Below are 57,671 nucleotides of genomic sequence, written 5' to 3' on the forward strand. Positions count from 1 at the left end.
TTGTTTGCTGTACGCTTATTCCTTGCTTGGACCAAAAAAACAAACGACACAGGGCTTTTCCCCATGCCGTTTCGGATTTCATTTTAATTCCAGGTCTTGTCTTTGAGCTTAACTTAATGACATTGCCGTCTCGGGAGCCCTTTTTGCATTGACTTAATCTTTAATATCGAGGTTGCCGCCAAGATGAGGCTGAACGCTTTGTTCCATCATTTGCACGATTTCCCCCTCTTACTTCACCGAAACGCGAATCGTAACGGATTTACCTCCGAACGTGCCTTTGATGGATGCGCTGCCTTTGCCGATGACCTTGATGCTGCCGTCGGTTACGGTAGCAACCGTTGCCTTGGAGGTTGTCCATACCGCTAAAGCCGTGACGTTAGCCGTCTTGCCGTTCTCGTAAAGCGCGGTAAGCACGATGCTTGCTTGATCGCCGATTGCTGGCTTAATCGAGGTTGCGGAAGCCGTAAGCTTGGACAGCTTGGCTGTAACTACGTAAGGAATCTCGAGGTTTTTGCCTTGAACGGTTGCAGTAAGCTTGCCGCTGCCCTCTGCTAACCCCTTAACCGAAGCTCCTTTAATCGTCAGGTGTTCATCGCTCGACGCACTCCAATCGATGCGAGAGCCGAGTGTTACTTTTTTGCCACTCTTCGTAATCCCGGTTACTTTGATCGTTTGCGACTTTTTCAAGGTTACGCTCACTTTGGTCGGAGCGATGATGAAGGATGCGAACTCCTCTTCCACCGTCACTTTGATTTTCACCGTTTTGTTCAAGTACGTTCCGGTTAATGTCGCGGTTGCCGGGAGCAAGCCTTTCATTGTCGTTGCCTTGACAAGCAAGTTCGGCGTGGAGGATTTCCAGGTTATTTTATCGGAGATCGTTTCTTCTTCCCCGTCTTCATAAATAAGCTGTATCTTAGGCAAATCGACTTCCTTGCCGATGACGACGCTGATCGTATCCGCGGAAGGGACCAAAGTCAGGATTTTTTTATGAACGTTAATCGTTAATGTATCTTTGATGATCGTTTCGTCCGACGCTTTAATCTGCGCGGTTAGAGTAACGGTTCCGCTCGCGAGAGCTTTCCATTTGCCGTCTTCGATCGCGACGACATCGTCTTCGCTTGAAGACCATTCCACTAATTTGCCGATATCTTTTGAATCGCCTGTTACTGTCTTGCCTGAAACAGCCGGAAGAGTGGCTGTATCTTCTAAGAAAACATCAAGCGAATCCTTGGAGATTTCGACCGTAGTAATCGTCGGAAATACCGTAACGGAAATATCCTTGGATAAGCCTTTATGAGAGACATTGATTTTGGCCGTTCCGACGCCTTTAGGATTTATCCAGACCGTTCCGTCGATTTTCGTTGAAATGGCGGCAACCGCTTGGTCCGCATCGGAAATTTTCCACACGGCTTCGTCGGTAACGAGATCAGGCTCGTCGACCCCTTTTAAAGCCTCCGCCTTCAGCTCAACTCCGGTTCCGTAAAGGGTTAAATAAATCGGCTTATCCGGAGTGACTCTCAGCGCCTCGTATTCCGTCCTCACGATGACGGTTACGGAATCGGTTACGCCATAACGCTTAGCGGAGACGATAGCCGTACCCGCTCCGACAGCCGTCAGCTTGTTCCCCTCCACTTTAACGATCGCTGCATTACTGGTCGACCAAATGTCCGTCTCGTCTAGCGGAACAGTTCCTCCGACTTTCTGAGTCGCTTGGGCCTTGAGGGTTTTATCAGCACCCACGTTCATATCGATCGGACCTTCGATAATCTTACTATCGCTATCTAAAATATCGATCGAGGAGTACGGCGACTCTACGGTTAAAGCGATAGAATCCGATTTCCCTTTGGACTTGACTGTAATCGTAACCGTACCCGCAGTCAGCAACGTAACCGTGCCGCTGCTCACCGTTGCGACAGCCGAGTTCGAGGTCGTCCATTGCGCCGCAGCCGTGATGTCGTCATTCACGGAAGATCCCTTGGTTCCCCATGCCGTCAGCTTAAGCTCAGAACCTAGATTGATATCTTGCTTGTCCGGCGCATCGCCCGTTGCCGTCTTTAATTTCACATCTTCGTAGTAGTACTCGGAAACGACGAGGAAGGTATCCGACTTGTCCTTGTATTTCGCCGTGATCGTAGCCGAAGATACGGCCCCGGTGGCGGTGACGACGCCTTTGACGACCTTAACCGAGGTCGAAGTCGAGGACCAAGTCGCGTCCTCCGTGACGTTTCTGGCAGCAGATACGCCGGAAATATTGGCATAAGCCGTTAAGATGATGGAATTATCTTCTACGTATAATTTCCCGCTCTGGGTATCGGGCGTGAGGTAAACATCGTTCACGGTTTCCTCCGCCGCTGAAGCTGCTCCGGCGAACGAACTGCCCACAATGGCAAACACAAGGAACATCGAGAGAATTCGATTATAAAAGTTGCTGGGACGGGACGACGCGGTCTGGTTTTTCTCTGTTTTGTTCCACATTCTCATTTGTAAGGCGATCCTCCATAGCTGCTTTTTCTATTTAACGCTCTACCTATATAACGGTTTCAACCGGAGAATGTTGAAGATAATTTTGGAAATTCTCATGATTCTCACGCAAAATAAGCACCCCTTAGTTCCGCAAGACTAAGGGGTGCGATCGCAATGTTGAATTTTGTCCGAAAACCGTGACTTAAGTTCTACCCTCACATGCCATAGTCCTTGCGCAGACTTTCCAAGTTCTCCAAGCTGCGCTCCGACCAACGCTTCAAGCGGTCGATACGCTCCATCTCGATGCCAAGCGCGGTCTGCAACGACTCCCGATAGTCGGGAATCGCGCCCGTGTAAGGCTGCACTGTTTGAATCGGCACCCATACCTTCTCGGTATAGGAGAGCGCACGGCGTTCATGAAACATGGCTGCATCCGGGTCATAGGAGCTATGCAGGTCTCCCTGGGTTGGATGCTGAAGCACCGCCAGCACCTTCACCAGCACCCGCCGATCGTCCCGTTCGAACGCTTCGCCGACATAATCCCCTGTTTTATAAGATATTTTCACAATTTCCGGGATTCCGCTTGTTTCATTCATTGTAATCAATTCCTCCTTTGGCTAGTTTCTTCTTATTGTACCACTTGTTCCGCGCCCCTCTTCAGCGTAATATGGTAATAGGTAAAGTGGAGGATTATTTCTATGCGTAAAAAACGAGTTCTGCTGCTTTCCGAAGGTTTCGGTACCGGACATACGCAAGCCGCTTATGCGCTCTCGGTTGGATTGCGCCAGCTATCGCCGCGTATCCAGACGCGCGTCATTGAGTTGGGCACCTTTCTGAATCCCATCATAGGCCCTTTGATACTGTCCGCCTATCGCAAGACCGTGAGCAAACAGCCCAAGCTGGTCGGGAGAATGTACCGAAGCGGCTATCATAAATCATTAAACCGAATGACGCAATTCGCCTTGCACCGGTTATTTTACAATCAAGTCGCGGACGTCGTCCGTCAATTGAAGCCGGATTCCATCGTCTGCACCCACCCTGTACCCAATGCCGTCGTAAGTCGGTTGAAAAGGCTTGGGTTGGATGTTCCTTTGTATACGCTAATAACGGACTACGATGCCCACGCGTCTTGGACCAATCCGGAGGTTAACACCTACCTGGTAAGCACCCCTGCCGTTCGGAATAAACTAATCGCACGCGGCGTTCCACCTACGTCGATCGAAGTAACCGGCATTCCCGTTCATCCGAACTTCTGGCACCCTCATGACAGGGCCGAAATCCTATCGCAATTCAAGCTGAAGGACATGCCTACTGTCCTCATTATGGGCGGAGGCTGGGGATTGCTATACGGAGAAGAGCTCGTGGAGTATATGGCCGCCTATACGGATCGCGTTCAGCTTATCTTGTGCATGGGCAACAACGAGAAAGCCAAGGAGAAGCTGCTCTCCGATTCGCGATTCCAGCATAAGAACGTACATGTGCTTGGATTTACGAAGGAAATCAGCAAGCTGATGGACGTCTCGGATTTGCTCGTCACCAAACCGGGCGGAATGACCTGCACGGAAGGCATGTCCAAAGGAATTCCGATGCTCTTCTACGAGCCCATCCCGGGTCAAGAGGAAGAGAATGCCGAATATTTCGTCACCCATGGCTTTGGGGAATTGATGAAGAACAGCGAAACGATAGACCGGTGGTTCCGTTTGATCCAAGAGCCGTACGCGGCCTATCAGCACCGGGATAGTCTTCTCGCTCTACGCAATGCGGAATATCACCCGGCCAAGTGCTCCGAGGCTGTACTGGCATTGATGGAATAGTTTAATTTATGAAAAAAGAGTTCGAGCGCCGCGACATGCGGTACCCGAACTCTTTTTTAGTTATGGAATTTACAACGCGCTGCCGCCAAACAAGAACCGGTGCTCCCAATGCTTGCCGACAATACTGTCGGTCCGAACTCCGCCGGATGCAACGGAATAAGTTTGCAGCACCTTACCGTCGCCCAAATAGATGGCCACATGCGAGATTCTCTCTTCGAAAGGACGTTTGCCCGCATAGCTGGATGCTTTCGTGCCTTTATAATCCATGAAGAACATCAAATCTCCACGCTTTAGCGAATGCCAGTCCGTAGTAACCGGGCTCTTGTCTCGTACATAGGCGCCTTGCGTGCGCGAGCTCGCGGGAAGAGTGACGTTCAATGCATCCTTGAAAGCCTGGCGCACGAAATCCGAGCAATCGAATGTCGTCGTCGTGTTGCGGTTTGAACCAAATTCATAGGGAGTGCCCAGATATTTAAGCCCTGCCGCTATCACTTTCTCGACCTGCTGGCTCGGCGTCGGCGTTGGTGCCGGAGTTGGAGCCGGCTTCTGCGGAAGAGATGCTGTCAGCTTAACGTATTGCGTAGAACTGCTCACGTATCCGGTAGCTCCCGAAGCATCCTTAACCGCATACCAATAGGAGTTTACAACGCTCGTTATCGTGATCCGCTCGTCCCTTTGGAGATAACGGATGAGCGCTCCGTTCGTAGAAGGCGCGTTGCGGAAGGATACCGACGATACGACGATCGCGTTTGTACCCGCCTGGCCCTGTTCGGGCTCTTTATAACTGATATATTTAGAATTAGAGGAAACGTAGCCGACGATGCCTTTGCCGTCCTGTACTTTAAGCCAATAGGAATTGGTCTTTTCCAGCACGGAAACCGTTTCTCCCGCTTTCAAATACTTCATGACGTTCGACGACGTGCTAGGACCGCTTCTAAAGCTAACCGATGATACGACTACCGCAGTTGTTCCTTGCTGCGCTGCCGCAAAGGCAGGAATGGATACGAACAACAATACCGACGCGATGAATAGGATGATGCCTTTTTTCAACCGTTTCGTCCTCCTATGGAATCCATTTTAGGTAGCAAAAAGCGCTCCTACTTGTCCATTATAGGGGGACTTGGGGATCCTTCCATGAGTCGTCATTCTCAGACCGAATATCCTTCATGGGAAAAGAGTTCCATATTCGTCTAGGTACGGAGAACGGGAAGCCCCGCAGGTCAAGGGGAAACAAGAGGGGAAATGGGCAGGGGCAGGGAGTAATTACCACGCAGGTATTGCTGATTTAGCAGATATTCCGCCTATTCCGCCTATTGCGCCGTAGAATCATCAGGCTCTACATGAACATGCACAGTCTCGATGTCATGCTTCCGCTTCATTCTTCGCTCTATGGTGTCGCATATTTCATGGCTTTCCACCAAGGAGATGGACGGATTCACTACGATGACGACATCCACTAGCACGGTGCTCCCGTGAATCCTTGCCCGAATGTCTTTAATAGCTTTAACGCCTTTCGTCTTTTCGACCGTAGTCCGCAGGCTCATGAGCTGCTGTACGTCAAACCCGTCAGTTAGCGTATGGGTCGCCGATATGAAAATATCCCAAGCGGTCTTCAGGATGATACAGCCGACGGCAATCGCAGCGACTCCATCTAACCAGGGGAGACCTAGACGCGTGCCGAAAATACCGATCGCCGCGCCGATGCTTACAAGGGCATCCGATCGATTATCTTGGGCGGCAGCCAGCAGGGCTTGATTGTGGATCCGCCTGGCTAGTCTGATATTGTATAGGTAGATTCCATACATTAAACCCGCTGCGACCAGCGCTACCCATCCCGCATTGAGATCGGGTGTCGTGAACTCCCCTTTCCATAGATTGCGCACTGCGGCTATAAGAACCTGAAGGCCTACTGTCCCCATGATAAAGGAAGCCAACAGAGCAGCGATCGTCTCCGCCCGCAGATGGCCATAAGGATGATCTTGGTCCGGCGGCTTGCGTGAGATTCGAAGCCCGATGAGCACGGCAGCCGACGCCACGATATCGGTCACATTGTTTAAGCCGTCTGCCGTTAACGCCTCGGATGCGAAAAGCCAACCCGCGGCCAGCTTCAAGGAGGAGAGCACGAGGTAGGCCCCGATGCTGATCCAGGCGCCCTTCTCTCCTTTTTTGATATCGCCGTAGATATCCATTCCGCGTCCCCCATTTTCTAACCTTTTTGCACAACGACCATCGCAATAGTTTAACCTTAGATCCCAATCCCAAAACATGCCAGCAAGCATAAACGTCTGTCGCCGTCCTTAGGGATGGCGACAATACGTTTATGTCGGAGGTTATACAAAAAACGCTCGCCGGATTTCCCGGCAAGCGTCGCATTCTTATTTTCTCATATCCTCCGGAATCAATTGTGCCCGAAGCGCCTGAACTTCCGGGTGCTCCAAGTATTCGTCGAAGGTCATCATCCGGTCGATGACGCCGTTCGGCGTAATCTCGATGATCCGGTTGGCGATCGTCTGCATGAACTGATGGTCATGGGACGTGAAGATAATCGGACCGTCGAAGTCGATCAACCCGTTATTGAGCGCCGTAATGGACTCCAAGTCCAAATGGTTCGTCGGCTCGTCAAGCAACAGCACGTTCCCGTTCGTAAGCATCATGCGGGAAAGCATGCAGCGTACTTTTTCTCCCCCCGACAAGACGGAGCCCTTCTTCAGAGCCTCGTCGCCCGAGAACAACATCCGGCCAAGGAATCCGCGGATGAACGATTCGTCCGGATCCTTGGTGTATTGGCGCAGCCATTCGACCAAGTTCAGGTCCACGCCGTCGAAGTAAGCGGAGTTTTCCTTAGGAAAATAAGCCTTAACCGCGGTTACTCCCCAAGTTACGGAACCTTCGTCAGGCTCCTTTTCTCCTACGAGAATTTGGAACAGAAGCGTCTTGGCATGGCCGTAAGGACCTACCAAAGCGATCTTGTCGCCTTTGTTAACGACGAAGTTGACGCCGTTAAGAATCTTCTCCCCTTCCAAGGCAGCGGTCAGATTCTCTACCGTTACTACTTGCTTGCCTACTTCGCGCTCAGGCTTGAAATTAATGAATGGATATTTGCGGTTGGAAGGACGGATATCGTCCAAAGAAATCTTGTCGAGCAACTTCTTACGGCTGGTCGCTTGCTTCGCTTTGGATTTATTGGCGGAGAACCGCTGAACGAACTCTTGCAGCTCTTTAATCTTATCTTCCTTTTTCTTGTTCTGATCGCGCATGAGCCTCATGGCCAATTGGCTGGACTCGTACCAGAAGTCGTAGTTGCCGACGTACATTTGGATTTTACCGTAATCGATATCCGCGATATGCGTACAAACTTGGTTCAAGAAGTGCCTGTCATGGGATACGACGATAACGGTACCTTCATAGCGGGAAAGGAAATCTTCCAACCAATTGATGGACTCGAGGTCCAAGTGGTTGGTAGGCTCATCGAGAAGCAAGATATTAGGGCTTCCGAACAAAGCTTGCGCGAGCAATACGCGAACCTTCTCGTTACCGCTGAGCTCCGACATTTTCTTGTCGTGAAGCTCGGTCGTGATTCCGAGACCGTTCAGCATGCCGGCAGCTTCGCTCTCGGCTTCCCAGCCGTTCATTTCCGCGAATTCCGCTTCAAGCTCGCCCGCGCGCATGCCGTCTTCGTCGGAGAAATCTTCTTTAAGATAAATAGCGTCCTTCTCTTTCATAACCTTATAGAGCTTCTCATGGCCCATGATGACCGTCTCTAGCACGTTGAATTCATCATACTCGTAGTGGTTTTGTTTCAGAACGGCCAAACGCTCGCCCGGGGTAATATGAACTTCGCCCGAGCTGGATTCCACTTCTCCGGACAGAATCTTAAGGAACGTGGATTTACCCGCTCCGTTAGCTCCGATCAAACCATAGCAGTTGCCGGGGGTGAATTTGATATTTACATCTTCGAACAGGGGGCGCTTGCCGAAACGCAGGCTTACGCCGGATACGGTAATCATGAGTCTAATCCATCCTTTGCTTTAAGGGTTTCTGTATGACTGTTTTCGAAGCGCATCGTCTCGCCGTGCTGGAGCAGCAATAGCTTCTCTTGCGGGATGCCGAGCTTTACTCTGGCCGTCTCCAATCGCTGCAAGGCTTCCGCGGGAGTATCGTCGGACAGCTTAAACGCGCCGTAATGCATGGGTACGAAATATTTCGCTCTCACGTCCAGGAATGCCTGCAAGGCCTCTTCCGGACTGACATGCTGCGATGCCATGAACCATTCGGGATCGTACGCTCCTATGGGAAGCAAGGCCACGTCGATATCGAACTTCCGTCCGATCTCGTTAAACCCGCGGAAGTAGCCGCTATCCCCGGCAAAATAAATCGTCGGTCCGTGATCGATCTGCAGCACCCAGCCGCCCCAGTGGGAAGTATTCATATCCCAAGGATTGCGGCGGGTCCAGTGCTGTGCGGGAACGAAAGTAAACTTTACCCCATGGAAAGAAATATCCTCCCACCAGTGAAGCTCCTTCGATTGAAGAAAACCCCTTACCATGAGCTTCTTCCTCAGACCCGCGGGCACGATCATTTTCTTGGGGCCTCTAAGCCGGCGAAGAGATCCTACGTGCAAATGGTCATAGTGGGCATGGGAGATAAGCACGACGTCTACGGACGGCATGTCCGATAGTTCGATACCGGGGGGTGCCAGCCTCTTTTGAAATGCCATTCTCCGCGCCCATACGGGATCCGTGACGATGTTCAAGCCCGCCATTTGTATGAGAAAAGTAGAGTGCCCAATCCATGTTATGGACGGCTCGCTGCGGTTATGCTGTAGGAACCTTAGGTCTGGCGCCACGCTGGGAACGCACTCTCCGTATCCCTTGTTGCGCAGCTTGCGGAACCGATCCTCACGCCAACGGTCGAATTGATCCTTGGATGCTTTGCCAGCACCTACGGAATCCAAGTTGCCGAAGCGTCTTCTAAGCATGAAATCCCTCCGATGATGTGTTCATGTATACTATATCAGGAAACGCCGAATTGTACCAAGTAGGCGAAGAAAAAAAGGGGTATCCCTCTTTCTTAACCTATTTATGCAGCGATAAACCCATGAAAAAACCAGCTTCGCCGCCCTTTAGACGATTGTATCGCATGCGCATGGATGAGTTGGTAGGATTTCGGTTACTACTTAGGTCTCCTTTTTTTAGGGAGCGATACAAGGCACTTTTTTGGCCTTCAGCTCGATTCGACTGCTGCGGGCAGAGCTAACTCCATTTCGTGACTCCTCTGGGATCTGTCAAAAATGAAAACCCTTCAAACCCGAAACGGATCTGAAGGGCTTCATTCTGCTTATCTCGATAACGGTCGGTCAAGCTCGCCTTGGATTCGGGCCAATCGGTACAAAATCGTTGCAGCGTCCGCGACCGTTACATTACCTTGAGGGCGGAAGCTGCCTTCCTTCGCGTTCATTAACCCTAACCTTAGCGCCAATTCGACCGCTCCCGGATTAACGATGGCCTTCGAATCCTTCAGTCCGCTTACTGAAGCGGCCGTACCCAGGCGCACCGAAAGCTTTTCGTATCCCGTTATCTTCGCTAAATACCCCGCTAACAGATCGCGCGTTATTTCTGCTTCGGGATGAAGCTTCTCGTTGCCATCGGCCTTTAGCCAGCCTGTTCCTATCCAATAATTGACCGAGCGATAATATGGCGATTTCTCATCGACATCGGCGTAGAGCTTCTCTGCCGCTGCGCCGTAATAATTGTAATTCGGATTTTCGACATACGGGCTTGAAGCCAACGCAACCATCCGTATGAGATCTCCCGTCGTGATCTTTTTGTTCGGATGAACCTTGCCTTCTGCATCCGGCACCAGTACTCCATGCTCGATTGCAGTCTGAAGCGCCGTTCGGGCCCAATGGGACTGGATATCCGTCGGTTCGGCGGATGTCCCTGCTCCTTGGAGATTTCCGTATAGAGAAACCATCTTGCCGCTGATTGCGTCCACCATCCGATAGAACGGTTCTCCGTATTCCCGATCGATAGGAACGTACGCTAGCGTCATCGTTACGGGAATAGGTTTGCCCGAAGGTGAAAGCGAATAGCCCCCGGATCTGACATAAACTAAATCCATCTGCGTGGACGATAGCATCTTGCTCTTCGCTTCCTCCGGCTTCAGCGTCGCTTTTAACAGGTCAAGCTGCTCTGTCGATCCCATTCCGAGCGATGAGTTCATCCCCACCAAGCGTCCCTCATGGTTTAACGTCAACGATATGTTGCGGGTCTGTACCATTAAATCGCGATAAAACAATTGATAGGTAAGCGTCACGTCGCTCGAATCCTGGATAGCCGCATCTGCGGACGTGTCCAGCCGCCTGTAGCTGGCTCCATCCGGAACGTGGCCGAGGATCCATGCATCGGCGATCTGAACCGCTTTTTCTTTCGGAAGTGCCGGTTTTTCCGCCGCTTCTTCGTTCGCGCCGGGACCCCAACGATCTACGTAGAAAGATAACAGTACACCCGTTTCCGCATCCACCTGCGCGCTGCGTCCATCATAGAAGCTATTGTTATCTTTGCCCCATCGCAAATGCCAGGTGTCATGCTCTCCATTGCGTCCTTTGTTTAATTGCTTGCTTTGAACCTTATACGTTTCCGGAATATCGGCGATCGTCGAAATCGATTTAATCGCCTCCTCTGCCGTGACTGGGTGCGATTTGTAAGGCTCGCCAGTTGCCGCAAGAGCGACATACGTATAAGGCTTGCTTATATCCAACTTTTGATTCAATCCATCCGTCCACTGTCCGGTTTGGGCATCAAGCACATTCAACGGGATTTCCGGAACGTAAGCCAGACTCCATTTCTCCGGGACGCGATTCCATTGGTAATCCGCCGGAACGTAAGCAAGCGTTAGCTTCAGATCTTGCTCCCACTGTTTTGCCGCTTCCGTAAGGGTCAGCTTGGGTTTGGACGGAGGAAAGGAAAGACCTGAACCTGCATAATAAAAATTCGTGACGGTTCCGTTCCCGCTTATGTTGACTTGAATGGATTGCCCTTGAATCTTCACCCCGTCATGCGAAGCCTGGAAGGAAAGCGAATATACGATCGGACCGAATAAAGGTGTGACCGTCAGCCCATATTTAAACTTGGTTTCCTGCAGCGTCTGCGACTGAAGGGACGGCACGGCTTTCCCGATAAACTTGCGAGCGAGCTCCAGCGCCTGCTGCTTGCTCACCTTCGGCGGGTAGAAGGAAGGCTCGGAAAATATGTCGCTCGGTATACCCATTTGGAGCAAGTCACCTGTTACCGCGCTTACATCGCTGGAAAATCCGCTTGAGTGGTTCCCTCTTTGAACCGTCCACGAGATTTGCCATACCGGGTCGTTATTACCCATTTGACCCGACTCATTGCCTTCGATCAGCCGCGTATCGCTCATTTGCGCATCCTTTAATACCGGGAATAACTCCCTGACTTTCGCGGCCGCTTGCTCTTCGGTAATTTTCACTCGGGAAGGATCGATGATACCGGACGAGGAGTTCTGCATCGGCTCCGCGGCGCTTGTTGCGCTGGATGACATGCCAGCGCTTTCCGCCCCCGCAATCGGAACGGTTAAAAATACGAATAATACTGCAGCAGCCAGCGTTCCAACGGCATTCGCGCGATAGTTACGGACAGATCGGCGCCGTTGTGGAGAAATAGACATCTCATTCATCCTCTCATAGGGCTAACATTCATCCATGGTATGCCTGTAATAGGCACAATCGATGATAATGATATAACGCCGCAAAAAGGTAATGGTTTCCTTTTTCTGCTGGAATTTAGGTAATTTTAAAGTGAGGGCGAAGCTCGTTTTTGGCAAATCGGCGCCAGTTGCGGTATTGTGGAGTTAAACGAAGGAAAGCGAGGGGTATTCCATGAAGCTATTGTCCATTGAACCGACCCCAAGTCCAAATACGATGAAGCTGAACGTGGACGTCAAGCTAGAGGCGGGCGTTCAGCTTAATTACGGCGGCAAAGACGGTTTAACCGCAGCTCCTCCGCTCATTGCGAAGCTGTTGGAAGTTCCGGGAGTTAAGTCGATCTTTCATACGTCCGATTTCCTCGCGCTCGACCGCAGAGGTAACTCGGACTGGGCTACCATACTGGACGGAGTAAGGGAAGCCTTTGGCATCGCGGGAAGCGGTTCGCTTACCGCTGGCGCCGAGGAAGCCGCAGGTTTCGGAGAAGCGGGCGTCCGCGTGCAAATGTTCCGCGGCATCCCGATGCAGATCCGCGTACGGAGCGGCGGACAAGAGTTTCGCGCGGCCATGCCGGCGCGGTTTAACCAGGCCGTGTCGGAGGCCGCGGGATCTACGATGATCCGCGAGCGCATGCTCGAGGATCTGGGGGTGCGATACGGCGAACCGAAGGACATTCTGGACGAGGTGCAGCGGGAATTAGAAGCCGCGTATTCAGAGGCGCGGCTTAAGGATTTGGTTGAGCATGCCAAAGCAGCCGGGCCCGAGGGCGCGCTGCCTGCTCCTCCCGCTCCATTAACGGGAGATGAGGTGCTGCGGGCGCTGGATTCCCAGGATTGGCGAGAAAGGTATGCGGCTCTGGAGCGGTTAAAGCCCATTGCCGATGATTTGCCGGTGTTGGATAAGGCGTTAAAGGATAGCCAGATGTCCGTAAGGCGACTTGCCGTCGTCTATCTAGGCGATTTGCGCACTCCGGAAGCGATGCCGCATTTGTTTACAGCGCTTAAAGACACCTCGGGATCCGTCCGCCGGACTGCCGGTGATACGTTATCCGATATCGGCGACCCTGCCGCGATCCAGCCGATGGTTGAAGCGCTTGAAGACTCCAACAAGCTCGTCCGTTGGCGGGCAGCGCGGTTTCTCTATGAGGCGGGAGACGATTCGGCTTTGGAAGCCCTAAGGAAGTCAGCGGCCAGCGAAGCCGAATTCGAGGTCAAGCTCCAGGCCGAGATGGCGGTTGCCAGAATCGAGCGCGGCGAAGAAGCCGCCGGTTCCGTCTGGCAGCAAATGACCCGAATGAGAGAGAAACAACAGGAAGATGTTTAAAAACTTGTAATGAGATCGTAATATCTCTTTCATCTTCTCTTCATGTTCAAAGGTTAAGATACATACATGACCCCCCTTTGAAATATAAACCTTGAGGCTTGCGGCCCGATGCCGCAAGCCTCCTTTTTTTTATCTCAAGATCTTCCTAACCTATTGGATCCGAATGACTCTATCGGCTTATGACAACGCTTTCTCGATTGTAACGGAACCGTAATATCCCCTTCATCTTCTCTTCATATAGGGGGGTTACAATACATACATGACCCCCCTTTTCAATAATATATCTTGAGGCTTGCGGCTCGGTTGCCGCAAGCCTACTTTTTTGTTGCCGCGATAACTTCAAGAGGCTTCGCATTGCCATAGAAAGGATTTGCTCCCCGTTCGCTGCCTGCCCACTTCACCGCGTTCGCAATGATTCGAAGGATGGGTTCCCGGTAATAAGTCGGGTACGTTTCGTGCCCCGGCCGGAAGTAGAAGATTTTTCCCTGGCCCCTGCTGAAGGTAACCCCGCTGCGGAAGACCTCTCCGCCTTCGAACCAACTGACTAACACAAGCTCGTCCGGATCGGGAATGTCGAAGAATTCACCGTACATTTCTTCCTTTTCCAGCTCGATATATTCCGGTATTCCAGCCACGATCGGGTGAGCCGGCTTCACGACCCATAGTCTTTCTTTCTCGTCCGCTTCCCGCCATTTCAGCGCGCAAGACGTACCTAAGAGCTTTTTGAATATTTTAGAATAGTGCCCCGAATGCAGAACGATCAATCCCATCCCCTGCAGCACGCGCTCCTGTACCCGCTGTACGATTCCATCGTCGACCTCGTCGTGGGCTTGATGCCCCCACCAGACGAGAACGTCGGTTTCGTTCAGAACAGCCTCGGTCAAACCATGCTGCGGCTCATCCAATGTTGCCGTGCCGATATCGAAACCAAACGGCATAAGTCCGTTTTTCAAAGCTGCGTGTATCCCATCCGGGTATACCTTGGTCACTTCCGGGTTATTGCGTTCATGGCGGAACTCGTTCCATATCGTCACTCTTAGGTTTGTTGTCCCGCTCATTTGTTCACCTCTTGCGTTTCCAGCAGTTTCTTGCCGATCTCGGCAACTGCAACGGTTCTTTTCTCCATATCGGCTTGCGCCACGGCTTCCAACGCGCGTTGGTTCAAGTAGCCGTCGCGCAGCGTCGCCGTTTCTTCTCGCACGGTACCCCTGACTAAATCGACGAAATCCTGCATTTGCTTGAGATGGTATTGCTCGGGTACCGAAAGTTCCTCATGAACCGGATTGCCCTCTGCGTTCTGGTGAACATAGTGCAACGTATTTCCGTATTCCCATCCCATACGCAGAGAGCCTGTATCTCCGTAAACGGAAATCTCGAATTGATTCTGACTGCCGAACGCGTTGCGGGAAGTTTGGAAGACAGCCGGAATTCCTTGATCCAATACCGCAACGAAAGCCGCAAAATCGTCAATATCCACGACTACCGGGTTTCCCGTAACGGGGTCTGCCCGTTGCGTAATTAACGAGCTCATCATCGAGGATATTTCCACCGGTTCCCCGATCAAGAAACGAGCGGCGTCCAACATATGCGAGCCCAGATCTCCCAGAGTTCCCGTGCCGGTCACCGACTTATCCATGCGCCAATTCATGGGGGTTTTGAACAAAGGCCCGCCCCACTGTTGCAAGTATTGGAAGAAAACATGGCATACGGTTCCGATTCGACCGTCTTTGATCATTTCCCTGGCCATACGGAAGGACGGAGTGTACCGGTAGGAGAATCCGACCATGCAGGTAGACGGATGCTTCGAGGAAAGCTCAAGCAGCGCTTCCGCCTCTTCGAAGGTCCGGGTAAATGGTTTCTCCGTCATGATCGGCTTACCGTGGAGCAGGCATAAGCGAATGATTTCATAATGGACGTTATTCGGAGTAATGGAGAGAACCGCGTCGACATTAGGATCTTTGATCAAATTCTCGGGTTCCGCATAACGCGAGCTCTCGTCGATTCCCAGCTTGCCAGCCCATTCCGATACTTTAACGCTATCGCGATCGCAGACGGCCGTAATAGCCGCTCCCGTAATTTGCTCGATTTGCTCCGCATGAACCGCAGCCATGCCGCCTAGACCTATTAATCCTAACCGTATTTCTTTCATATCCATTCCTCCGTTTTACTTGATTCCTGTCATGGTCATTCCTTTGATGAAGTAGCGCTGGGCGAAAAGGTATACTCCGAATATCGGCAAGAAGCTGATGACGTTGCCTGCCATCAGAAGGTTCCACTCCGTCGACCACTTCCCTTGAAGCTTGCTAAGACCTAGCGGTAAAGTCATGAGCTCCTTACTGTTGGTCACGATGAGCGGCCATAGAAAACTGTTCCAAGAGCTCATAAATGCGAATATAGTCAAAGCGGCAAGCGTCGGTTTAATAAGAGGCAGAATGACGCTGCCAAATACCCGGTAATAGGAAGCTCCGTCCATAAACGCGGCCTCGAGAAGCTCGTTCGGAATCGTCATGATGTTCTGACGCAGCAGGAATATTCCGTATGCGCTGAAAATCCCAGGTAAAATAAGGCCCGCGTAGGTGTCGATCAAGTTCGTTTGCGCAAATAAGATAAAGAGCGGCACCATCGTCACTTGAGCCGGAATCATCATCGTTGTCAGGAATAACATAAATACGGCTTGATTGCCTTTGAACGCGATTTTTGCGAAGACATACGCCGCCATTGCGCAGACGAGCAGTTGAAGAACCGTAGTCGCGACTGCGACGCCGACGCTGTTCAGCAGAAACCGGTATAAAGGGAAGAATTGCTCGATCTGCCTAAAGTTATCGAAATTCCAATGGGACGGCAAAAGCTGCGGAGGCATCTTAACCACTTCCAAGCTATCCTTGAACCCGCCGGACACCATCCATACGAATGGAAAAAGGAGTGTAACCGAGGCTGCAAGCAGGAACAAATGAATCATGCCGTTCTTAATCATCCATGCTCTACCTCTCATAGACAACCCACCTCCGTTGAAGCCACTGCATAACCATCGTCACGGAGAAAATGATCACGAAGAGCACCCAGGACTGAGCAGCGGCAAAACCCATCTTGTTGAATTGAAAAGCGTTGCGATACACTTGCTCGACGATCGTGCTGGTTGCTCCGGCCGGACCGCCATTCGTCATGATCAGTACCTGGTCAAACAGTTGGAAGGAATTGATTAGAGATATCGTAACGACAAAAAACAACGTCGGCGAAAGCAAAGGAATCGTAATTTGCCATAATTTGCGCCAGGCTGACGCTCCATCCAGATCCGCTGCCTCGTAATAATCATCCGAAATATCTTGCAAGCCTGCGAGCAGGATAATGGAGACGAACCCTATGTCTTTCCAGACCGTTACGGCAATAATGGCCACCATAGCCCAGAAGTCATCCTGTAACCAGATCGGACCTTGTATTCCGACCAACGACAATAAATAATTAACTAGCCCGCTTTGCCCATTCAGCAGCCACCGCCAAACGATCGAGACGGCAACCCATGACGTAATCACCGGCACGAATACGGCCGCGCGATAAAACTTGATGCCGCGAATATTCCGGTTCAGCAGAACGGCGAAGAAAGTACCTAGCACCGTAATGAAAGGCATGTAACCAATCAGGAATATAAATATGTTCTTAATAGAAGTGTAGGACTTGTCATCCTTGAAAACATCCGCGTAGTTATCCCAGCCGATGAAATGAATCTGCGTCCATTTGCTTAGTAAATCCCAATCGGAGAAGCTGATGATTACGGATGACGCCATCGGCAAAAGCTGGAACGCCGCTAAGCCGATCAGCGCCGGAAGCAAGAATACGAATGCGGCAATCCGACGGTTCCATTTACGCTGTCCAACCATCCTCACGTTCCTCTCTCTTAGAAGTGACCGTATACGAAATATTGACTCCGCTATACAATAAGAAGGACCGCTGTGCCGGACCGGCTCGCCTCTCCAAGCTTCCGGTCCGGAACAACACGGTTGATTTTCAAATGAGGTAAAGCGAAGTCAGGTTGCCTTACTTGCTAAGCAGTTCTTCGACTTTCTTCTGTGCGGCGTCAAGAGCTTCTTGGGCGGTTGATTTCCCGAACTTCGCTTTATCTAGTTCTTCTCCAACGGCCCCCGTGAATTCTCCCCACATCTCCGGTTTCGGACCAACTGGCGGCAGCACAAGAGAATCAAGTGCTTCCGTGACGATTTTCTTCGATTCCGGAGGCGTTTGTTTGTAATAGGCTTCCATAACCGCGTCGTCGGCGACGGCCGGCACGCTCCAGCCCGCTTCGATCCGTTTGCTGACAGCGGCAGGATCGCTCGTGTAGAATTTCAGGAATCTCCATACCGCATCGGCGTGTTTCGTTGTTTTGGAAGCGGTGAGACCGTCCGCGAAGAAATGATGGGCTTTCTGCGTATTGCCCGGCTCGAGCGCGATATCCCATTTGAACGGCGCGTCTTTGAATCTCCCGAAGTTCCAGATCCCAAAGCGAACCATTGCTATTTTACCTGCGACGAACGCATTCAAGTCCGCATCAGGCTGGTTAAACGTATCGTCGTTCAGCGCAGGGGATACTTTGTATTTGCTTGCCTTGTCGATCATCCATTGAAGCGCTTCCACGTTGGCCGGACTGTTGATCGTCGGCTTGCCGCCCGCATCCCACACGCCGCCGCCGTTTTGCCCGATCGTTTTGTAAAATTCATAGAACTGTATCGGAGCGTAAGTGCCCCATACGCCAGCCTTGGCATCGGTAAGTTTCTGCGCGGCTTCCAGTTCTTCCTTCCAGGTCCAGGAAGCATCCGGGTAAGCCAAACCTTTAGCGTCGAACAAATCTTTGTTGTAATAGAGAACGACGTCCGAGAAGCTCTCCGTCACGCCCATTTGCTTGCCATTGTAATTAAACGCATCGTAAGCGAGTTTTTTGTAAATGCCCGGGTCGAACGACGCATCCGCTTCGATCGATGGGTTCAAATCGAGCAATAGATCTTTCTCCGCGTATTTCCTGAAGTTCTCGTATCCCACTTCGAAAATGTCCGGAGCGCTGCCGCTGGCGAGCAATGTATTAAGCTTCGTCTCGTAATCGGCATAAGGAACGACCTCGACATCTACGGTGACGTCGGTGTTGGCAGCCTGGAACGCATCGACCATCGCCTTCATGGTTTCTTCCTGTCCGCCGTTTGGAGTATACATCAGCGCCTTAATCGTAACCGGTTCTTTAGAAGCCGATGGAGACTCCGACGGGGATGCCGATGCCGATTCCGACGGCGAGGAAGATGATGCGGGAGCGGAGCTTTCGGCATTATTTCCATTGTTCGAGCCGCATGCGCTCAAGAAGACCATGATTATAAGTAACATTGTAATTCCGCTTTTTTTCAACATTCTTAACCCTCTCCTTTTGAATGTTCGTGTTATGCAATTCCTATAAGGCCGTATGTCAAATCGCCATAGCTTCTTTGACCCGACCACCTCCCTTGCAGAAGCTTGGATTTAAAGGATAGGATCGCTATTCATCGATAAATTTCGAACCGATTCCCGTTCGATGAGCTTCAGCGGCATGATTGCAGGCTCCGCAGGATGATCGCTGCTTCCATTCTCGATCGCCAATAATAATCGTTCCGCTGCCGCTATGCCTCTCGACACGGTGTCTTGCATAATCGTAGTAAGGGGCGGCGTACACATTCGCGCGATGGAAATATCATCGAACCCGATAACCGACACATGCTCGGGCACTTCCTTGCCCTCATCCCTTAATCCTTGCAACACCCCCATTGCCATCAAGTCGCTCGTGGCGAAAACGGCCGTAATTTCCGGATACTTCGTTACGATCAATCGCGCGGCTTCTTGCCCGTATTCGTAAGTGACCGAGTGCTCGAAAACATGGTCAGGGTGATAAAACAGCCCCGCTTCTTTCAATGCGCGTTTGTACCCGAGAAACCTTTTTTCCACGACCCCGTCTTTCCGAATCATACCCGTTACCAAAGCGATGTTCGTATGCCCGTTATCGATAAAGTGCTTTGTAGCCAAATACCCGCCGAGCTCGTCGTCAATCCCGACCACATGGAAGTGACTGTCGTAAACGTAGCTGTCGATCAGGACGATCGGCATCTTAGCCTTCTTTAAGTCCTCGTAAAAGCTTTCTTGATAAATTCCCATGATAATGGCGCCGTCGAGGTTCCTCTGCATAGAAGTATCGATGTAGCCTTCCCCTTTATCGACCCCCGAGAGAATCATATGATATCCAGACTGCCGAAGCCTCGCTTCGATTCCGCAGATCAACTCCGAGTAAAAAGGGTTTTGCAGCAATAGCTGTTTTCGTTCTTCCGTCTGAGGAATAACGACCCCAATCAACTTCGATTTGTTGTTGGCAAGGCTTCGAGCGGAAAAATCGGGAATATAATTAAGCTCTTCCGCGGCGCGCCTCACCTTCAAGATCGTATCCGGCGAAACTTTACCCTCGCGTCCATTAAGCACGTAGGAAACCGCTGCGGTAGATACACCCGCTCTTTCCGACACGTCCCGAATCGTAATGCGTTTCATCATCGTCACCTGCTTCGAGTAGTTGTCGCTCACTTAATTAAGCGTTTAACCTTATGAGGTGATTATAAGACGGAAATAAAGCGATTACAAGAACATTATTTTAGTTTATTTAACATTTTTCTATTAATGTCCATTTAACCGGTTAACTATATGATTTGAATTTAAACCTAGTAAAATACCTCCCATCAACCGATAGAGGCTTCTTTCCCATCCTTATTGCACGCGAAACCGGGTGGGCGCATATCCTGCATTAATCGTCAAATGCCCATGGGCAGAGGAGGAACGAAGATGCCGAAATTACGATCGACGGATGCGAAGCCGCTCTTGCGCAAAGCAACCGCTGATCCGAAAGCTAAGCTTTCATCACGCCAACCCGCACAAACTCAACCTAAAGCCGCATCAGGAAAAAATAAAAAAGAATCGGTTAAAGGGGAAGTCGTGCATTTACACCAGAGCGAGGAACAACCTTCTTACGCGACCCGACCGATCCCTTGGTGGGTTTTTCCGCAAGAACGCGAAGGAGGTCCGGGCGAACCGGGCGAACCGGGCGAGCCGGGCGAACCAGGCGAACCTGACGACCCTGGTGGTTCCAGAGGCCTCTTCCCACCCGGACCTGGACCAGGACCATTCCCGCCACCGCCATTCCCCGGACCTGGACCCGGACCTGGACCCGGACCTGGACCTGGACCCGGACCTGGACCCGGACCTGGACCTGGACCTGGACCCGGACCTGGACCCGGACCTGGACCCGGACCCGGACCCGGACCGTTCCCGCCGCCATACCCAGGGCCTGGACCGTTCCCGCCGCCATACCCAGGACCTGGACCGTTCCCGCCGCCATACCCGGGACCTGGACCGTTCCCGCCGCCATACCCGGGACCTGGACCGTTCCCGCCGCCATACCCGGGACCTGGACCGTTCCCGCCGCCATACCCAGGGCCCGGACCGTTCCCGCCGCCATACCCAGGGCCCGGACCGTTCCCGCCGCCTTACCCTGGACCGTTCCCGCCTGCGTATATTACCGTACGGATCACCGGCGGTTTTGCTTTCCCTAGGGTCAACTATACGAATTATATTCCGTTCTATCCGGGAATCACGATTGCCCAAGCGTTGGCCTCTACCGGGTTAGTCGGCTTCGGACCGCGCGGCTTCATCCGCAACGTGGCCGGAATCCCGATCTTCGGAGCAACAGAGGTTCGCTTGCGGTATAACGGTCGCGTCATACCGCAGAGGCTGCTCTACGCTCCCGCACAACCTAGAAGTTTTATCAGCCTTGAGCTCTATTATTCCTTTACGGGGGGAGCCGTCCCCGTTCCTTTGTAAACCGTTCAATTTTCATCCACTTCCCGTGCCACTTTGCGGCGGAATAGGAAAGGGATGGCCAAAGCAACCGCAAATACGCAGCCTGCGATCGCAATTTCCTTCCAGCTTCCCTTGGTAAGGCTTGCGCCTAGGAAGTTGTAAGCGAAAGTTCCCGGCAGCGTACCGATGATCGTTGCGGGCAGGAATGCCCGCAACGGTACACGCGCTACGCCTGCAGCATAGCTGACCAGATCGAACGGCACGAAAGGCGCGATGCGCAGCAGGAGAACCATCATGAATCCCCGTCTCTCCATCGCCCGCTCTATTTTCTCCAGTCTTGGATCACCTTTGCCGCGAAAGAATCCCCCGCCTATTTTCCTTGCGACGAGAAAGGATAACACCGCCCCCGTAACCGCGCCGATCAACGTATACAGCATTCCGAACCACGTGCCGAATGCAAGCCCGCCTGCCATGGACAATACGGACGCCGGGAATAATATAAACGGTCGCGCGATATACATTGCGATATAAAGAACAGGCGCAATCCATCCGAACGAGAGCACCCAGTTACGGATCGATTCCGGATTTACCTTCAAATACTTATAGTCGATCCACAGCAATATCGCTACGATAGCTGCTGCGGCCGCAATTTTCCAGACCGTTGAACGACGCAAGCAGACAAGCCCCTTCCTTTGTTTTCCACACCTCGCCTAAGTATCATACAAGAACTTCGAAAGCATGACAAAAATACGAAGCTGCCCCCCCGTGAGACCACCTGTAAGGATTTACATATCTTCCAAGCGGGTTGTAAAATATTTGCTTCTCTCAACCCCGCATTTAGACTACACTGAAAGAAAGTCTTCAGGCTCGTCATGTAGAATAATGTCGTCGGAATAGGGTGAATCTTCATGCCATCGAATTTGCTCCTGCTAATCGGTACGAGCTTCCATACTCTTAATCAATCGCTGCAGGAAGATATATATAAGGAGTTTTACCAATTCCTCTATAAACCTATCCTCTATATGATCCATGACCATTCCGCAACGGAAGACATTATTCAGGAAACGTTCTTGACCGCGCTAAGCAAAAGTCCGCCAGTCGAGAACGAGGAGCACATGAAAGCCTGGATCAAGGTAGTCGCCAGAAACTACACGATCAACCATCTCCGCAAAATTAAAAAATTCCGCAAAGACATAAGCTTGGATCTCGCATGGGACAACGGCCATTTAGGGGGCGCAACGGCTGCGGTATCCGTCGAACATGAGGTCGAAGTCAGGTCCATGGAAGAGCAAATATCCCGCCATCTCTTGGAGATGAAGCCGGAGCAGCGCAATATCATCGAGCTCAAGTGGAAAAAAGGGCTTACTTACAAAGAAATCGCCCATGAGATTCAAGATACGGAAGTCGCAGTTAAGCATAAGCTCCACAGAGCCCGAAGCTTTCTGAAAAGAAAACTATTCAAGGAGTGGGGGAGCCGGGATGAATAATGCGCAATTCGACCAGCTGTTCGATGCCGCTTTTGAAGCCTCCTCCGAACAGCTCCAAACGCAATCTACCGTCGATCATAGAGCTTCGTGGCAACGGGTACAACAGAAGCTTCTCACGCTGCGCAGAAGAAAGAGCATGCGTTCGAAGCTAACGAAGCTAACCGCTATAGCGGCTTCGCTTCTTCTCGGTGCCGCTATCTTCGGCAATAATCCGGCAGCCCGGGCAATCGACCCTATATATGCTACTCTGAAGGAGTATCCTTCAGGCGTTTTGGGCTTCTTCTTCGGGAGGAATGAAGATAAAGATGCCTCCGGAGCAAAGACCGCCCCTCCGCCCGCATTCGGCGAAGGTCTTGACATCGAGAAGATGAACGAATCGACCTATGTAGCTCATGTAAATGAAGCTCAAGCAAGCAATCTCCTGTCTTTCCCTGCGCCGGTATTTCGTTACATACCGACTCACTACACCTTTTACGAGGCGCAAATTTACTTTCAATACACCCAAGAGCAGAAAGCGGACGATGTCGCCTATCTTTTCGTAAACGAAAACGAGAAGTACATGCACGTGTCCCTGAAAAAGCTGGCATCCAATACGGGTATCGGAACCAGCAAGGTATCGGAAGGCGTCACCGTGAAGAAGATACAATTAAGCGACGTGACCGCCATCCTTACGACCGCGACGAACGGCAGCAATTCCCTAGAGACGATAAGAGGCGATATACACATCAACATGAGCGGTATCGTTCCTAGCGACGAACTGATTCGCATGTATGAGGAAATGTACGAATAACGAGATAAAGGTTGGCCGGATTATTCCTGCCAACCTTTATTATTATCTGGTAGTAAATATCAGATGAAACGGAATTCCCATCTTAACGTTTTTATAATTCGAAATTCTTCCGGTCACGATAATCTCGATCTTGTTGTTCGGTTTGAATCTATCCGCATCGTCTTTCAAATAGATAAACAGCGTCTTTAGATCCGAATCGTACCGATACAGAAACCGATTAGAGATTAATGTACCTCCATGGCTTCCGTCCAAAATCAAGATGTTTCTCGTGTTTAGCGTGTGCCTGTTAATATCTTGGTGAAAAATAATAGAAACGAGCGTATCTACGGGCACATCGGTCGCATCTGGCTGGGGATTGGTTTCCTTGATCCACTCGTCCCAATTCGCAACCATTATTGCCCCAATACCGCGTTGCTAAGTCGCTCGCCTTCCTCGTATGTCCCATTTTCGATGACCCAATGAATGGTTCGCGCCCGATAATAATACCCGGCCGTCACGGATTTGTTTACCGAATTGTTATAGCGGATTAACTGATTACCGCCTGTCGTCGACCCTGAACCAATCGTCTCCCAAGCGGAGCCGTTCCATTTCTGCACGTAAAACGTAATTCCGATCGAATCGACTACCTGAACTGCCGAAGTTTCGGCTGTAATCGTGATGGAACCAGAGGTTGCGACAACCGAGTTCGTTCCGTTATCTAAATACAAGTGGCTTGGATTAAACGAGCTTTGCGTTTTCTCTTCGGGAGGAGGTGAAGTAAGCGCCAACGAATACGATTCCGCGGCGTTCGCCTTCCCTTCCGCATAGCCGAATGCCGCACCGACAACAAAGAGTAACGCCAACAATCCCAATGCCGCTTTTCCCGCAATACAATTCACCATAAATATCCACCTTCCTATTCTCATAGTTGTACAACCTATACACACCCGGGAATACAAAAAGTTGCTGCAAATTTCGACAATTTTCATATTTTTTTTCGTAATGCGACATAAGAAGGCTGCCCCATAGCTTTTCGACTTAGGGGCAGCCTTTGCGTGTAATCATTTCTCAATGCGAAGCTTCGTCTTTCAACGCTTTTAATCGCTTCATGACATCGTTGGCGCCGCGCCCGAAGTAATCGTGCAGCGTGCTATATTCCCGATAAAGCTTTTCGTAGATCGCCACGTTCTCCGGAATCGGCTTAAACGTCTCTTCGCGAACGCGCGCCATCGCTTTAGCCGCATCCACGACGTTGTCGTAACCGCCTTTGGCGCTTCCCGCCGCTACCGCTCCGAACATGGCTGCGCCGATGGCCGGCGTTTGCTTGGAATCCGCTATCTTGATCTCGCGGTTCGTTACGTCAGCGTAAATCTGCATGAGCAGGCGGTTGCGCTGAGGCAAGCCTCCGCATGCATACACTTCATCAACCGGCACTCCATTGTCGTGGAAGGCGTCGATGATCTTGCGCGTTCCGAACGCCGTTGATTCCAGAAGCGTACGGTACACTTCCTCCGGCTTAGTCAACAGGCTGTAGCCAACGATAACGCCCGTCAGGTTCGTATCCACGAGCACGGAGCGATTGCCGTTCCACCAGTCGAGAGCGAGCAAGCCGGTTTCTCCGGGCTTGTAGGCCTCGGCGCGTTCGGTCAACCATTGATGGACGCCCAAGCCCTCCTTCTCGGCGGCTTCCTTCACGTACGCAGGAACCGCTTCCTCCACGAACCATTCGAAGATATCCCCTACGGCGGACTGACCGGCTTCATATCCCAGATATCCAGGAATGATCCCATCCTCCACGACTCCGCACATGCCTTCGACCTCTACTTCCTCCGTCCCAAGAAGCATATGGCAGATAGAAGTGCCCATGGCCATGACGAGTTTGCCCGGCGTAACGACTCCAACTGCGGGAACTGCCGCATGAGCGTCGACATTACCGACCGCGATAGCCGTCCCCGCGTTCAGACCGGTAAGCTCGGCCATTGCCGGAGTCAACTCGCCCGCCTTCGTTCCCAGCGCGACGATATCCCCTCGAAGCTTCGTCTCCGTCAGGTTTTCCAACCGAGGGTCCAACGCCTTGAAGAATTCCTTGCTTGGATAGCCGTCTTTCTTGTGCCATATCGACTTATACCCCGCCGTGCAGCTATTGCGCACGAAATTGCCGGTCAGCTGCGAGATGACCCAATCCGTCGCTTCCGTAAACAGATCCGTCGCCTCGTAGACATCCGGCGCCTCGTTCACGATTTGCCATACCTTCGCGATCATCCACTCCGAAGAGATTTTACCGCCATAACGCGGCAGGAACTTCTCGCCGCGCTCGGCGGCAATCGCGTTTAAGCGGTCCGCTTCGTCTTGGGCCGCATGATGCTTCCATAGCTTGACCCAGCCATGGGGATTATTCTTCCATTCCGGCTTGATGCACAGGGGAACGCCTTGCTCATCGATGGGCAACATCGTGCATGCGGTAAAGTCTATTCCTAATCCGATGACGTCGGAGGGACGGATGCCGGATTCTTTAAGAACTGCTGGAACGGAACGACGAAGCACTTCCAGGTAATCGTCCGGATGCTGTAAAGCCCAGTCATGCTCCAGTGCTTGACCCGAAGTCGGTAATGTTTCATCGATAACGCCGTGCGGGTAGGGCGTAACGTGGTCCGCGATCTCGTACCCGTTGGAAAGGTCAACAAGCACCGCTCGGCCGGATTGCGTGCCGTAATCGACGCCTATGGCATATTTCTTACTCATGGTAAGCCTCCTAAAAGATGATGGGATGAATGCTAATGCATCGGATCGCCCGGCTGCCCGTAATAAGCATTCGCGCCATGCTTGCGTAAATAATGTTTATCAAGGAGCGTTTGGTTCATCGAAGGAACACCCGCGTTTAATTGCCTGGTATGATAGGCCATCTTAGCGACTTCCTCCAACACGACGGCGTTATGCAGCGCATCCATCGCATCCTTGCCCCAAGCAAAAGGCGCATGGCTGTTGACGAGTACGCCCGGAACTCGGTTAGGGTCGACTCCGCGGAACGTCTCCACGATCACGTTCCCGGTTTCCGCTTCATATGCGCCTTGTATTTCCTCATTCGTCATAGCCCTCGTGCAAGGAATCGTTCCATAGAAATAATCGGCCTGCGTTGTACCTAAGGCCGGTATCCCTTGACCTGCTTGCGACCATATCGTCGCCCAAGGAGAATGGGTGTGAACGATTCCTCCTATGCCGGGAAACGCTCGATAGAGCACCAGATGGGTCGGCGTATCCGAAGAGGGCCGCATGGTACCCTCCACCACGTTGCCGTCCAAGTCAACGACAACCATCTGCTCGGGCTTCAATTCCTCATAAGGCACTCCGCTCGGCTTAATGACCATCAGACCGGATTTCCGGTCGAATCCGCTCACATTCCCCCAAGTAAACGTCACTAACCCATATTTAGGCAGCTCCGCATTAGCCCGGCATACGATTTCCTTAAGTTGTTCCAACAAGTGAAAACACTCCTTTCGCCTGCATACGGTTGACGCTATTACAGTGCTCGATACGCTTTCTACAGCCTCCATTATATACTTGTACGTACAGGTGTGTCGATAGTTTCCGTTAATGCCTTTCCATCGTGGATTGGCGAACGATCAGCTTCGGAGGATACAGCATCTCTTTGTTTGGCGGTACGTTCCCTTTCTCTAGCTGCGCGATCAAGAGGTTCGCCGCTTGCTCTCCAAGTCCGGACTTCGGATGCTCGATCGTCGTCAGCTTAATCTCCGTAGCCGTCGCCAAGAAAGAATCGTCGTAACCGATGATCGACAAATCCTCCGGAATCCGCAAACCCAACTCCCTGATTGTATCTAACAAAGAGACTGCCAATTGATCGTTATAGCATACGATCGCCGTAGGGGGATGCTCGGACAGAAGAAGCTCCCTGAGCATGCGTTGCGGGAGTTCTTCCTTTTCTTCCGTCGAATATCGAACGATTGTGCTGCCCTCCGGCGGCAGCTGGTATTCCCGGCAAGCGCGGATGAATCCCTTCATTCTTCTGACGCCTTGAAGGTCGTCTGTTTTGAAGAAACCCGCAATTCTCCGGTGCCCGAGCTCCAGAATGTATTTCGCGGACATCAAGCCCCCGGCATCGTCATCTACTCTGACGCTTGGGCATTGCAAGTCCGGATAAGATTCGTTGATCATCAGCATCGGAATGCCATGATCTTCTATCGCCAAATAGTTATCGAAATTGGGATTGCCTTCCGCGCTCTTGGTCGGTTCCACGATCAGTGCGCATACGGAATGGCTCAGCATCATCTCCAAGCACTCCCGCTCCCTGTCCTTGCGATGATCCGTACTTGACAATAGCAGGCGATACCCCTTATCCTTCAAAGCCGACTCGACTCCCCGAACGATAGACGGAAAAATATAATCCGAGATCGATGTCGTGATGATTCCCACGGTGCGGTTACCCGAGGAGCTTCTGCGATCCGCGGACTGCCTGCTCACGAACGTTCCTTTTCCCTGCTCGCGAGAAAGCCAGCCTTCCTGCACGAGCTCTCCGATCGATTGGCGCACGGTTTGGCGACTTAGCGAGAACTGCTCGGCCAGCTCGTTCTCTGACGGCAGCTTGTCTCCGGGACGATAACGTCCGCCGGCAATCCAAGATAGGATCTCTTCCTTCAGCTGCAAATATTTCGGTGATTGAGAGTTCATTACAGGCACCTCCGAATGACACGGCCACAAGTAAACTTTACCGTCATTATAACATAGGAAACAACTTGTACGTACCTTTTCGACTTGCCTATTTTCGGTTGTACGGCGCCTTATAACAAATAATGCAGCGGACTCAGGATTGGCGAAATAAACGTTCCTGGCGCGGGTATTTGGTTGGGGGCGGTTGTTTCGGCGGAATAGCGGAACCTCGTTCCGTTATTGCGGCCAATGGCGGTTGTTTCGGAGGAATAGCGGAACCTCGTTCCGTTATTGCGGCCTGCGGTGGTTGTTTCGGTGGAATAGCGGAACCTCGTTCCGTTATTGCGGCCGGCGGCGGTTGTTTCGGCGGAATAGCGGAACCTCGTTCCGTTATTGCTGCCCAGAGGAGGTCATTTCGGCGGAATAGCCGTTCTTGGCGCGGGTATTTGGTTGAAAGGCATAGCAACGTAAAACAGGGAGTTTCCCCCCAGATTCCGAATAGGAATAGCGGAGATACTCCCTGTTTTCTACAAAGCCGACCTTTTCCGGACGGTTTCCGGCATGGCGAGTTGCCAGTTACCTCCTCTAGCCATTCCGACGCCTTGATCTAAAGTATATACCGTTACGCCGCGATTCATGGTCAGCATGACCCTGCAGTTGAACTTCCTGCCCGCATATACGCTCTGCCGGTGCCGATACAGCAAATGTTCCGGCTTAAGCACGTAAGGAGCGTCCGGGTGAACGAGCACGATATCCGCGTCGGCGCCCACCGCCAGCCTTCCCTTGCGGGGAAATAGGCCAAACCGCTTGGCCGGCGCTTCCGATAACAGGCGTGACAATAACTGAAGAGGCAGCCCTCTTTTCAGAAACCCCTCATCGAACATGAGCTCAAGCATGCTTTGCGCGCCCGAGATCCCGCCCCATATTGCAAAGTAATCATCTTCGGAGCCTTGTTTCATAGAAGGAGGGCAGGGGGAGTGATCGGAAGCTATGAAGTCGATTTTCCCTTCCGCTATTCTAGCCCAGAGGCCCTCGCGTTCTCTAGAGCTTCGAATCGGCGGAGCGCATTTAGCCAACGGCCCGATCCTCTCAACGTCCTCATCGGTAAACATAAGGTAGTGAGGGCAAGTCTCGACCGTCACGTCTACGCCGTTTTGCTTCGCTTCCCATATTATATCGACGGCCTGGGGGCTGCTGATATGGACCAGATGCAACGGGCACTCCGTTCGTTCCGCGAACAGCAGAACCCGGCGAACCGCATCCAATTCCGCGGCAAGAGGCCTGGAATCCAAGAAATCCCGCGCGGTTCTTACCTTGCGGCCCTCGTACTTCTCGGACAGAGCAACAATGATTTCTTCGCTTTCCGCGTGTACCGCCAGCACTTTATTTTTACGCGCGATAATTTTCATCCCCTCGTACAGGGCGATATCATCCACTTCCTTAAAACAGCCTTCCCCGGTGTCGCCCGGCGAGGACATAAAGGCCTTGAAGCCGATGACTCCCGCATTTGCCAAGTCTTCCAGGTCGTCTAGGTTGCTAGGGACTAGCCCTCCCCATAACGCATAGTCGACGTGGCTGCCCACAACCTTGACCGTGTCCAATTTTTGGCGCACGGCGTCCACCGTTACCGTCGGAGGAAGCCCGTTCAGCGGCATATCTATATAGGTCGTGCAGCCCCCTGCGGCAAGAGAAGCGGATCCGGTTGCAAACCCTTCCCATTCGCCTAACCCCGGTTCATTAAAGTGAACATGCGCGTCAACGACTCCCGCCATTACGAACAGTCCCTGCGCATCTATGGTCCGTTTAGAAGATATTTGAATCTCGGGGGAAATTTCCACGATAACTCCGTCCCGTATGCCGATATCCATAACATGGACGCCATCCGGCAGGACGACGCTTCCACCTTTGATTAAACAATCCAACTTATTTTCATCCCGCATCTTATTCCCTCCCTGATCCAAAAAATCGATAGCACGTTTATGTTATATAATATAACACATACCTCGCTATCGATTCCAAGAAGAAGCTTATTTGTTAGTAATATGTAATATTACTTAACGCAATCCTTTAATCAAACCATCCCTTACGCTTAAACCACTTATACATCCCCACGCCTATAGTAAGCATCACGCCAAGAATAACGAAATAACCGGGACTCCATTCAAGCTCGGGCATATTCACGAAATTCATCCCGTATACCCCGGCAATGAAGGTCAGCGGCATAAAGATCGTCGTGATAACCGTTAATGTCTTCATGATGGCGTTCATCCGGTTGGAGCGCAAGGAATCATAGCTATCCCTCAGATCGGCGGTCATCTCGCGGTTCGACTCTACCATCTCCGTAAGCTTGAGAAGATGGTCGTAAATATCCGTGAAGTACGCTTGTTGATCCTTCATTGCAGCCATTTTCTCCGAATTAATGATCCGGTACAGCAAGTCTCTCATCGGAAATACGGTTCGACGAATACGGAGCAAGTCCGCCCGGATGTCGTAGACTTGTTCCGTAATGGCTTGGATATTGGATTTATTCTCTCCTTGCCCCTCAAGCTCGTTGAGTTGATCCTCGATCGCATAGACGGTCGGAAAATAATTATCGACCAGCTTATCCATGATTAAATAAGCCACATAGCCATGATCCTTCCCTTTGTGAATGCCAGGATCAAGAATCCTTTTCCATGCCTCTTCAATCTCCTGCGAAGGAACGAGATGGAACGTAACGATTCCCCTTGGACCAAGGAAGAAGTCGATCTCTTCCGCTTTAAGCGTCACGGGATGCAGGGAATGCAACACGAAAAATTGCGTATCCTCGTAGTGATCCACTTTGGGCCTCTGAAGAAAATGCATGCAGTCCTCTATTGCCAGCGGATGAAAATGAAAGAAGCTTTCGAGCATGTGGATTTCCTCATCCGTCGGACAATCGAAGTCGACCCAGAACCATTTGATCTCATTGCCCGTCAGGTTGTGCAGCGGAATATCAACTACCAATTCCTGATCGTTAGTCATCGCTATTATCCGAAGCAAATTCCGTCACCTCTTCCCTACATTATGCTCCGAAAGGCGAGGGGTTGGCAACCGGCTGCAATAGGCTCTTCAGCATCATTGACATCGTCTCATTATTTGATTAAACTTAAACTAATTCTAAATTAAAGGGTTGATATCCATGAGAAAATCCGGAGCGATGACCGTACAGCGAAGAACGATTTATGACCTTCTTACGGCCACCCAAGATCACCCGACCGCATCCGATATTATCGAGAGACTGAAAGCCGAAGGGCACCATTTCGCTTATGCGACGGTATATAATACACTTAAATTTCTAACGGATGAAGGCCTGATCCACGAGCTTAAGCTAGAAGGCGACGTGAGCAGGTACGATGCCCGCACCGAAGAGCACCAGCATATCGTGTGCACTTCATGCGGCAAAGTCGATGAGGTATTCACCGAAACGCCTTCGGAATGGATTCTTTCCATTTCCAAGCAGACCGGTTACGAAATCACGAATGAGCAGATTTTGTTCAAAGGAGTGTGCGAAGAATGCAAGAACGCGAAGAAATCGGCTCATTAAACAACACCGCAGTCATTCCCGATAACTTATCTTCTCAGCTTACGGCGGACGACCAAGGCTTCTGCGAGATCACGAACCGGATTCTAATTATCAGCCCGCGCCCGGCGTCTCTTCGCGCTTTGGTAGCCGATTTAGCGGAGAAGTGCTACGACGTTCTTCTGCTGCATCATGCCGACGATCCGTTGCTCAGCATGGTTCAAGGCACCATCATCGTGATGGATCGTACATTGGAGCTTCCTTCGGCAGCTCCGACCCCTTGGCCTAGCAACGGGACATCGCCGGTTCTCGCCCTGGTGACTAGCGCGGATTCCGCAGCACCGGGAGAGGAATGGGTACAATGGCCGGGACCGATCGAAGAAGTCATCAGGAAAATCCAAGAGCTGTCCTCGAAGCATCCGGCACTCACCGATGAAACACTCAACTTCGTTTTTAAGGAAATCATTCTTGATCCCTCTCGCATGACCGTTACGAGAAGCGGGTCCAAAGTGGACTTAACGAAGACCGAATATGATCTTCTTAAAGCGATCATCGCAGCCGACGGTAAGGTTATGACGCGCCAGGAGCTTATGAACGGAATATGGGGGGAGCAGTACTTCGGAGGCAGCAACGCAGTCGACGTACACATCCGCAGCCTGCGCAGCAAACTGCACGACGACCCGAAAGAACCTCGCTATATCGCTACCGTGAGAGGCGCCGGCTATCGGCTCGCAGATCAATAAATTCCCGTTCATCAGATCTTCATGAAACCTTAATCATACCTTCATGCAACGAAAGTCGTGCTGGGGTATGATTTTTTCATGGCCGTTAGTTAGATTTAGTTTAATTGTAAAATAAAAAGGAGTGTTTCATTCATGACAGGGACTATCGCGAAAATCGCGAAAATCGGCGAACTCGCCCCATCTTTTAACCTTCCTTCCACCAAAAATTTGGACACGCTGTCCGAAAATATTAACTTGGAAGATTACCGGGGACGTTGGGTCATGTTCTTCTTCTGGCCTCACGATTTCACGACCGTATGCCCGACGGAGATCATTGCTTTCAACGAGTCGGCCGGCACGTTCCGGGATTTGAATTGCGATATCATTGGAGCATCCGTAGACAGCGTTTATTCCCATAGAGCCTGGATGAATACCCCTCGCGAGCAAGGCGGAATCGGACTTATCCGTTATCCGATGGTTTCCGACTTCACCAAAGAGACCGCACGCGCGTACGGCGTTCTTGACGAAAAGACGGGCGCGGCGCACCGCGGTTTGTTTATCATCGATCCGGAAGGCATCATTCGCTATCAAGTCGTCACCGACATGAACGTCGGCCGCAGCGTAGAAGAAACCGTCCGCATCCTGGAAGCTCTGCAATCCGGCGGTCTATGCCCGATCGGCTGGAGAAAAGGCGAGAAAACGCTTGGCTAATGCAATCCCAAGACGGCAAGAGGTTGTCTCTCATTATGGGACAGCCTCTTGTTGTGCAAAGAGCTGTTTCTTACGTAGTCTTCGAAAAATGGAAAGATTATGCACGGTCAAGCCGTTTATGAATCCAATAATCGGTCTGGATATGCTGGTTTTAGCGTAATTGCATCTCCTTGTGTACAATAAGGTTATGCAAGCTTCAAATTCCGTAGCAATTCGTTGCCATGATAGGAGTAATCTAAGATGTACCCAACGATGGAAGCATGTGTAAACGACCTTGAACGGCATGGCCATCTCGTCCGGATCCGGGAAGAAGTGGACCCCGATTTGGAAATCGCCGCAATTCACCTACGAGTGTTCAATGCCGGAGGTCCGGCCCTCTTGTTCGAGAATCTGAAAGGAACTCGATATAGGGCGGTTTCAAACCTGTTCGGCTCACTGGAGCGAAGTAAGTTTATTTTTAGACAGACCTGGGAATCGACGCAGAGCGTCATCGCTATGCGCAACGATCCGATGAGGGCGTTGAGGCAGCCAATCCGGCATGTTAGCGCGGCGATAGCTGCGACAAAGGCGCTGCCGCTACGGCATGGGGGCGGTGCTTCCAGCTTTCAGGAAATCGCGGTAACCGATCTTCCTTTGATTAAGCACTGGCCAATGGACGGAGGGGCTTTCGTCACGCTGCCGCAAGTTTATACGGAAGACCCGGATAAACCGGGGATTATGAACTCGAACTTGGGGATGTACCGGGTACAACTGACGGGTAATGAATATGCGACGAATAAGGAAATCGGCCTGCATTACCAAATTCACCGCGGCATCGGCGTTCACCAGTATAAAGCGAACCGTAACGGAGAACCGCTTAAAGTGAGCATCTTTATCGGCGGACCACCAGCCCATTCTCTATCGGCCGTTATGCCGCTGCCGGAAGGTATGAGCGAGTTAACATTCGCAGGCCTGCTCGCGGGCCGCCGCTTCCGATACGGTTATTCGGACGGATTTTGCATCAGCCGCGACGCCGACTTCGTCATTACGGGCGAGATTCATCCCGGCGAGACGAAACCGGAAGGACCCTTCGGTGACCATCTCGGCTACTATAGCTTGGTCCATCCGTTTCCATTGATGCGCGTCAGAAAGGTGTACGCGAAGCGCAACGCGATCTGGCCGTTTACCGTCGTCGGCAGGCCACCGCAGGAGGACACGGCGTTTGGGGCGCTCATTCACGAATTAACCGGCGATGCCGTAAGACAGGAGGTGCCGGGCGTGAAGGAGGTTCACGCCGTCGATGCCGCGGGCGTTCACCCGCTGCTGTTCGCGATCGGCACAGAACGCTACACCCCTTACACCAAGGTGCAGCAGCCGTCCGAGCTGCTTACGATCGCGAACCGGATTCTCGGGACGGGACAGCTCAGTCTTGCTAAATATTTGTTTATCGCCGCTGAAGAAAGACAGCCGCTCAGCACATATCGGGAAGCGGAGTTTCTAGCCTACGTACTAGAGCGAATCGACCTCAGGCGCGATCTTCATTTCCAGACAAACACTACAATCGATACGCTGGACTATTCCGGAACTGATCTAAACCGAGGAAGCAAAGTCGTATTCGCTGCCTGCGGAGACAAGAAGCGCGAGCTATGTCACGACTTGCCAGAGCAGCTTAAGGGACTACGGGATTACGGCAACCCGCTGCTCGCCCTGCCGGGCGTCGTCGCACTGGAGGGACCGTCGTTCAGTAATTTCGCGGATGCCAACCGGCAACTTCGCGAACTGGCGGATGCGATCGGCGCGCGCGGGGCGATACCGGAATGCCCGCTGATCGTTCTTTGCGACGACAGTTCCTTTGTCGGCGAGTCGCTCGCCAACTTCCTGTGGACTACCTTTACCCGGAGCAATCCGTCCCATGATATTTATGGGGTGAATGAAGGGTTCGTGTTCAAGCATTGGGGCTGCGACAACGTCATTATCGACGCTCGGACGAAACCGCATCACGCCCCGCCGCTTGTCCCCGATCCGGCTATTGAAAAGCGGATCAACCGGCTGTTTGCAGCCGGCGGCAGCTTGAATGGGTTACTGTAACGAAGCAGATTGCGAAGATTTCACGAACTTCAGCAGAATTGAACAAGGAGCAGTTGCTATAGGCAACTGCTCCTTGTTTCGTTTCAGGATCCGGTCGGGTAGGGTTTTTCTTAAATGTCCACTAAATGGGACTTGACCAGGGGGACCCTAACGTTTTTCCGTGAAACAGCTATTTACCACTCCGCAACACTGCCATCTTGATGCCGCCAGAGGGGGTTTTTCCAATCGTGACCGATCTCCGCCATTTTGCGGACATGCTCCTCGTTGATCTCGATGCCAAGCCCGGGACCTCCGGGAATCGCTACAAATCCGTCCGTATAAGCGAACACCGAGCTATCCGTTACGTAGTCCAATAGATCGTTTCCTTGATTATAATGAATGCCCAAGCTTTGTTCCTGGATAAAAGCATTATGGCAAGTCGCGTCCACCTGCAAGCAAGCGGCAAGAGCGATCGGCCCGAGCGGACAGTGCGGAGCCAATGCCACGTCGTAAGCTTCCGCCATGGAGGCGATTTTCTTGCACTCCGTGATTCCGCCGGCATGGGACACGTCCGGCTGGATAATATCCGCGTATCCGTCGGTCAGCAGCTTCTTGAAGTCCCACCTCGAGAACATTCTCTCCCCGGTCGCGATCGGGATATGAGTCGCGTTGGCGATTTCCCGAAGCGCTTCGTTATTCTCGGGCAATACCGGCTCCTCGATGAACATCGGGCGGAAGGGCTCGAGCTCTTTGGCTAATATTTTCGCCATTGGCTTGTGCACTCTGCCATGAAAGTCGATTCCGATGCCGATATGAGGGCCTGCCGCCCCTCTAACCGCCGCTACCCGCTCCAGCACTTGATCGATTTTGGCATAGGAATCGACGTATTGAAGCTCTTCGGTCCCATTCATCTTAATGGCGGTGAAACCTTCCGCTTGCGCGCGCAACGCGGCTTCCCCCACGTCGGCTGGACGATCTCCGCCGATCCAGGAGTATACCTTCATTTTCTGACGGCACGCCCCTCCCATAAGCTGATAGATCGGGGCATTATGGTACTTCCCCTTAATGTCCCAGAGCGCCTGGTCAATCCCGGCGATCGCGCTCATCAGAATCGCGCCGCCCCGGTAGAAACCGCCTCTATACATGACTTGCCAATGGTCTTCGATGTTAAGCGGGTCTTTCCCGATCAGGTAGCCGCTAAGCTCCTCGACGGCTGCTTGAACCGTGCGAGCCTTGCCTTCTATGATCGGCTCTCCCCATCCGACGATTCCCGCGTCCGTCTCCATTCTGAGAAACAACCAGCGCGGCGGAACGATAAAGGTTTCCATTTTCGTGATTTTCATTGTTAGCGAACACTCCCTTTGACAGCGTTGATCATATCTTGGATATGGGCTTTCATTAGCGAGCGGGCTTGATCCGCTTGCCGCTCTTCAATAGCTATCGCAATCAGCCGATGATAGCCGACCGCCTTCTCCGGCATATTAGGCAGCTTGTCGGTATCCCGCCTTCCTTGCGCGGACAAATCCGCAATGACCGATAGCATTTGGGCTAGAAGCGGATTGTTAGCCCCATCCGCGATGGTCTGATGAAACAAGACATCCGTGGCAAAGTGGTTTCCTCCGACGCTCATTTCCTGCTCCATTCGATCCGCCAGTCCAAGAAGCCGTTTAGCCTGACTTGAGGGCGCTCTCGCCGCGCAATAAGCAGCCAACTCCGGCTCGACGACCAACCTTGCTTCCAGCAGTTGAAGCAGGGAGCCCTCCTCCATTCCTTTAAGCCCGACCATAGGATTGTCGAGAATCTCCGGATCGTTGCTCACGAACACCCCGCGTCCATGTTCGATGCTCACGATACGCTGGGTTTCCAATACGCGGAGCGCTTCCCGAACGGCCGTTATGCTGAGCTTATAGTGCTCCGCCAATTGCCGCATCGTCGGCAAGCGTACCCCCGGTTTCCAATCGCCGGAAGCGATCCTCAACTTCATCTTCTCGATGATCTCCTCGTGAGCTAGCTTTTTCATGGAATCAGGAACCTCGATTCTAATGTCTTCGATTATAGATATGATCTATTATTGTTAATGATAATATCTATTTAATGCCGCGTCAATTCCCATTTTCGCCGGAAATGCATGGAGATCTTTCTTTGGGTCATGCTATTCCATGGAGGTGATTCCATTGACGGGACGAAACAACAAACCTGATAATGATGGACCTGCCAGCAGCCCGAGCCAGCTTGATCAATTCGGAAGCAGGCTGGCATCGGACAACGATGAGGAGTTCAAGGCTGCGGCAGAACAAGCATGCGAAATCGCGCCGGAGCCTGATCACTGATAAGAAAAAGCCGTCAGGGAACAATTCCCCTGACGGCTTTGCGTGCGACTCATCATTTTACATAACCGAAACGGTCATTTTAACCGCCTCACGCGTTCACTGAGCAAACTTTGCATTTTGAGACGGTCACTTTGACCGTCTTGACACCTAAAATAGGCATCGATGTTTCGATCTGCACGTTGAAACGGTCATTTTGACCGCCTCACGCGTTCACTCAGCCAATATCGCATTTTAAACAGTCATTTTGACCGTCTGAATTGTCTGCGTTTCCGGCAAACCTTCCAGGAATCTCTCGCAATCGAGCGCGGCCATGCAGCCCGTTCCCGCGGCGCTGATCGCTTGGCGGTACTTATGGTCCTGCACGTCCCCGCAGGCAAATACGCCGGGGATGTTCGTCTCTGTCGTGCCAGGCTTAACGAGCAGATAACCCGTTTCGTCCGTGTCCAGCTGTCCATCCAAGAACCGCGTGTTCGGCGTATGGCCGATCGCGACGAAGATGCCGTCCGTTGCAATCGTCTCTTCGAGACCCGTCTCGTTGTTGGTCACCTTCAGCCCTGTTAAGCCAAGCGGTCCGCTCACGACTTCCAGCGGCGTGCGGTTCAGGTTCCAGCTGATTTTCGGATTGTTGCGCGCGCGGTCCTGCATGATCTTCGAAGCGCGAAGCTCGTTGCGGCGGTTCACCAACACGACCTCGGATGCGAACTTCGTAAGGAAATGGGCTTCTTCCATCGCCGAATCCCCGCCGCCAATGACGATAATCTTCTTGTTGCGGAAGAAAAATCCGTCGCAAGTCGCGCACGTGCTTACTCCGCGGCCGACGTTGTCTTTTTCCCCGGGGATACCGAGATATTTAGCCGATGCTCCGGTAGAGATGATGAGCGTCTCGGCCGTCAACTCTCCCATTCCTTCGACCGTTAAAGTGAACGGTCGCTTAGACATGTCAACTTTATTGACCCAACCGGAACGGAATTCCGCTCCGAATCGCTCCGCTTGTTTACGCATATTGGCCATGAGCTCAGGGCCCATGATGCCGTCCGGGAAACCCGGGAAATTTTCGACTTCGGTGGTAGTCGTCAATTGTCCGCCCGGCTCCGGCCCTTCGATGACGAGAGGGTTCAAGTTCGCGCGAGCCAAGTAGATGGCAGCCGTTAATCCAGCGGGACCCGTTCCGATAATGATCGATTTGTACATATTCATCCACTTCCTTATGTCTTCTAATATAAAAAAATCATACCATCGACGCAGAAATCCTGCATGAAGGTATGATGAAAGTTAGATGAAGGTTTGATGAAGACGGCGCGTCCGCTAAGGACGGACAAGCGTCCCGTCCGCCTTGCGGTCCAAGGAATACGGTCTGTGGTAGGAAGCACGATTCCAGCCGTCATCCAGCAATTGCGCGGCTTTTAATTCGTCCAGATCGATGCCGAGTCCGGGCTTGTCGTTCGTATAGAGGTAGCCTCCCCTGCGTTCGATGATGCCCGGGAAAATATCCCTTTCTTCCGGACGGAAGTGGTTGATTTCCTGAATGCCGAAGTTCCAGACGGCCATATCCAGATGAACGGCCGCGGCTTGGTTGACGGGGTCGTTCTCGCCGCCTTCCTGCCACGCCGTTCGGACTCCGAAAGCTTCGGCCAACGCGGCGATCTTGCGACAGGCGCTGATGCCTCCCGCTTTCGATACGCGTACGCGGATAAAGTCGATCAGCCGCTCCTTGATGAGCCCGATCCATTCCTGCGGGTTAACGAACAGCTCTCCGACCGCTTGCGGCGTGGCGCTTTGCTGCCTTAACTGCCGATACCAACCGATCTGCTCCGGCGGAAGAACATCCTCCAGATAGAATAGGCCGTAAGGCTCCAGTCTCTTGGCAAGCTGGATCGCGAGGATCGGCGATAGGTGCTCGTGCACGTCGTGGGTGAACTGGACTTCGGGACCGAAGGATAGACGCAGCTGCTCGAACATCTTGGGAATGGCGTTCAGATAAACATGCTCGTCGAACACCGCGTCCGTTTTCCATGCGTTATCCGGGAGCTTCGCTTCGTTCGCCGATAGAAATCCGCCGCCGCCGTATCCTCCGATCTGGCATCGGACGACCGTGTATCCTTCTTCGACGAAACGGTGGACGTCTTCCTTCAGCTCTTCGACATCCCGGCCTCCGGCATGGCCATAGCAGGCAACCGCCGTGCGGCTTGCGCCCCCGAGCAATTGGTAGACGGGCAACCCCGCTTCTTTGCCTTTAATGTCCCATAAAGCCATATCGATTCCGCCGATCGCCGTCTGAAGGATCGCCCCGTTCCTCCAATATCCAATTAAGCTCATCGTATTCCACAGATCCTCGATGTTCGCCGGATCCCGGCCGATGATGACGGGCGCCAGCAACTGCTCGATGACATGAACGACCGCTTCCGGATTGTACATGTCCGATGCCGAACCCACTCCGTACAATCCGTCTTGATCCGTCGTCACTTTTACGATCGTCCAGCTTCCGTCGCGCCTCGTGCGAATGCATTTTACTCCGGTTATTTTCGCCATAGGTCCGTGCTCCTTTGAATAAACCAGGACAACGCCTCGGAAGGCGTTGCCCGGATTCGAGTACCTTTATTTTTTCGGGAAAATCGCTTTGAGTTTGGCATCCAAAAGGTTCTTAGTGACGTTGTCCAGCAGAAGATTCAGGAAATTCCTCGCCGTATCGATAGCCGTTACAGTTCTTTGCTGCGCGGCCATTAACACCGCTTTGACCGCCGACTTGGATTGGATCTTAGAGAATTCGCCGGCGAGCAGATGCAGATCGCCGAAAGTCGTCGCGTCTTTGGAACTGCCGATCCCTTTGTTGTATTCCAGGAACCCGGATCTTCCGGCTCCGTCGTTCTCGTTCACCAATAGCGTGAATCCGATCGGATCGTTAGGCGAGAAGACGAATCCCGGCCCGTGAAGCTCGGCAATCGGTATCGCGATCGTATAGATTGTAGTGGCTGTATTCTCGTCGCGTACGATATTAGCCTGAGCGTTACTCAACGCGCCTGCAGTCACTCCTGTAGGTGCCCTCCATCTCCAAGCGGATGTGGTGCCGTCGTTCGAGAGAGCGAATCCCATCTCGCTAACGTTCTGGCTGGATGAGCCGTCCTTTCTCGACGGATCGATCCCGATCTGGATGCTGTCACCCTGCCAGATATCGCCGTTCTGCCAGCTCTGGAAGTGAGTATCGTCTTTCACGGAGACCGTAAAATAGAGGTTCCGGTTATCCCACTTCACGTTTGCCTGCGCGCTCAAGTCGTTCACGCCTCCCCACTGGCCTCCCACGCTGGCATATTGATCGATCGAATTCAGCAGAACGGGCGGCGCATCGGGCTTCTTGAGCTGCTCTTGGACAGCGAAGGTCTGGCCTAACCGGACGGAAGTCGTATAGGCGTAGCCGTCTTCTAACGTGACCTTGAATTTGGCGATATCGCTCCCGATATAGGGCAATGGAATCGTTAACGTACTGCCGATGCCCAAATCTTGAAACCGGACGGGAATCATCTTGCTCTTGTATTCGACCGGATGAATCAGCTCGATCATCCCTTTGACAGGCTGAGCGATCGAGAGATTCCGCAGCTCTAGCGCTGCGTTCGTATTCTCGGGATGTTCGGCATCGAACGGGGTAACGGTCAAATCCAGCGAGATCGGGACGACGTTCGTGCCCGTCACCTTCGCAGGAGCTTGATTATCCAGTTTTATGCCTCCGTTGAACAGGTTATTCGTGACTCTAAGGCGCTCGATATCCGGTCCCGCATACACATGCGTCGTCCCCGCTTGCTGGAAATACGAGTCGTAGAGGGTGATGTCCCCTCCGATCGCGTTGACGCCGATCTGCCCGACGACGGTTAGATTGCTTTGTTGAATGCGAACCTTTCCGGCGAAAATATCGAAGGATCTCGTTGTATCCCCCCACATTGAGGTATTGTGGAACGTGACCTCCGAATCGAACTGGTCTCCTACGGTAACGTACACTTTGTCGGACGTACTCATGGATACGAGCTCGGTGTTGACGAAGCTTAACCCTCCCGCCCCCGCGCCTTCGACGTAAACGCCCTTCTTGCTTCCGTCCGTTCCATGTCCGATCACGACCGCTTCCGGCCCTTGGCCGTTTTCGGCAACGAAATGGATTCCGTACAGAGAACCGTATACGAATGTGTTAAAGATCGTTTCTCCGGTCGCGTTGCCGATACGAAATGCATCCAGATTCTCCTTCTGGTAATTCCATATTTTGTCGGAGTCGGTATTCATCGGCCGGTTCGGGTATGTGCTTCTTCCCGCGTAGTGAGGATTGAATTGGACGTTCCTTACGATACCTCCGCTGGAGCCGCCTCCGATGTAGATGCCTTCTTTAAGCGGAGAGCCCGCAACGTAATCGATATAGTGTCCGCTCGTATCATAGGTTCCGAAATCGATGCCCAGATAGGAATCGACTAGCGTCGTATCGATCGCGTATACGCCGTGGCCCTTGCCTTGGATCGTCCACCCGTAAGCCTTGATCGCGTTCCAATTCTGCTGATCGTAATAGACGTTCAGTCCGCGGATTCCCGAATCGGCTTCGAGCGAAATAAGCGGAATCGCTCCGGTATCGCCTTCGCCATGGTTCGTGAAGATGACGCTTCCTCCGCCGATCGTGTGATGCGGAACGTCCCAAGAGCCTCTTAGCTCCACTCCGGTCGGCACCGTAATCGGCTGTTCGATTCGATAGATACCCGCGGGCAAATATACGGTTCCTCCGCCGGACGTCCCCGCATCGGACAACGCTTGCTGCACGATCGCGGATACGTCCGCCGCTCCGGTATCGTCCGCGTTATACGGCGCGGCGGTAACGTCGAACAGCTGATTTCCGTTCGGCTTCGGCTGAACCGCGATATCCAGTTGCGCGACCGCGGGAAGCGGCTCGAGAGAGTAATCGCTATCCCGGTCGATTTTAACCTCCGCTGCAAGGCTGTTATTCAACAGATCCAAGGTTCCTTCGTTCCCCGAATTCACGGAGGTGATGATTTTCGCATCGCTTCCCAAGCTCACATGATGGCCGGCTTTGGCGAACTCCGTTTGGCCGAGGATGAGAGATCCCGATTCGGCCACGATCGCATAACCTCCCGCTAGGTCGTTCCAAGCGTCGATTGAGCTGTTTTCGAAGGAAAGGACGCCATCCCCTTCGTTAACGACCGCGTTAAGCGGACTTCCGCCAATCGTGACGTTGTTGAATTGGACGATCGTTTGAAAGCCCTCCGTGGCATGTATCGCGATCGGCGAAGTACCGACGTTGGCTTCAAAGCTGCTGTCCGTGATCAGGAGTCCGTAACCGTTCACTCCTTCGATCTTAAGCGCTACGTTGCAATCTTCGATGCGGAGCCGGTAGAACTGGGCGTTCGCCGTCTCCGTGGATCCCGTTCTCGTCGTTACCCTCATCCCGGTTTTGAAGCCGGAGATCCGGACGTCCGACATATATTCCCAATCCGATCGGCCCATGACGATGCCTTCCGCATGGGTTGTCATATAGTCGAATAGCTGCTGTCTCGAAGGAGCGCCGGGCAATCCCGAATTCGCCCAGTAGTCCGGCGATAGACGAATGCCCTCCAGCCTTCCGATATCCGTCGTGTAGTCCAGGAAAATCCCCGTGTTAAGCGCCGTCCCGTATACGTTCTTAAGGTAATGCAGCTCATTCCATGCCGGGCCTATTTTGACTCCGTTATAGGAGTTAACCAACGTGACGTTCTCGACGGTAGCGCTATCCCCTGATAGCTGTTCGATCGTCCATGGATATGCGTTCGGCGCGCCGAGCTGTTGCTCGGGATACCATACGGACAGGTTAGTCACCCCGCTAGCCTGCTGCAATTGGATGAAGCTCGTATCGTCCGCGTTCCCGCGCCCGGCGTAAGCTTGCAGCACGGTGCCTTCCACCGCCCCGCCCGTTTCCGGACCGTTCCAATCGCCCCGAAGCGTCACTCCCGTAGGAACGAAAAGCGTACCCGCGATCCTATAACGTCCGGACGGTACGAACACGACTCCGCCCCCATTGTTCCCCGCGGCGTCAAGCACGTCTTGTATGGCCCGCGTATCGTCCGTTACTCCGTCTCCCGCCGCGCCGAATTCCGCGACGTTATAATCCGCGAGCACGATATCGTCTGTCGCATAATCCGTCGTTATAATCTGCGTATTCTTCTCGATAATCACCTTCGTCACCTTCTTCACCGTCACCGAAGCGACTCTCAGATCGGGATTATTGGCCGGCGAACCCGCACCGTCCACCGCGAGCCTGAAATCCCCGCCGTTCGTCCGGTTGGCGAACTTCGCATCGGATAGCTTGAACGTATGCGTCTTCCACAAGCCCGTATTCTTATAAGTAAATAGAGGAGAGTCCTTGAACGAAGCGGATACCGCATCGTATTGAAGCGCGAAACTTCCGCTGCCTTGATCGTAATACTCGACGGTCACGAGAACGTCTTTGTCCGTGTTGTCGTAAAGATAACCGTCATCGACATTCATGTATAAGTACGAGATACCCGAGGCGCGATTCGTCTGCCAATAGGTTTTGCCGTTATCCGTCCCGGTTTGCAATCCCGCTCCCGCATCTCCCGCTCTTGGCGAAATGCCTTGCTCGATCGGCACTTCCCCAAGCGTGACGCTCACTTGCTCGGGAGGAGCCGGTTTCGGCATCTTCGTGACGGTGACGGAAGCGACCTTCAAGTCTTCGTTCGTCGAAGCGCTGGCCCCTCCGCCCTCGATTCCTAACCGGAAATCGGAGCCGCCCGTACGGTTGGCGAACTTGGCATCGCTCAACTGGAACGTATACGTTTTCCACGCGTTGCTGTCTCCGTATTGGAACAGCGGAGCATCCTTGAATTCCGCCGACTCGGAGTCGTATTGCAGGACCATTTTACCGTTGCCCGCATCGTAGTAATCCACGGCCACCTGCACGTTATAGTCGGCGTTATCGAACAGGAAGTTATCGTCCACGTTCATGTAGAAGTACACCGTACCGGTTAGCTTATCCGTCTGCCAGTACGTCTTTCCGTCGACCGTTCCGGTCTGCAGCCCATCCGGGTTATCCCCCGCTCTTGCCTGAATGCCGTTTTCCGATGGCGTCTCCCCCAACGTGATGCTAACGGCGTCTTCGCTGGCTTGGGCTTGGGAGGGATGCAGATTTAAACTCGAGGTCACCAGTAAAATAACGAGCAAATAGACGAGAGCGGCCCGAAAGGGATGTTGATAAGGTTTCATATTCACGATTTCCTCCTTATTTTCCGTGGGGTTAGGTTTGGCGGGCAAGAAAAGCCGGCCTCTGGCGGAAGGTCGGCTTTTCTTGGTGTGTTATTTCTTTGCGGCTAAGTAAGCATCGATTTGTTTCTGGGCTTCGGCGATGATCTTGTCGAGTCCGTTGTTCTTCTGTTTCTCTATATAGTCGGCCACGGAACCATCGACGTCTTTGACGACGCCGAACTCTATCGGCTTGCCGAACTCCTCGTAGGTTTGGTCGCGCTTGGCAACCTCGTTCTTAATGTTGTCTTCGGCGATGAACAAACCGTCTACCGGCGAATTCACGTTAACCGGCAAGCTGGCGAATTCGGCTTCCTTCAGCCAGAAATCCTTCGGATACGTCTGGTTCGGACGCATGTATTGCGGCTTCCAGAACGCCCATTGACCTCCCCACTCCATGTAATTGCTCGTCGTGAACTGCATGCCTTCCGGATATTCCGCCACGTCTCCGTTAAGCACGTAAGTTTTTCCTTCGATACCGTACTGCACGAGGTCGTACAGCACCTGATCCGTCTCCATCATGTCCAGGAAGCGAAGAACGCGGTCGGGGTGCTCGGAATTGCGATTGATGGCGAGCACGTTCGCAAGCGCCGTCCTGTTGACGTATCTTTTATCCGGGTAGAGCAACGACATCTGGTGTTTATAGGAAGGATCCGCAAAACCGGGATCGGCGTAAGCCCATTCGTGCGAAGTCATCGTAAACAACGTTTTGCCGTTTCTCCATTGATCCGCTCCGTTTTCCTTATCGATCATCGCGTCGCGGTTGAGAATTCTATCGTCGTACCACTTCTTCGTCATCTTCGATGCTTCCAGGTAGAACGGCTGCTGCTCGATCGGTTGTATTTTGATTTCCGGGTCGTTCAAATAAAAGCCCATTTGATGAAATCCAAGATCGACCCATTCGTCGCGGGTTTGATAGATCGCTAGGGACGTCGTACGGGACAGCTTCTCGTTCGGATACGCGGCCTTCAGCTCATGGAGCAGGGCATCGACGTCCTCGATCGTTCGGACCGAATCCGGCGATCGCGTTATGCCGGCCTTCTCGGCCAAATCGACGCGCCAACCCGCGTAATTCCGCTGGTTCATCTTCATCGTCCACGGAAGTCCGACGATTTGTCCATTGATCGTTGCCGCCTCTAGCGTTCCTTGCTCCTGGTACTTCTTGTTAAGATTAGGCGCGTACTTGGGCAACAGATCGTTCAGGGCCATATAAGAGCCTTTTGCTGCCATTTGCTTGTAGCTCAACCAATCGCCGTCGAAATTGAGATCCCATTTGTCTCCCGACGCGGCCATAACCAGCATCTTATCCTTGAAATCTCCGAAAGGGATAAAGTTGATGTTGAATTTGACGTTCAACCCTTTTCCCTTGACGTATTCACTGACTTTCTCCCATACCTCGTCGGTCGCAGCTTTCTTATCGCCGCCGAAGTAGAACTTGAGAGTAACCTCTTCCTCATCTTTCGGAGGCTCTTCCGATCCGGAGGCCGACGGAGAAGCCCCGCTGGCACTAACGCTGTCGCTTGCGGATTCCTTGCTCGAATCGGCATTATTATTGCCGCCGCTGCATGCCGCCAGGGCTAGCATGAGAACTAATATGGCTATTGCGATGACAGGCAGCTTTGCATGTCTTCTTGACATTAAAACCTCTCCCCTTCGTTTTGTTGTATACAATACAGCCGAAGCTGGCATTGTCATCCTTTGACCGCCCCTACCATCAAGCCTTTAACGAAATACCGTTGTAGGAAGGGGTATAGGAAAATGATCGGGCCGATCGTAACGACGGTAAGCGCCATCTTGATCGATTCCGAAGGCAGTTGAGATGCGATCCGCTGAATGTCCATTGCGTTGCTGGAGCTCCTAAGAAACTCGACGTTGGATATCAGCGTGCGAAGCAATAGCTGCAAGGGCTGAAGCTCTTGCTTATCCACGAACATCAATCCCAAGAACCAATCGTTCCAGTAGTTCAGGGAAATGAACAGGCCAATCGTCGCGAGTACCGGCTTGGCGAGAGGGACGATAAGCTGCGCGTAGATCCTGAACTCGCCGGCGCCGTCCATTTTCGCCGATTCGTGCAAGTCTTCCGGCATGGACATCATGAAGTTGCGGATCAGGAACATGTTGAATGCATTGGCGAGCGGAGGCAGGATCATCGCCCATATCGTATCCTTCAGTTCAAGGTACCTGACGCAGATGATGTACCAGGGTACCAAGCCCCCATTGAAAAGAATCGTAACGATCGCATAGATGGATAGTGCGTTACGGTATCTGAACGAACGCCTGGCCATCGCGTAAGCGGCCATGCTCGTGACCAGCAAGGAAAGGACCGTTCCGACGACCGTTACGATGACGCTGATCGCATAGGCATCGACGATTCGATGTGAGCCTAGGATAAGGATGCGATAGGAATCGAAGGATACCTGTCTGGGAAAGAGCGAATAACCGTAGTCCATAATGTCCTTTTCCGTGCTCAGGGAGCCGGATACGACCATGATGAAGGGCAGAAGACAAGACAAGCTGAACAAAGAGATGATTGCGATGATGCCGATCCGGCCTATTGAATATCTCTTGGAGTACATGGTTCCTTACCTCCGTTTTCGAATTGGAACAGGCAGCGTCGGGAGCTTCGAATTCCATTAGAAAATCGCGGAATCTTTGTCCGCCCGGCGCGCGACGTAGTTGCTTGCAAGAACGAGAACGAACGCGACGATCGATTGAACGAACCCGGCGGCCGAGGCCATGCCGATATCCCCGGATTTGCGAAGGCTGCGGTATACGAATGTATCGATAACGTCGGTCGTCGGAAACAGCAGCGCCGCATCCCCGACCATCGCGTAGAACATCCCGAAATCCGCGTTCATGATTCGTCCGACCGCAAGCAGCGTCAAGATCATAATCGTCGGCTTTAGCATCGGCAGGCTTATATACCATGTTTGCTGCCATCTGGAAGCCCCGTCTATGGAAGCCGCCTCGTAATAGGAATTGTCTATGCTCGTGAGCGCCGCCAAGTAAATGATCGTTCCGTAGCCGGTTACTTTCCACCGGACGGCGAGAGTCAGAATGGCCGGCCACAATCCCGCTTCGCTGTAGAAATCGATAGGCGCAAACCCAAGGGACTGTATGATCCGGTTAATCGCTCCGCTTTCGAAATTCATCAGATTATAAGCAAATACGCCTACGACGATCCATGAGATGAAGAATGGAAGAAAAGTCAGAGATTGCGTGATTCTCTTAAAATACTTGTTCCTGATTTCGTTAAGCAGCAGCGCCAGCCCGACCTCGAAAACCAATCCTACCGCAATAAACAAAGCATTAAGCAAGATTGTGTTCCGTACCGCCCGGTAAGCCGAGTCCGAGGTAAGCAAATAATCGAAATTGTTCATTATGGGCTGAGCCCAGTCGCTCCCGAAGATTCCTTTGCTGAAATCGAAATTCTTGAACGCGATGACCAGACCGGCGAGCGGTAAATAGTTAAAAAGAAACAGGAGCGCGGCGGCGGGTAGAAACATCAGCAGAATCGTTCGATTACGTACAAGCTCGCGAATGACTCCGTTGCTCTTTAGGCGAGTTCGCGTCGAAACGCTTCCGGCTCCCGTCACGATCTTCATGGCCATCTGCCTTTCTCTCGTGGGATGCTTTAATCATAAATCCGCGTCCCGGCGCTTTCTATGAGTCAAAATTAAACTTTGCTGGCTAGAATTGTCCCTCTTCCGACATTCGTGCCTCTCGCCGCGACAGAAAAAGCCGTCCCGGCGCGGGGCGGCTCTTGATCTCTCATTTTTCGATTCCCAAAACCCTAATCTTTATTCGCCATATACTCGTCGACTTGCCTTTGGACCTCGGCGATGATTTTGTCCAATCCGCTTTCCCTCTGCATTCGGGCGTAATTCGCGACCTCGTGCTCGACGTTATCGGTTTTGCCGAATTCGATCGGTTTTCCGACCTCGTTCGCCAAGCGATCCCTTCTCGCAACCTCGTCCTTGATACGATCGTCCGAGATTAGAAGCCCGTCTACGGGGGAATTAATATTCATCGGCATGCCAGCGAACTCCGCTTCTTTTACCCAGAAATCTCCGGGGTACGTAGGCGTCGGGCGCATGAATCGCGGTTTCCAGAACGCCCAGCGGCTATCCCACTCCATGTAGTTGCTTGTTATGTATTGCATTCCCTGGGGATACTCCGCGGCTTCCCCGGAAAGAACGTACGTCTTTCCCTCGATCCCGTATTGCACGAGATCGTACAGCACCTGATCCGTCTCGATCAAGTCCAAGAACCTGAGAACGAGATCCGGATGCTCGGAATTCCGGTTAATGGCTAGCACGTTGGCAAGCGCGGTTCGGTTTACGTGCCTCTTCTCCGGATAAATGAGGGACATTTGCTGGCGGAACGACGGATCCACGAAACCGGGATCGGCGGTTGCCCACTCGTGGGACGTGATCGTGAACAGCAGCTTCCCGTTCCTCCACTGGTCGGCGCCGTTCTCGTTGTCGATGGTCGCATCCCGGTTCAGGATTTTATAATCGTTCCATCTTTTGCTCATGAACGCGGACTCCAAGTAGAAAGGCTGCTGCTCGATCGCTTGAACGGTCATCTTGGGATCGTTCAGATAGAAGCCTAGACCGTGAAAAGCAAGATCGACCCATTCGTCCCGGGTCAAATACAGCGAGAGCGGAGGAGTTCGGGACAGCTTCACGTTGGGAAAAGCATCCTTAAGCTCATGCAAGAGAACATCAAGATCCTCGATCGTTCGGATCGAATTCGGCGGTCGTACGATTCCGGCTTTCTCCGCAAGATCGACTCTCCAACCCACGAAAGGCCGTTCGTTCATTTTCAACGTCCACGGTAGTCCCACGATTTCCCCGTTCAAGGTCGCCGCCTCCAACGTTCCTAATTCCTCGTACTTGCGGAATAGGTTCGGGGCATATCGGGGAAGGAGATCGTTTAGCGGCAAATAGGACCCCCGTGCGACCATTTGCTTGTAAGACTGCCAATCCGCGTCGAAGTTCATGTCCCACTTGTCCCCGGCCGCGGCCTTGATCAACATTTTCTCCTTGAAATCGGTAAACGGGATAAAATGAACATCGAACTTCACGTCAAGCCCCTTGGATTGAACGTATTCGCCCACCTTGTTCCACACTTCGTCCGTCGCCGCTTTTTTCTCCCCGCCGAAATAGAACTTTAGCGTGACCTCCGTTCGCGGCGTCAGGGTAGGAGATTGATCCCCCTGCTTGCTGCACGAGGCCAGAATCATTTCGATCAGCATTAGAGCAGCCATTACGATGATGACGCGGATACGGATCTGTATAGTTGGCATGCACGCTTCTCCCTTTATTAAAACGTATACGTAGGAAATTCAATGCGGGAATCGAATTTTCCTCCTATTCCGGGAACCGCAAAAAGAGCGGAATCTATCTTCCGCTCCCTAAGATACTGCTAACGCCTTACTTCAAGGTTGCCCTCAGCTCCATCGTCTTTTTGTTCCAGGCTTCGGTCTGCGGAATAATCTCGTTGATGTCGCCTTCGCCGAAAATAATATCGTTCATGATGTTGTTCCAGTTGTATTCGCCCCATCCCGGAATCGTCAGTCCCGGCTGGATTTTGGCGTTTTCCCGCGCGAGCTGAACGGCCGCGGTATTCTTCCCTTGCCACATCGGCGTTTGTTCATAATAAGCCGTCAATTCGGAATCGACGACCGATGCGTTCGCGCCTTGGTCGATCTTCCACTTCTGGGCTTCTTTCGTGAACTGGAAGCTGAGCCACAGGAATGCTTCTTCCTTATGCTTGGATCCGGCGAGAAGAGCGAGCGGACCGTAGATCGTATATCCCGGCTGGCTCACTTTGCCCCTTGGGAAAGGCAATACGTCCCACTCGAAATTGGCGTTTTTCTTCAAATTCGGCAGCACCCAGTCTCCGCCGATCGCGAAGCCGGTTTTACCGTTAATGAAATCGCGAGTGACGTCGCCCTGTTGTGTTGCGGCGGCATTGCTTAATAAAGAACCGTCCTTCGTCACGAACTCCTTCAGCCATTTCACGTCATTGATGACATCCGGCGTATTCATCATGCTTTGCGTCAAATCCTCGTTCATGTATTGAAGGTTTGCCGCATGACCGTCGGCGATCGCTTTCGTGCTGAGCAAGCGCATTTGGAACTCGGGTTGCGTCGTCAAGCCGTATTCGCCTGCATCCGGGTTCGTCAGCTTCTTGGCGATATCGCGGAAATCGTCGTACGTCCAATCGTTAGGCGGCATTTCCAAGCCGTTCTTGGCCAGAAGATCCTTGTTCACCAGAATCCACATCGGAACGTCCACCATCGGAACGGCTAGCTTCTTGTTGTTGTACGTCATCGTATCGAAGAATCCGTTCGGGAACGTCACGTCTTGGAAAATGAGATCTTTCTCGATATACGGGGTCAGATCCTCTATTAAGCCGTTCTGGTCGAACGAGATCAGATCCTGGTCGATCTCCGTCACGTCGGCCGGCGTTCCCGCCGCTTCCAGCGTAGCGATGATTTCCATGATCGGTTGGCTGTTGACCGGGATTTGCTCGATCGTGATCCATGGGTATTTCTTGTGGAATAACTCGTAAAGCTCATTATAAGAATCCTTCCAAGAAATAAATTTCAAGGTCACGGGCTCATGATTCTCCTCGGAAGCCGGTTGGCTGGCCGATTCCGATGCGGGCGCGCTGGCGCTTGGGCTTGGGCTGGACTCCCCTCCGGTTTCCTTGCCGTTGCCCGCTTCGTTATTGCCCGAGCAAGCGGATAAAATAACGCTAAACACCAATACGATACTTAACAACCATGCCGTCGAACGTTTGTTTTTCAATGGTATTTCCTCCCCTGGAATAGTGTTTCATCCTGAATCCGCGATTCTGAATCAATGATTGCCTTGCGCGTAAGTTAAGCCGTTTGCCGCACTTTCTTCCCCGCGGCACCACCTCCCTTAATGGGTTTGCTTATCCGTCGAACGATTTATTCCACGATCCCCGTTCTTTCGATCCCGGTCACGAACCAACGTTGCAGGAACATGAACACGATGATCGGCGGGAAAATGATCAAGAAAGCGGCGGCCATCTTGGCGCCTTCCGTAACCGGATTTTCGATCGTGTTCCTTTGCCCAAGCAAAGAAGGATTGAGCACGTCTTCCAGCCGGTCAAGGCGAATGGATAGCGGCGTGAAATCGTTCGCCAGGAACCACGAAGGCTCGTAATACATGTTCCAATACCAGATGAAGGAGAAAAGGAACACGACAAGACAAGCCGAGCGGGCGAGAGGAAACATGATGCCGAAGAACAGCCTTAGCGTCGACGCGCCGTCCAGCTTGGCCGCTTCCTCCAGGCTTAACGGCTGCGACTTGAAAAACTGCCTGAAGATCAGAATGAACAGCGCGCTCTTGAGTCCTTGCCCGAAAAACGCGGGGATAAGGAACACGAACGGAGTATTCAGCAGCCCCAGCTTACTGTAAATGACGTATAGCGGAATGATGATGATTTGAGGCGGAATCAGGAAGGTCAGAATGACGAGCGCCGTGAACAAGCCTTTGAAAGGAATCGAAAGCTTGGCGAGCGCATAACCCGTCATGGCGCAGACGAGTACCTGCACGAGTGAGCAGGAAATGGCGATCAGCGCCGTATTCTTGAGCGCGTCCGGATATTGCAGTCCTCTGAACGCATCGGACACGTTCTGCCAAGTGACCACCCGCGGAATCCAAGTGACCGTCGGATCGAGAAGATCGTTTAAATTTTTGAGCGAAGTGCTGATCATGTAGAAGATCGGCTGCAAGTACAGATAAGCGACTATCGTAAGAAGTCCGTACAGAATGAGGTTGGCAAGCAAGCCGTCCGAGATATTTCGTCCCAGCACCACGACCTTGATTCTCTGGGCCGTACGGCTCCAGAAAATCCCCTTCACCTGCCTGCTTACCTTTTCGATCCATAATTCCCCGTTCATCGACGGTCCCTCCTTGTCTTCACGCTCCTGCCGAACAACAGCAGCACGATGGCGATCAGAACGAAAATAAACCCGAAGTATATCCAAGCAAGCGCGCTGGCGTAGCCATATCCGGTATCCATCTTGAACATGTTATCCCTTATGTGCGCCAAGACCGGGTTGAGAGGAAACGTGAACAAATCGATAATCGTGTACAGCACGTTCAGGCTTATGAAAGGAACGCTTGCCGGCAGCGTAATTTTCCAGAAGCTGTCCCAAGGAGAAGCCCCATCGATGCGGACCGCCTCGTAGATCGTGGGAGAAATCGTCTGGTACCCCGCGATGAAGATCAGAATTTGCACGCCCGAGTACCAAAGAATCAGGATGGCCCTGCTTAAGACGCTCATGATCGTTTCGGCGAATTGCTTGCCGATGTATTGCTCGATAAGAGGCTCCAGATTGTATTGCTCGATAAAGGGTATCTCTCCGGCTCCTTGCGTGAATAACTCCGACAGCACCTGTCCGGTCGCGAAAATAACGGGGAGGAAGAAGATCGCGCGATAGAGAAATCTCCCCGGAAAACGTTGGTTGAGCATTAGCGAGATCAGCAAAGCGAAAATGACGATCATCGGAACCATCAAGAGCATTTGTTGGAAGTAAGTGATCAGTTCGATCGGAAATACGTTATCCGTGACGAACGCGTCCTTGAAATTTTTCATCCCGATCCAATCGTATTTGAACCCTCCCGGGACGACCGCCACCTTGTGAAGGGACATGAACAACGACCAGCCAATCGGAATAGCTACGAAGATGCAGAAACCGATCAGCCACGGAAGCAGGAAGAGCAGCCCGATGCCGTATCGTTTCATGAAGTAAAGGCGCTTCTGCCAGGCGATTGCTTTCGTCTGATTCATGCGCCTCCGCCTCCTTCCACTTCGAACGTTCCCCGATCGTAATCTACGATGACCCGGGTGCCGTCCTCGTAGGTGGTCGCGAACCGCTTGCCGGCAAGCTTCTCATGGTCGACGATCTTCTGCGCGTACAGCTTGGCAAGGGAATCGAATTGGCCGTATTCTTGTCCGATGCGGTCCGCCCACTTTTCGTATTGGCTGCTGAAGAGGAAGAACCAAATGTGGAGATCCATCATTTTGCGGGATTCCTCGTAGGTTAGGAAGAACGTCGGCATCGCTCCGTATTCGATCGATTTGAGGAACTCGGTTTGCACGTCGTTGCGTAGATTCCCGCCGTCTCCGAAGCTATAGGGGACATACCCGTGAAGCACGATCGGATAAAACGGCACGGTCTCGTCGATCATGAAGTCGTAGCTGGAATCGTTAGGCAGGTCGTCGATGTAATCGATCTCGCCCAAAGAGTAATCGTTGCCCCTGTATACCCCGGCTGAACCTAGCTCCTTCCTCGTGTAATCCAGGAGGCCTTCATAGATATTGATCGCGTCCTCGCGGGTCATGAGCCCCGTCGGATCGTAATCGTTGAACACCATCGATCCGAGCCCGTCATAGAACAATCCGGATACGCCGATCTCCTTCAGCTCTTGAATCGAATCGTACGCCAGGTCTACCGTTCGCGCGGGCTTGCTTAGGAACCAGCTTTCGTCCTTGAATACGGTTCCGTCCATTTTCCTTACTCCGCTGTTCTTAGGCGACAATGAAGTGCTCGTATCGTCCAACCAAATCAGTTGGTCGTAAAATTGAACGTCGATATCGTCCTTGCGCATTTCCGACACGAATTCTTTGGCGGCGGATTTGCCGCCGAGCTTTTTCTCGATTGGGAAGCGGTTATCCAGCCTGTGGCCGCCCATGTTCTGCCAGCCGTAATAGACGACCTCCATATTGGCGACTCCCTTCTCTTGAAGGCCTTTCACGATTTCCGCAGCTTGGGAGAAGGTCGTCGTAGGGACATATTCGATTTGGTTATAGGCTTCGCGGAAGCCGCCCCCCATGATTTTCAAATAAAGCGGAACATGCTCTACAGGTTGCAAGGGACTTCCCAGCCCTCCGGTTTCGGCAAGATAATCCCGGTAAGCGTTGGCCATCCCGACGTAGCCGGAATCATCGCCTTCCAAGAACCGGTATTCGATCTCCCGGTCCGTCTTCAGCCGCTCCTTCTGAACCGCTTTGACCGGAGCGGAAACCCGGCTCCTCTGATACAGGTAGTTCTCCCGGTAAATCTGGCTCGTATAGACGTTGTAGAACGACGATTTTAAACCGGGCGGCATAGCCGCGATGTTCGACGAATCGCCTCCCCGGCTAATGACGGCCAAGAATGCGTTCGTTCCCCTCTTCATTCCGAAAACGGGGTACGCGATATCTTCCCGCCTTTCCCCCGAACGGGACCAGTTGAGCATGTTGGTCACGTCGAGCCCATACACCTGGTGAATGTACCCCTTGGATATATCAGCGCGATTACTGGTGAATTTAATCAATCCGCCGGGTCCGTCGGGAACGAAGATATAGCCTTCTTCACCTGCCGCAGCCGCTCCGAAGTAGGGCAGCAAGTCGAGGGAAAAGACGACGAAATCCCCTTCTTCCTTTATTCCTTCCGTCGGCACGCGCACCTTAAGCCCGTTCGCGGTCAGCTCGTATTGAATGGCTAGACCGAGCTTCTTCTCCGTAAAGCGGTAAGAAATCTGGAGACCGGCGTCGTTCTTGACCATTGCGATCTCTAGCTTAGGGTCGAGCGCGTTCACGACCTTCTCGATCGTCTGGTCCTTCCCCGAGGTCGTGACGTAAGTCAGGGCGAAAGGTGATTGGAGGTTGGCTAACAGCAAGCCTTTGACCGTTTCATTGGCTATTTGCTCTTTCGTCGGATTGCTCGACCACCGGTAGCCCGACCGTTTGTCGAGGAGAGCGATCTGCGTGTTATCCGGGCGCACGTAGAGGGCATATTTCTCGTTCTCCAGCGCCAGGGCAAATCCGTCTGCCCCCGACTTGGGATTCCATGGCTCTCCCTCGAAGAGAGGAGCGCGGACGGAGAACGGCGCGGGGATTCCCGCAGCTTCAAGCGCTTCCCCCAACGGCGTCTCTCCTTCCCGAAGAAAGAAATACAGCAAGAGTAGTACGATTACGCAAACGGCCGAGGCGATAAGCTTTACGCGAAGCGATAGGCGCTTGATGAAATTAACGATAGAAATTCACCTCTTTGTAAAGCTGGTAGACGAAGTCGTACAGGTTGTATGACAATCCGAAAACGATGAAACCGAACAGCCAAATCGTGGCGATCGCGAAGACGGTGATCGCGATATTCTTGAGCGATTCCACGAAATCGAAATTATGGATGACCTGCGTCATGACGATAAACATAGCTGCCATCCAAAGATACATGACCGAGGTTAACGATCGGATCAGTACCGCCTCGTCAAGCGTTAGAACATTGGACAGGATGACGATCGGAACGGAAAAAAACAAGTAAGGCGCCAATGCGTAAGTACTGCCTTGGATGACTTCCCTGAATTTGCCTTCGCCATCCTTGATGCTGCATACGAGATAGTTGGCGATGATCCACGTCACCCATGGCAGAACGAACAAACCCATAATGTTAGGCAGGTTGATCTGAGAGCGTTGCACGGGATAGAACAAGAACCCGGTCCCGTATAGCGTGACGATCTTCATGACCAGAACGCCGACCAGCAGAATCACGATGACCCATGGGGACACCCGCGCCTCCTTCAATTTGTAGAAGCCTTGATACGGATGGAGCATCACGTAGCCGAAGTTGCGCAATTCGGCTAAAGGACGGTCCAGCGCCGAAGGCAACGGCTTGCGGGTGAGTAGTCTCTTGATAGCCCTTGGCGTGAATTTCAACAAAAGCCCTATGGCAACGAGGGTTAGAACGAGGCCGATGAAATGGTTCTGCAGCCATTCCAGCCGGATTTCCCAGTAAGCCTTCGAATAACCTTTCGTATCGTAAGCTTCCTTCATGAAGGAAAGCGCCAGTTCGTTATTCTTCTCTTCCAAGTACACCTTGCCAAGCCCCAGATAAGTTCCGGTAAACATCTCGTTACGGGCGTATACCCTTTCCCAGTAAGGCTTGCTTTCCGCGTATTTGCCGTCATCGTAGAGAAGAATGGCGTTCATGACGTCGTTGCCGAATTCGCTTCTCGTGAATTTGTGGACCGTTTTCGTGCGGCTGTCCGTCACCCAAACGTTGCTCTTCGAATCGATTCCGATGCTCGTCGGAAATCCCATGACCCCGTATTGCTGCGTATTGTTGTCCGTGAACCCGAAGGCGAACAACGCATTCCCGTTGCGGTCGAAAATATTGATCCGGCCAAAGTCCAGATCCACGTTGTACAGAAATCCGTGCGAATCTATGGCGACGTCCACGATACCGTGGCTATGCTGGAACGTCTTGCTCTTGAAGGCGTCCACGCCTCCCGCGTTAAGCTTGCGAATCGCCGCCGCGCCGAAGTCGCCCGCCGTCGACGTATAGATGAAGCCTTCGTCGTCCAGTGAAATATTCACGATCGGCTTAGGCAGGCTGGCCGTTTCCTTCGCTAACTGCTCCTTGTTGAGAATGAGCTTCTTCAGCCAATTCAGCAGCGTTTGCTGCGCCTTATTGGCTCCGAAGAAGCCCATGAATTCCCCTTCCTTGTTCATGCGAAGCAGCCCCTGATAGGAGGAATTCATCGCGACGTACATGACGCCTCGCCGGTCTACTACGAGCTTAATCGGAACGAAGTGCTCGGACTGCAGAAGGGGCGACGTCGGCTTCTTGTATTCCCGGACAAAGCTGCCGCCGGCGTCGAACACGGCGATGCGCTGATTGCCCGAATCCGCCACATATACCTCTCCTTCCGGCGTAACGAACACGCCCTCCGGAGAATTGAGCTGGCCTTCGCCTTCGTCTTGACCGATCGTGCGGATGACCGTTCCGCCGTTGCCCAGCACGAAAATACGGTTATTCCCTTTGTCCGCCACATACACCGTATCGTCCGCGCCGATATGGAGATCGACGGGCTCTTCGAAGCCGTCCCCATAGGCCCCCATTGGCTTGTAAATCGCCTGAATGCCATCCCA

Annotated in this window: 46 protein-coding genes (1 of these 46 running past the window's edge); 10 read left to right on the forward strand and 36 right to left on the reverse strand. The window is 52.4% G+C overall.

Annotated features, from left to right (window positions below; all coding sequences use genetic code 11):
* Positions 1-153: 153 nt before the first annotated feature.
* From E2980_RS24560 to E2980_RS05065, 3 genes are all read right to left on the reverse strand, one after another.
* On the reverse strand, positions 154-219 hold the full coding sequence (locus E2980_RS24560) for a putative motility protein (RefSeq protein WP_276322247.1): 66 nt from the start codon (positions 217-219) through the stop codon (positions 154-156).
* A 9-nt stretch (positions 220-228) separates the two neighbouring features.
* Positions 229-2,481, reverse strand: coding sequence for an Ig-like domain-containing protein (locus E2980_RS24565; RefSeq protein ID WP_240702892.1), 2,253 nt, complete (start codon positions 2,479-2,481; stop codon positions 229-231).
* Between the two features lie 197 nt (positions 2,482-2,678).
* Positions 2,679-3,059: a kinase-associated lipoprotein B gene (locus tag E2980_RS05065; RefSeq protein WP_135151062.1), complete on the reverse strand. Its 381-nt coding sequence runs from the start codon at positions 3,057-3,059 to the stop codon at positions 2,679-2,681.
* Positions 3,060-3,161: 102 nt separating this feature from the next.
* Between E2980_RS05065 and E2980_RS05070 the strand changes: the two genes are divergently transcribed.
* Positions 3,162-4,277: an MGDG synthase family glycosyltransferase gene (locus E2980_RS05070; RefSeq protein ID WP_135151063.1), complete on the forward strand. Its 1,116-nt coding sequence runs from the start codon at positions 3,162-3,164 to the stop codon at positions 4,275-4,277.
* A gap of 69 nt (positions 4,278-4,346) precedes the next feature.
* Here the strand turns inward: E2980_RS05070 and E2980_RS05075 are convergent, their stop codons facing one another.
* From E2980_RS05075 to E2980_RS05095, 5 genes are all read right to left on the reverse strand, one after another.
* Entirely contained in the window at positions 4,347-5,327 is a 981-nt protein-coding gene (locus E2980_RS05075) for a C40 family peptidase (protein WP_135151064.1), read from the reverse strand.
* Positions 5,328-5,587: 260 nt separating this feature from the next.
* Complete coding sequence (locus tag E2980_RS05080; RefSeq protein ID WP_135151065.1) at positions 5,588-6,466, reverse strand: cation diffusion facilitator family transporter; 879 nt, start codon at positions 6,464-6,466, stop codon at positions 5,588-5,590.
* 186 nt (positions 6,467-6,652) lie between these two features.
* Positions 6,653-8,284 carry an ABC-F family ATP-binding cassette domain-containing protein gene (locus E2980_RS05085; protein WP_135151066.1) on the reverse strand — a complete coding sequence of 544 codons (1,632 nt, stop codon included), beginning with the start codon at positions 8,282-8,284 and terminating at the stop codon, positions 6,653-6,655.
* Complete coding sequence (locus tag E2980_RS05090) at positions 8,281-9,255, reverse strand: MBL fold metallo-hydrolase (protein ID WP_135151067.1); 975 nt, start codon at positions 9,253-9,255, stop codon at positions 8,281-8,283. Before E2980_RS05090 ends, E2980_RS05085 begins: the two co-directional genes overlap by 4 nt.
* A gap of 359 nt (positions 9,256-9,614) precedes the next feature.
* Positions 9,615-11,963: an S-layer homology domain-containing protein gene (locus E2980_RS05095; protein ID WP_167746979.1), complete on the reverse strand. Its 2,349-nt coding sequence runs from the start codon at positions 11,961-11,963 to the stop codon at positions 9,615-9,617.
* A 211-nt stretch (positions 11,964-12,174) separates the two neighbouring features.
* On the opposite strand from E2980_RS05095, the gene E2980_RS05100 reads away from it, so the two are divergent.
* Positions 12,175-13,323 (forward strand): virulence factor, encoded by a 1,149-nt coding sequence (locus tag E2980_RS05100; protein ID WP_135151069.1) that lies wholly within the window; start codon positions 12,175-12,177, stop codon positions 13,321-13,323.
* A gap of 314 nt (positions 13,324-13,637) precedes the next feature.
* On the opposite strand, the gene E2980_RS05105 is transcribed toward E2980_RS05100, so the two are convergent.
* The 6 genes from E2980_RS05105 to E2980_RS05130 all read right to left on the reverse strand — a co-directional run bounded on the left by E2980_RS05105 (position 13,638) and on the right by E2980_RS05130 (position 19,869).
* A complete protein-coding gene (locus E2980_RS05105) occupies positions 13,638-14,381 on the reverse strand; it encodes a ThuA domain-containing protein (protein WP_135151070.1) in 744 nt (247 codons plus the stop codon).
* Entirely contained in the window at positions 14,378-15,472 is a 1,095-nt protein-coding gene (locus tag E2980_RS05110; RefSeq protein ID WP_167746980.1) for a Gfo/Idh/MocA family protein, read from the reverse strand. The genes E2980_RS05105 and E2980_RS05110 overlap by 4 nt, the downstream gene beginning before the upstream one ends.
* Before the next feature lie 15 nt (positions 15,473-15,487).
* A complete protein-coding gene (locus tag E2980_RS05115; protein WP_205699921.1) occupies positions 15,488-16,315 on the reverse strand; it encodes a carbohydrate ABC transporter permease in 828 nt (275 codons plus the stop codon).
* A complete protein-coding gene (locus tag E2980_RS05120) occupies positions 16,305-17,198 on the reverse strand; it encodes a carbohydrate ABC transporter permease (RefSeq protein WP_135151072.1) in 894 nt (297 codons plus the stop codon). Before E2980_RS05120 ends, E2980_RS05115 begins: the two co-directional genes overlap by 11 nt.
* Positions 17,199-17,355: 157 nt before the next feature.
* Positions 17,356-18,708 carry an ABC transporter substrate-binding protein gene (locus E2980_RS05125; RefSeq protein WP_135151073.1) on the reverse strand — a complete coding sequence of 451 codons (1,353 nt, stop codon included), beginning with the start codon at positions 18,706-18,708 and terminating at the stop codon, positions 17,356-17,358.
* A 108-nt stretch (positions 18,709-18,816) separates the two neighbouring features.
* Positions 18,817-19,869: a LacI family DNA-binding transcriptional regulator gene (locus E2980_RS05130; protein ID WP_240702893.1), complete on the reverse strand. Its 1,053-nt coding sequence runs from the start codon at positions 19,867-19,869 to the stop codon at positions 18,817-18,819.
* A gap of 285 nt (positions 19,870-20,154) precedes the next feature.
* Between E2980_RS05130 and E2980_RS24060 the strand changes: the two genes are divergently transcribed.
* Positions 20,155-21,189 (forward strand): hypothetical protein, encoded by a 1,035-nt coding sequence (locus E2980_RS24060; RefSeq protein WP_167746981.1) that lies wholly within the window; start codon positions 20,155-20,157, stop codon positions 21,187-21,189.
* Between the two features lie 5 nt (positions 21,190-21,194).
* Here the strand turns inward: E2980_RS24060 and E2980_RS05140 are convergent, their stop codons facing one another.
* Positions 21,195-21,842: a TVP38/TMEM64 family protein gene (locus E2980_RS05140; RefSeq protein ID WP_135151074.1), complete on the reverse strand. Its 648-nt coding sequence runs from the start codon at positions 21,840-21,842 to the stop codon at positions 21,195-21,197.
* Positions 21,843-22,076: 234 nt separating this feature from the next.
* On the opposite strand from E2980_RS05140, the gene E2980_RS05145 reads away from it, so the two are divergent.
* On the forward strand, positions 22,077-22,655 hold the full coding sequence (locus E2980_RS05145; protein WP_135151075.1) for an RNA polymerase sigma factor: 579 nt from the start codon (positions 22,077-22,079) through the stop codon (positions 22,653-22,655).
* Positions 22,648-23,445, forward strand: a complete 798-nt coding sequence (locus E2980_RS05150) for a DUF4367 domain-containing protein (RefSeq protein ID WP_135151076.1) — start codon at positions 22,648-22,650, stop codon at positions 23,443-23,445. Before E2980_RS05145 ends, E2980_RS05150 begins: the two co-directional genes overlap by 8 nt.
* Before the next feature lie 42 nt (positions 23,446-23,487).
* Here E2980_RS05150 and E2980_RS05155 read toward each other — a convergent pair whose 3' ends face one another.
* The 7 genes from E2980_RS05155 to corA all read right to left on the reverse strand — a co-directional run bounded on the left by E2980_RS05155 (position 23,488) and on the right by corA (position 31,107).
* Entirely contained in the window at positions 23,488-23,838 is a 351-nt protein-coding gene (locus E2980_RS05155) for an Ig-like domain-containing protein (protein WP_135151077.1), read from the reverse strand.
* Positions 23,838-24,326: a hypothetical protein gene (locus E2980_RS05160; protein ID WP_167746982.1), complete on the reverse strand. Its 489-nt coding sequence runs from the start codon at positions 24,324-24,326 to the stop codon at positions 23,838-23,840. Before E2980_RS05160 ends, E2980_RS05155 begins: the two co-directional genes overlap by 1 nt.
* 166 nt (positions 24,327-24,492) lie before the next feature.
* Positions 24,493-26,166, reverse strand: a complete 1,674-nt coding sequence (locus E2980_RS05165; protein WP_135151079.1) for a ribulokinase — start codon at positions 26,164-26,166, stop codon at positions 24,493-24,495.
* Between the two features lie 32 nt (positions 26,167-26,198).
* On the reverse strand, positions 26,199-26,903 hold the full coding sequence (araD, locus tag E2980_RS05170; RefSeq protein ID WP_135151080.1) for an L-ribulose-5-phosphate 4-epimerase: 705 nt from the start codon (positions 26,901-26,903) through the stop codon (positions 26,199-26,201).
* 109 nt (positions 26,904-27,012) lie between these two features.
* Complete coding sequence (locus E2980_RS05175) at positions 27,013-28,107, reverse strand: GntR family transcriptional regulator (protein ID WP_135151081.1); 1,095 nt, start codon at positions 28,105-28,107, stop codon at positions 27,013-27,015.
* A gap of 506 nt (positions 28,108-28,613) precedes the next feature.
* On the reverse strand, positions 28,614-30,026 hold the full coding sequence (locus E2980_RS05180; RefSeq protein ID WP_135151082.1) for an allantoinase: 1,413 nt from the start codon (positions 30,024-30,026) through the stop codon (positions 28,614-28,616).
* Positions 30,027-30,153: 127 nt separating this feature from the next.
* On the reverse strand, positions 30,154-31,107 hold the full coding sequence (corA, locus tag E2980_RS05185) for a magnesium/cobalt transporter CorA (protein ID WP_135151083.1): 954 nt from the start codon (positions 31,105-31,107) through the stop codon (positions 30,154-30,156).
* A gap of 139 nt (positions 31,108-31,246) precedes the next feature.
* Between corA and E2980_RS05190 the strand changes: the two genes are divergently transcribed.
* From E2980_RS05190 to E2980_RS05205, 4 genes are all read left to right on the forward strand, one after another.
* On the forward strand, positions 31,247-31,651 hold the full coding sequence (locus E2980_RS05190) for a Fur family transcriptional regulator (RefSeq protein WP_135151084.1): 405 nt from the start codon (positions 31,247-31,249) through the stop codon (positions 31,649-31,651).
* Positions 31,621-32,370, forward strand: coding sequence for a winged helix-turn-helix domain-containing protein (locus E2980_RS05195; protein ID WP_135151085.1), 750 nt, complete (start codon positions 31,621-31,623; stop codon positions 32,368-32,370). The genes E2980_RS05190 and E2980_RS05195 overlap by 31 nt, the downstream gene beginning before the upstream one ends.
* Positions 32,371-32,502: 132 nt before the next feature.
* Entirely contained in the window at positions 32,503-33,060 is a 558-nt protein-coding gene (locus tag E2980_RS05200) for a peroxiredoxin (protein WP_135151086.1), read from the forward strand.
* Positions 33,061-33,300: 240 nt separating this feature from the next.
* On the forward strand, positions 33,301-35,127 hold the full coding sequence (locus E2980_RS05205) for a UbiD family decarboxylase (RefSeq protein ID WP_135151087.1): 1,827 nt from the start codon (positions 33,301-33,303) through the stop codon (positions 35,125-35,127).
* Positions 35,128-35,300: 173 nt separating this feature from the next.
* On the opposite strand, the gene dgoD is transcribed toward E2980_RS05205, so the two are convergent.
* Positions 35,301-36,449 (reverse strand): galactonate dehydratase, encoded by a 1,149-nt coding sequence (dgoD, locus tag E2980_RS05210; protein WP_135151088.1) that lies wholly within the window; start codon positions 36,447-36,449, stop codon positions 35,301-35,303.
* Between the two features lie 2 nt (positions 36,450-36,451).
* A complete protein-coding gene (locus E2980_RS05215) occupies positions 36,452-37,126 on the reverse strand; it encodes a FadR/GntR family transcriptional regulator (RefSeq protein ID WP_135151089.1) in 675 nt (224 codons plus the stop codon).
* Positions 37,127-37,280: 154 nt separating this feature from the next.
* Between E2980_RS05215 and E2980_RS24065 the strand changes: the two genes are divergently transcribed.
* Positions 37,281-37,436, forward strand: a complete 156-nt coding sequence (locus E2980_RS24065; RefSeq protein WP_167746983.1) for a hypothetical protein — start codon at positions 37,281-37,283, stop codon at positions 37,434-37,436.
* Between the two features lie 231 nt (positions 37,437-37,667).
* Here the strand turns inward: E2980_RS24065 and trxB are convergent, their stop codons facing one another.
* From trxB to E2980_RS05275, 12 genes are all read right to left on the reverse strand, one after another.
* The gene (gene trxB / locus E2980_RS05220) at positions 37,668-38,627 is read right to left on the reverse strand and encodes a thioredoxin-disulfide reductase (protein WP_135151090.1); all 960 of its coding nucleotides are present in this window, start codon (positions 38,625-38,627) and stop codon (positions 37,668-37,670) included.
* 114 nt (positions 38,628-38,741) lie between these two features.
* On the reverse strand, positions 38,742-39,965 hold the full coding sequence (locus E2980_RS05225; RefSeq protein WP_135151091.1) for an enolase C-terminal domain-like protein: 1,224 nt from the start codon (positions 39,963-39,965) through the stop codon (positions 38,742-38,744).
* A gap of 66 nt (positions 39,966-40,031) precedes the next feature.
* A complete protein-coding gene (locus tag E2980_RS05230) occupies positions 40,032-44,675 on the reverse strand; it encodes a glycosyl hydrolase family 28-related protein (RefSeq protein ID WP_135151092.1) in 4,644 nt (1,547 codons plus the stop codon).
* Between the two features lie 90 nt (positions 44,676-44,765).
* A complete protein-coding gene (locus tag E2980_RS05235; RefSeq protein WP_135151093.1) occupies positions 44,766-46,349 on the reverse strand; it encodes an extracellular solute-binding protein in 1,584 nt (527 codons plus the stop codon).
* Between the two features lie 53 nt (positions 46,350-46,402).
* Positions 46,403-47,287, reverse strand: coding sequence for a carbohydrate ABC transporter permease (locus E2980_RS05240; protein WP_135151094.1), 885 nt, complete (start codon positions 47,285-47,287; stop codon positions 46,403-46,405).
* Between the two features lie 57 nt (positions 47,288-47,344).
* Positions 47,345-48,322: an ABC transporter permease gene (locus E2980_RS05245; RefSeq protein ID WP_240702894.1), complete on the reverse strand. Its 978-nt coding sequence runs from the start codon at positions 48,320-48,322 to the stop codon at positions 47,345-47,347.
* Positions 48,323-48,504: 182 nt separating this feature from the next.
* A complete protein-coding gene (locus E2980_RS05250; RefSeq protein WP_135151095.1) occupies positions 48,505-50,022 on the reverse strand; it encodes an extracellular solute-binding protein in 1,518 nt (505 codons plus the stop codon).
* Between the two features lie 127 nt (positions 50,023-50,149).
* Positions 50,150-51,532 carry an ABC transporter substrate-binding protein gene (locus E2980_RS05255; protein ID WP_167746984.1) on the reverse strand — a complete coding sequence of 461 codons (1,383 nt, stop codon included), beginning with the start codon at positions 51,530-51,532 and terminating at the stop codon, positions 50,150-50,152.
* 146 nt (positions 51,533-51,678) lie between these two features.
* Positions 51,679-52,656 (reverse strand): carbohydrate ABC transporter permease, encoded by a 978-nt coding sequence (locus E2980_RS05260; RefSeq protein WP_135151097.1) that lies wholly within the window; start codon positions 52,654-52,656, stop codon positions 51,679-51,681.
* The gene (locus E2980_RS05265; protein WP_240702895.1) at positions 52,653-53,549 is read right to left on the reverse strand and encodes a carbohydrate ABC transporter permease; all 897 of its coding nucleotides are present in this window, start codon (positions 53,547-53,549) and stop codon (positions 52,653-52,655) included. Before E2980_RS05265 ends, E2980_RS05260 begins: the two co-directional genes overlap by 4 nt.
* Entirely contained in the window at positions 53,546-55,669 is a 2,124-nt protein-coding gene (locus E2980_RS05270) for a DUF5696 domain-containing protein (protein WP_135151098.1), read from the reverse strand. Before E2980_RS05270 ends, E2980_RS05265 begins: the two co-directional genes overlap by 4 nt.
* 103 nt (positions 55,670-55,772) lie before the next feature.
* Positions 55,773-57,671 carry the 3' portion of a YIP1 family protein gene (locus E2980_RS05275; RefSeq protein ID WP_167746985.1) on the reverse strand. The gene runs 117 nt beyond the window's last position, so the window shows 1,899 of its 2,016 coding nt (coding positions 118-2,016); the start codon falls outside the window, past its right edge; its stop codon occupies positions 55,773-55,775.

The organism is Cohnella luojiensis, from assembly GCF_004564235.1.
GTDB lineage: Bacteria > Bacillota > Bacilli > Paenibacillales > Paenibacillaceae > Cohnella > Cohnella luojiensis.

Coding starts and splice junctions, on each gene's coding strand:
- E2980_RS05155 (WP_135151077.1), bottom strand. CDS start 23,838: ATGGTTGCGAATTGGGACGAGTGGATCAAGGAAACCAATCCCCAGCCA.
- E2980_RS05180 (WP_135151082.1), bottom strand. CDS start 30,026: ATGCGGGATGAAAATAAGTTGGATTGTTTAATCAAAGGTGGAAGCGTC.
- E2980_RS05165 (WP_135151079.1), bottom strand. CDS start 26,166: ATGAGTAAGAAATATGCCATAGGCGTCGATTACGGCACGCAATCCGGC.
- E2980_RS05175 (WP_135151081.1), bottom strand. CDS start 28,107: ATGAACTCTCAATCACCGAAATATTTGCAGCTGAAGGAAGAGATCCTA.
- E2980_RS05095 (WP_167746979.1), bottom strand. CDS start 11,963: ATGTCTATTTCTCCACAACGGCGCCGATCTGTCCGTAACTATCGCGCG.
- E2980_RS05230 (WP_135151092.1), bottom strand. CDS start 44,675: ATGAAACCTTATCAACATCCCTTTCGGGCCGCTCTCGTCTATTTGCTC.
- E2980_RS05245 (WP_240702894.1), bottom strand. CDS start 48,322: ATGGCCATGAAGATCGTGACGGGAGCCGGAAGCGTTTCGACGCGAACT.
- E2980_RS05260 (WP_135151097.1), bottom strand. CDS start 52,656: ATGAACGGGGAATTATGGATCGAAAAGGTAAGCAGGCAGGTGAAGGGG.
- E2980_RS05115 (WP_205699921.1), bottom strand. CDS start 16,315: ATGAGAGGTAGAGCATGGATGATTAAGAACGGCATGATTCATTTGTTC.
- E2980_RS05200 (WP_135151086.1), top strand. CDS start 32,503: ATGACAGGGACTATCGCGAAAATCGCGAAAATCGGCGAACTCGCCCCA.
- E2980_RS05240 (WP_135151094.1), bottom strand. CDS start 47,287: ATGTACTCCAAGAGATATTCAATAGGCCGGATCGGCATCATCGCAATC.
- E2980_RS05215 (WP_135151089.1), bottom strand. CDS start 37,126: ATGAAAAAGCTAGCTCACGAGGAGATCATCGAGAAGATGAAGTTGAGG.
- E2980_RS05235 (WP_135151093.1), bottom strand. CDS start 46,349: ATGTCAAGAAGACATGCAAAGCTGCCTGTCATCGCAATAGCCATATTA.
- E2980_RS05105 (WP_135151070.1), bottom strand. CDS start 14,381: ATGAGCGGGACAACAAACCTAAGAGTGACGATATGGAACGAGTTCCGC.
- E2980_RS05195 (WP_135151085.1), top strand. CDS start 31,621: ATGCAAGAACGCGAAGAAATCGGCTCATTAAACAACACCGCAGTCATT.
- E2980_RS24565 (WP_240702892.1), bottom strand. CDS start 2,481: ATGAGAATGTGGAACAAAACAGAGAAAAACCAGACCGCGTCGTCCCGT.
- E2980_RS05065 (WP_135151062.1), bottom strand. CDS start 3,059: ATGAATGAAACAAGCGGAATCCCGGAAATTGTGAAAATATCTTATAAA.
- E2980_RS05150 (WP_135151076.1), top strand. CDS start 22,648: ATGAATAATGCGCAATTCGACCAGCTGTTCGATGCCGCTTTTGAAGCC.
- E2980_RS05265 (WP_240702895.1), bottom strand. CDS start 53,549: ATGAATCAGACGAAAGCAATCGCCTGGCAGAAGCGCCTTTACTTCATG.
- E2980_RS05225 (WP_135151091.1), bottom strand. CDS start 39,965: ATGGCGAAAATAACCGGAGTAAAATGCATTCGCACGAGGCGCGACGGA.
- E2980_RS05160 (WP_167746982.1), bottom strand. CDS start 24,326: ATGGTGAATTGTATTGCGGGAAAAGCGGCATTGGGATTGTTGGCGTTA.
- E2980_RS05130 (WP_240702893.1), bottom strand. CDS start 19,869: ATGATGAAACGCATTACGATTCGGGACGTGTCGGAAAGAGCGGGTGTA.
- E2980_RS05205 (WP_135151087.1), top strand. CDS start 33,301: ATGTACCCAACGATGGAAGCATGTGTAAACGACCTTGAACGGCATGGC.
- E2980_RS05100 (WP_135151069.1), top strand. CDS start 12,175: ATGAAGCTATTGTCCATTGAACCGACCCCAAGTCCAAATACGATGAAG.
- dgoD (WP_135151088.1), bottom strand. CDS start 36,449: ATGAAAATCACGAAAATGGAAACCTTTATCGTTCCGCCGCGCTGGTTG.
- E2980_RS05090 (WP_135151067.1), bottom strand. CDS start 9,255: ATGCTTAGAAGACGCTTCGGCAACTTGGATTCCGTAGGTGCTGGCAAA.
- E2980_RS05145 (WP_135151075.1), top strand. CDS start 22,077: ATGCCATCGAATTTGCTCCTGCTAATCGGTACGAGCTTCCATACTCTT.
- E2980_RS24060 (WP_167746981.1), top strand. CDS start 20,155: ATGCCGAAATTACGATCGACGGATGCGAAGCCGCTCTTGCGCAAAGCA.
- E2980_RS05120 (WP_135151072.1), bottom strand. CDS start 17,198: ATGGTTGGACAGCGTAAATGGAACCGTCGGATTGCCGCATTCGTATTC.
- E2980_RS05190 (WP_135151084.1), top strand. CDS start 31,247: ATGAGAAAATCCGGAGCGATGACCGTACAGCGAAGAACGATTTATGAC.
- E2980_RS05080 (WP_135151065.1), bottom strand. CDS start 6,466: ATGGATATCTACGGCGATATCAAAAAAGGAGAGAAGGGCGCCTGGATC.
- trxB (WP_135151090.1), bottom strand. CDS start 38,627: ATGTACAAATCGATCATTATCGGAACGGGTCCCGCTGGATTAACGGCT.
- E2980_RS05250 (WP_135151095.1), bottom strand. CDS start 50,022: ATGCCAACTATACAGATCCGTATCCGCGTCATCATCGTAATGGCTGCT.
- E2980_RS05110 (WP_167746980.1), bottom strand. CDS start 15,472: ATGAAAGAAATACGGTTAGGATTAATAGGTCTAGGCGGCATGGCTGCG.
- E2980_RS05125 (WP_135151073.1), bottom strand. CDS start 18,708: ATGTTGAAAAAAAGCGGAATTACAATGTTACTTATAATCATGGTCTTC.
- E2980_RS05085 (WP_135151066.1), bottom strand. CDS start 8,284: ATGATTACCGTATCCGGCGTAAGCCTGCGTTTCGGCAAGCGCCCCCTG.
- E2980_RS05070 (WP_135151063.1), top strand. CDS start 3,162: ATGCGTAAAAAACGAGTTCTGCTGCTTTCCGAAGGTTTCGGTACCGGA.